Here is a 55,777-nt window from a genome sequence, read left to right as displayed (position 1 = left end):
TCGATCTGTCCTCGCTGCGCTTCCACGACCAGGCGCTGGAGGTGGGCGACCGCGTGCGCATCCGCGCGCGCGCGATCGGCGGGACGCACCGCGACGGCCCGTCGGTGGCCTATGCGCCCAACGGCCATACCGCCACCTTCAGCGTGCGCGGCACCACCTTGATCTTCTCGATCAACCGCATCTGAGGCATCCGCCCATGTCCGCGTCCCATGCGCTGGAAGGCCAAGCCGTCGATTGGCTGCGCGACAGCGAAAATCTGTTGGTTCGCTTCGGCCTCAATAACGAGGATGCCGACGCCCGTCATCGCAATCGCGGCGCTCGGGCGCATATGTTCACCGACGCGCGCTTGCCGCAGGTCGCGCCGGATCGCGTGTTTCCGAACGTGGTCGCGGTAAGCCGCGGCGCGGCGTTGTCGATCCAGATCCGCGCGCGATCGCGCGAGCCGCTGGGCTTCGGTTTCCGCATCGCCACCGGGGCCGAGCCGGTGGTGGATCGCCTCTACGCGGTCCAACGCGCCGACGCTTCGGGCTATCGCAGCGTCACTGTGCGCCGGTTCCAGCGCGATGCGCATCTGATCACCATCGATCTGATGCGCGCGCGGCTCGGCCATTCGCACCGCCTCGACGCGCTGCAACAGCTTTGGACCTGCGACATCACCACCTGGGACGTGCACCAGTTTCTCGACCCGATCACCGCGCGGGTCTACACCCGCACCAACCCGCGCTTCCCACCGACGCCGCCGGCCGGGCCGCTGGACACCCGACGCGGCAGCGCGCGGGAGGCGGCCGGCGGCGCCGCGCTGCGGGTCAACGCTGGGGTGATCTGGGCCGACGGCAGCGCCGAGCAAACTTTCGAGCGCATCCAGGTCCAGGCCGAAGCCGATCCGGATCGCAATTTCTTCGGCCGGCTGCGCGTGCATTTTTTCGTCGTCGATCCGAATTGAGCGGCCGCGCGCCGCATCTGCCGCATCGCGCAACCGAGGGCTGAGCATGCTCGTCACCATCGCATTCGCCGGCGAACCCGACCGCGACCTGGTCCTGCGCCTGGAGCCGGACACTTCGTTGCGGCAGGTTCGCGAACGACTCGCGGCCCTGGACGCGATGGCGCCGGGGGATCGCTTCGGTTTCGGCAATGCCCGCCTGGCCCCGTCGATCGAAGCCGACACCAAGCTCAAGGAAGTGATCGGTAAGGACGGCGTGCTCACCGTGCGCCCGGCGCCGCGTGCGCAGGAACCGGAACCGGAACCCGAGCCGGCACCGGCACCGGCACCGGCGCCCGCGCCGCCGCGTCCGGCGCTGCGCCCGACCGCGCCGCAAGCGCAGCCCGCCGAAGCCAAATGGGGACTGCGCAACGAAGACGAAACGCCGGACTTGCTGGCGCAATTGCAGGGCCGGATGGCCGGGTTCAATGTGCGCACGCCAGACGATTTCACCGCGCTGCCGCTGGCAACGGTGCAAGCGCTGTTCGCCTCGCGCCGGCTCGACCGCGGCCTGCGTTTCGGCCCCGATCCGGGCGACAGCCTGTTCGGCGCGCGCGCGCCGCGCGCGCCGGTGGTCTACCGGCATCCGCAGCGGCCGCCGCATTCGGGCGGGGTCTCGTTCACCTCGCGCTGGAACACCAGCGCCACCGCCAGCCGGGTGCTGCACGAGTTGCACACGCGCAGCATCCATAACGCCAACGCCGGCGGCGGCGTCAACGGCTTCGGTCTGGCCGCCGATTTCCGCAGCGACCTGGAACGCTTGCGGCGCAACGAGGTCACCACGATCCATCTGACCGACGAGATGATCGTGCCCAAGGTCGTGCTGATGCTGGATCCCGACACCGACCTGGACGTCGCGCCCGAGTTGGTCGAAGCGGTCGACCGCGCGCTGGCGACGCCCAGCCGGGCCGGACAATACGAAGCGCTGCACGAACGCGTGTTCGCCGTCTTCGGCTATTTCTTCCCGTGCGAGGCCTTGCTCGGCGGCACCCGCTTGCGCACGCTCAGCGCGACCAGCGAAGACCTGCGCGAACAGGAGCAGTTGCTGTCTGGCTTCGGTTTCGGCGCCGCCGCGAAGGACGTGCCGACCAGCTTCGGCCCGGCCAGCGCCGACATCGGTTACGCGCGCGCCGACAGCCGGCTGTCCACGCACCGCCACATCCGCCAATTGCGCGAGCAGAGTATCCGCACCATCGGCGGGCATCCGGCGCTGGGCCTGGCGGACGAGCAGGCCCTGCAATGGATGGCCGGGCTGGACGCGGTGGAGCTGTGGGCCACCATCGGCCATCGCCGGCTGGTGCCGATCCTGCGCTTCCTGCCGCCCCGGCAACGCGACCGCTGCGTCAGCGTGATCGAACAGTTCGCCCGTTCCAGCGCCAGCGCGCAGCACACCGTGCTGGACATGGCCGCTTATGTGATGCCGCTCAATCGCGATTTGCTCGGGGCGATTCTCTAGTCTGCATTCGCGCAAGCCGCGGTCCGAGTCGACATAAAAAAACCCCGCCTTTCGGCGGGGTTTTCGTGTTGCTTCAAGGCGATGGGTTGATCAGAAATCCATACCGCCCATGCCGCCCATGCCACCGCCGCCCGGCATCGCCGGCTCGTCCTTCTTCGGCAGCTCGGCGACCATCGCTTCGGTCGTGATCATCAGACCGGCGATCGAAGCCGCGTTCTGCAGCGCGGTGCGGGTGACCTTGGTCGGGTCCAGGATGCCGAACTCGAGCATGTCGCCGTATTCGCCGTTGGCGGCGTTGTAACCGAACGCGCCGGTGCCTTCCTGGACCTTGTTCAGGATGACCGACGGCTCTTCGCCGGCGTTGGTGACGATTTCGCGCAGCGGGGCTTCCATCGCGCGCAGGGCGATCTGGATGCCGTGGTTCTGGTCTTCGTTGGCGCCCTTCAGGCCGGCGATGGCCGCCTTGGCGCGCAGCAGCGCGACGCCGCCGCCCGGGACGATGCCTTCTTCCACGGCAGCGCGGGTGGCGTGCAGCGCGTCTTCAACGCGAGCCTTCTTTTCCTTCATTTCGATTTCGGTCGAAGCGCCGACCTTGATCACCGCAACGCCGCCGGCCAGCTTGGCCACGCGCTCTTGCAGCTTCTCGCGATCGTAGTCCGACGAGGTCTCTTCGATCTGCGCCTTGATCTGCTTGATGCGGGCCTGGATCGAATCGCCGTCGCCGGCGCCGTCGATAATGGTGGTGTTCTCCTTGGAGACCTGCACCTTCTTCGCGCGACCCAGATCCTTGATCGTGGCCTTTTCGAGCTGCAGGCCGACTTCTTCCGAGATCACGGTGCCGCCGGTGAGGACGGCCATGTCTTCCAGCATCGCCTTGCGACGGTCGCCGAAGCCCGGCGCCTTGACGGCGCAGACCTTGACGATGCCGCGGATGGTGTTGACCACCAGGGTCGCCAGCGCTTCGCCTTCGACTTCTTCCGCGACGATCAGCAGCGGCTTGCCGGCCTTGGCCACGCCTTCCAGCACGGGCAGCAGGTCGCGCACGTTGGAGATCTTCTTGTCGTACAGCAGCACGTAGGGGTCGTCCAGTTCGGCCGACATCGACTGCTGGTTGTTGATGAAGTACGGCGACAGGTAGCCGCGGTCGAACTGCATGCCCTCGACGACGTCGAGCTCGTTCTCCAGGCCCGAACCGTCTTCAACGGTGATCACGCCTTCCTTGCCGACCTTGTCCATCGCCTGGGCGATCAGGTCGCCGATGTCGGCGTCGGAGTTGGCCGAGATCGCGCCGACCTGGGCGATTTCCTTGCTGGTGGACGACGGCTTGGACAGCTTCTTCAGCTCGGCCACCGCTTCGACCACGGCCTTGTCGATGCCGCGCTTGAGGTCCATCGGGTTCATGCCGGCCGCAACGGCCTTCATGCCTTCGCGGATCAGCGCCTGGGCCAGCACGGTCGCGGTGGTGGTGCCGTCGCCGGCGTTGTCGGAGGTCTTGGAAGCGACTTCCTTGACCATCTGCGCGCCCATGTTCTCGAACTTGTCCGCCAGTTCGATCTCCTTGGCGACGGACACGCCGTCCTTGGTGATCGTCGGCGCGCCGAAGCTCTTCTCGAGCACGACGTTGCGGCCCTTCGGGCCGAGGGTGGCCTTGACGGCATTGGCGAGAATATTTACGCCGCGCACCATCTTGGCGCGTGCGTCCTCACCGAAACGAATTTCTTTAGCAGCCATGGTGAAACTCCGGGAATTGGGAATGGGGAATCGGGAATGGAAAGAGCAGAAGCGGTGGAATCGGCATGGGCGGGAACGTCAGCGCAAGCGCTTTGACGATTCCCGATTCCCCATTCCCGATTCCCGGCTCGCTCAGCCGACGATCGCGAGAACGTCGTCTTCCTTGAGGATCTTGTATTCGACGCCGTCCTGCTTGTAGGAGCTGCCCGAGTACTGGCCGTAGATGACCTTGTCGCCGACCTTGAGCTTCGGCGCGCGCACGCTGCCGTTGTCCAGGGCCTTGCCTTCGCCAACGGCGACGATCTCGCCCTTGGTGGACTTTTCCTTGGCGGCGTCGGGGATGATGATGCCGCCGGCGGAGACTTCGTCGGCTTCGATCGGCTTGACCACAACGCGGTCATAAAGCGGCTTGAGATTCATGGCGACCTCTGTAAGTGACTGAATGGGTGGAGAAAGAACGGGAATTTTAGCAGTCGCCCCCGTCGAGTGCCAACGGCGGGGGCAAAAGCGCCCGGCAAGCCGGGACTGCACGCTTAATGAGGGGCGCCGGCGGGCTTTCAAGGGGGCGGACGAATAAATCCTTCGCGCCGCCCGCCCGGGACCCGGCCGGTTCCGCCCCCAGGATCGGAGCCGGACGCCGACAGGCTCCCATCGCCAGGCGAAACCGGGATGACAGGGCGGCCGCCGCCGCGGACCGGGTTCAGGCCTGATGTCGCGCCGGACCGGGCCGCCTCAGTCGTGCAGGGACTTGAGGTACTGCGTCGGCGTCGCGCCCAGGTGGCGCCGGAACATGGCGATGAAGGCGCTGACGCTGTCGTAGCCCAGGTCCAGCGCCACCGCGGCACCGCTTCGCCGGCGGCCAGCCGCTCCAGCGCGCGCATCAGCCGCGCGCGTTGCCGCCATTGCAGCAGGCTGTCGGCATCGCCGGCGCGGGCAAGCTATAAATGCTTGTGCATCCGCACACAGGCCAGGCTCACGCCGCTGGGATGCGCATACGCGTCTTCGCCGATCGTCCGGAACCCCATCGCCTGATAAAACGCGACGGCGTTGAGCGAAGACGCCACCGTCAACGCCGGCAGGCCGTGGGTGCGGGCGATCGCATCGATCTCGGCCATCAGCCGCGCGCCCAGGCCGCGTCCGCCGTGCGCGGGATCGACGAACATCGCCTCGACTTCGGCGCCGTCCAGATCGACGATGCCGTAGCCGAGCAACTCGCCGTCTTCCTCGATCAGCACCGCGCCGCCGGCGGCGATCATGCGCGCGTAGGAATCCGGCAACGGCGAGGCCGACCATGCCGCGACGGTGGCGGCGTCGTAATGGCTGATGCAGGTCGCGCGCACCGCCTGCGTGCGCAGCGCCCACAGGCGCGCGGCTTCGTCGCTGCGCGCCGGACGCGGCGGCGGCAGGGCGTGCGCGTGGGATGGAGGCGAAGACATGCAAGCGTTCCGTAAAGGTCCGGCCTCACGATAATCCACGCCCGCGCAGACCGCGATGCCGCCGGCCGCGCGCGTACTAAACTGCCGGTCCCCGCCTTCGCCAGGATCCGACCATGTCGTCCGTGACCTCCCCCGCCGAAATCGCCGCCTCGCTCACCGAACTGTGGTCGCCGCGGGTGGTGGCCGAGGTGGACGAGGCCTATATCAAGGTCGCGCGCGTGCACGGCACCCTGGCCTGGCACAGCCACGCCGACGAGGACGAGTTGTTCTACGTGCTCAAGGGCCGGCTGGTGATCGAGATGGAAGAGCGCAGCGTCGAGCTGGGCGCGGGCGAGATGTTCGTCGTGCCCAAGGGCGTGCGCCACAACCCGATCGCCGACGAGGAATGCCACCTGCTGCTGATCGAGCGCAAGACCACGCAGCACACCGGCGATGTGGTGACCGACAAGACCCGTTCGCTGCAGGAGCAGTTGCGGCCGCTGGGCTGATCGCGGCACACCGGCCGCGGCCGCGGTCCGGCGCCACAAAAAGAAAGAGCGCGTCCCGTGGAACGCGCTCTTTGGTGCGGAGATGGCCGTCCTGCGCATGGCGCGATCCTGCGCCCGTCCCCCGAACCGACCTCGTGTCTAGCCGAAGTCCGTATCGGCGAGGTGCCATATTCCGAAGTCCTCATCACGGTTGCTACACCACCGGATCGTGTTTTTGGCTACTTTTGCTAGCTCTTACACTTGTTCGAATGTCTAAGCTGCCGTATTCATTGGTTACGCCGGTACACAACGCTAGCGAAAACGCACTAGGTCCTGTGTCTATCGCTCACCAGGTGAATATCGGTAGCAATAGCGGAAAAACTCCTTAAAAACTGCCCAAAACTGTCACATGACGCCGCAGCAGCGCATACGCCTCGCCCGTCGCCACGCCGGTCTGTCGCAAGCTGCGCTGGGCGCGGCGGTCGGCGTCCAGCGCAGCGCGGTCGGGCACTGGGAATCGGCCCAGGGCAAGTTCCCCAGCGTGTCCCATCTGCGCGAAGTGGCGATGGTGACGGGCGTCCAGTTCGAGTGGCTGGCCACCGGCCGCGGCAAGATGAGTCTGTCGCAGGACACGGCGATGGATTCGGTCGCCGCCGCCGATGCGCTGTTGATCGACGACCCCCTGGAACTGCGGCTGATCGCCGCGTTCCGCGAGGCGCCGACCCGGTCGAGGGCGCCGTTGGTGGAGGTCGCCGAGCAATTGGCGGAATTGCGGACGGGGCGGCCGCGCAGCAGCGGCGGCAAGGCGCGCGGTGCGGCTTGAGCTCGCGGGGCATTGCGGATTTTCGCGGGAAGAAGCTTGAAAGAAGGGCTTTTGTGGGCGGGCGCTTTAGCCCCGATGCTCTTCGCCCCGTTGCCGCGATCTGAAAAAAAGCATCGGGGCTAAAGCGCCCGCCCACGAAAGCGGCCTCTCACACGCCTCCCGCGCAGCAACTTCCCGCGCAGCTGTCGCCGCCCTGTCGCGTTTCCATCGCCCAGTTGGCGCGAAGCTGTCGCCCCGCTATCGCCGTCCATGTGGCCAAGCGCGACACCCGTCGCTGTTTCGCGATGCCGTCGCCACTCCCCGGGCCGACGCTGTCACAAAGCCCGACTAGACTCGACCGACGCGCCCTGGGGAGGGCGCCCGAATCGCGCCGGCGGTTCGCCGCACGGCGACCGCGCGCGATGCCACTCAAAAGGAGCCGTATCGATGCCCAAGTCCGTTGCTGGCTGTTCCAATCTCATGTCCGCGCGCCGCGCCGGCGTTCTCACGCTCGCCATCGCCGCGCTGTTGCCGACGATGGCTCCGGCCGCCGTGTTCATCAACGAATTCCATTACGACGACGCCACCTCCAGCGGCGATGTCGGCGAGCGCATCGAGGTCGTCGCCACGGCCGGCGAAACGCTCAGCAATTACCGCATCTATCTGTACAACGGCAGCACGCCGTCGTCGGCGACCACCTACGACAACGATCTGGTCCCGGCCGGCAGCGTGGTGACCTGCGGCGGCAGCGTGCGCATCGCCACGCTGAGCTATCCCACCAACGGCATCCAGAACGGCTCCAACGACGGCTTCGCCCTGGTCGATGGCAGCGGCACCGTGGTGCAGTTCCTGAGCTACGAAGGCGGAATCACCGCCAGCAACGGCCCGGCCTCGGGCAAGACCAGCACCAATCTGCCGGTATCGGAATCCGGTTCGGCCGCGGCCGGCACCTCGCTGCAGTTGTCCGGCAACGGCAGCGCGTATTCGCAGTTCACCTGGCAGAGCTCGGCGAGCCAGACCTTCGGCGCCTGCAACAACGGCCAGACCTTCACCGGCAGCGCGCCGAACACGCCGCCGAGCGTGAGCTCGACCACGCCGTCCAACGGTTCGACCAGCTTCCCGGCCGCGGGCGACCTGGCGGCGAACTTCAGCGAAGCGGTGACGCTCGCCAGCGGCGCGCTGACGCTGCAGTGCGCGACCTCCGGCGCGGTCGCCCTGACCTATCCGTCCAGCGGCACCGCGATCACCGCCTCCACCGGCACCGCGCTGCACGCCGGCGAGGCCTGCACTTTCACCGTCGTGGCGAGCAAGGTCACCGACGCCGGCGGCGCCACGCCGGCCGCGAACACGGTGGTCAACTTCAACGTCGCCAGCGGCGGCGGCACGCCGACGGGTTACTACTCGCACGTCAACACCAGCAGCGCCAGCCAGCTGCGCTGCTCGCTGCACGAGACCATCAAGGGCCACACGGCCTATCCGTACAGCGGCGGCACCACCAACACCTGGACGATCCTGGAAATCGCCGACGAAGATCCGAACAACTCCGGCCGCATCCTCGATGCGTACAAGAACCGCAGCTACCTCAAGGTCACCGACCGCGCGGGCAGCGGCAGCGGCGTGAAGTACAACCGCGAACACACCTGGCCGAACTCGCTGGGCTTCGGCACCGCGACCGGTAACCTCGGCCTGCCGTACGCGCCGTACACCGACACCCACATGCTGTATCTGACCGACGCCGGCTACAACGCCGACCGCGGCAACAAGCCCTTCGCCGACTGCTCGCTGTCCAGCGGCTGCGGCGAGCGCGTCACCGAGGTCAACAACGGCAGCGGCGGCGGCAGCGGCGTGTATCCGGGCAACTCCAACTGGTTCAAGACGCCCGACGGCAACAGCGGCTCGTTCCAGGTCTGGGGCAAGCGTCGCGGCGACATGGCGCGCGCGGTGTTGTACATGGCGATCCGCTACGAAGGCGGCACCGATCCGAACAACGGCCAGAGCGAGCCGGATCTGGAACTGACCGACGACCGCAGCAAGATCGTCATCACTTCCTCTTCGCCGGCATACATGGGTTTGCTGACCACGCTGTTGTCGTGGCATCAGGCCGATCCGCCGGATGCGGCCGAGAAGGCGCGCAACGAAGTGATCTACAGCTTCCAGGGCAACCGCAACCCGTTCATCGATCATCCGGAATGGGCGACGGCGTCGCTGTTCAACTCGGCCAAGCCGGCGAGCTGCCAGTTGATTCCGTAAGCGCTCGCGGTTGATTGCGATACGACGAAGGCCCGCGATTGCGGGCCTTCGTTTTTTGCAGAAGCTTCGAGGTCTTTTGTGGGAGAGCTTTTGTAGGAGGGAGCTTCAGCCCCGATGCTTTTGTTTCAGGTCGCGGTGACCGTCGAAAGGTCTGAGCGAAGAGCATCGGGGCTGAAGCCCCTCCTACAAGAGACCTCGAAAGACTTCCGCTCAATCGAAAATCACCACCGGCTTGCCCACCTGCCGTTGTTCCGCGATCGACGCGATCGCCGGCGCGCCCTCCTCGAACGAAAACCGCGCGCCCACGACCGGACGGATGCGATGCGCCTCGACCTCATCCAGGTATTCGCGCAGATCCTGCAGGCTGCCCACGCTGACGCCGTGGATATTGAGCTGGTGCGCCATGATCGGGCCGATCAAATTGCCGTCCACGTTCATGCTCTGCAGAAACCCGATCACCGCAATATGGGCGTTGTCGGCCGCGGCCTGCAGCAACTGCAGGAATTGCTGCCCGCCCACGACATCGACGATGCCGTCCACGCCGCGCCCGCCGGTGATCTCGCGCACGGCCGCGGATAAATCCGCACGCTGCTTGTAGTCGATGACCGCGCGCGCGCCGAGCGAGCGCAGCAGTTCGGCCTTGCCCGCATCGCCGGTGGTCGCGATCACGTCCACGCCGCGCGCGGCCGCCAGTTGCAGCGCCATCAGCGAGACGCTGCCGGTGCCCTGCACCAGCAGCTTCGCGCCGGGCTGCAACTGCAGTTTGCGCAGCGCGGCCCAGGCGGTGAGACCGGACACGGGCAAGGTCGAGGCCTCAGCGTCGTCGAGAAACTGCGGCGCGCGCGCGATCGCGTCGGCCGAAAGCACGATCGAGCGCGCCAGCCAGCCGTCGAGCGGGCCGCCGAGCTTGCTCAGGTGGTTCTCGGACTTGAACGGGCCCTCTTTCCAGGCGGTGGTGTAGTGGCCGATCACCCGCTCGCCGACGGCGAAATCGGTGACGCCGGCGCCGAGCGCATCGATCCGGCCGACGCCGTCGGACAGCGGCACGAACGGCCGCGGCAACTCGGGCTGGTAGCGGCCGGTGGCCAGGGCGTAGTCGCGGTAGTTGACCGAGGCGGCGGCGACCCGGATCCGCACCTGGCCCGGGCCGGGCTGGGGTTCGGGCAGGTCGGTACGGCGCAGGCTGTCGAGGCTGTGGCCTTGGAGTTGGAAGGCATCCATGACGGGGCTCCTGGGAGCGTGGGGTCGGGATGCACAGGCTATTGTTGAGCCATGCGTTGATATAGGATCATCCAGACAACTCATCATTGAGAGTGTCTCAATAATGATCGGCGGCCTGTACTCCGAACTCGAGGCCTTCGAGGCCATCCTTCAGCACGGCAGCTTCACCGCCGCGGCCCGGCAACTGCAGGTGACGCCGGGCGCGATCACGCGCCGGCTCAACACCCTGGAAGCGCGTCTGGGCGCCAAGCTGCTCAATCGCTCGACCCGGCGCCTGAGCCTGACCGAATCGGGCCGCCACTATTACGCCGAGGTCGCTCCGGCGCTGGCGCAGATCCTGGCCGCGGGCGAACGCGTCCACGACTTGTCGGCACAGCCGCGCGGCGAGCTGCGGGTGTCGGTGCCGATGAATTTCGGCCGGCTGTATGTGATCCCGCATCTGCCGGCGTTTCTCGATCGCTATCCGGGCATTTCGCTGGATGTGCAATTCGACGACCGCTTCGTCGATCTGATCGGCGCCGGTTTCGACGCCGCGATCCGGATCGGTGCGCTCAGCGATTCGCGCCTGGTTGCGCGGCAGATCGCCGAGACCCGGCGCATCCTGGTCGCCTCGCCCGACTATCTGCACCGGCGCGGCGCCCCAGCCGCGCCGGCCGATCTGATCGACCACGACTGCCTGCACTACACCCTGTTCCGCGACGCCCCGACCTGGGAATTCCAGCGCGACCGCGAAACGCTGCGGGTGCCGGTGCGCGGGCGGCTGAAGGCCAACTACGGCATGCCGCTGGTCGATGCGGCGCTGCATGGCGGCGGGATTTTGCAGACGGCGACGTTCGCGGTCGCGCGCGAGCTGGCCTCGGGGGAACTGGTGGAGGTGATGCCGGATTGGTGTCTGCTGCCGATCGGGATCTATGCGGTGTATCCGGGGCGCGAGTATCGGCCGCGGAAGGTCGAGGCGTTTATCGATTTTCTCGAAGAGACGATCGGGCGGCCGGCGGTGTGGGATCGGGTGATTGCGGGGGATGGGTGAGGTGAGTCGCGGCGGGTAGAGCAAATCCCCCGCGCGATGGGGTCGCTTCGACTTCGTGGCGACGCGGGGCGCTCGCCCCCTTTTTCAAAGGGAGCCATGTTCGCGCGCTCGTGTTCGAGTGATATGCGTCGCATCCGCCCCAACCCACGCAACCCACCAGGCACCAATGAACCCACCCGACCGAGTTCCCCCCTTTGAAAAAGGGTGAAGGGCCGCGCTTGCGAACCGCAGGTTCGCGCGGCACTGAACGCCCACAGGCTATGCCTGTGGGCCGGAGGGCCAGGGGGGATTTGCTCTTACCCCGCGCACCGCCCCCCCAGTTCCCCCTCACACTGCACGCCCCGCTCAGCCCCTCATTCCGTTTTCGCACCATTTGCTGAAAGCTTCACCGGTACCCGCCCCCCGCAACGATGACTACCCAGCCTCCTTCAAGCTCCTCCACCGAACGCCCCGCCTCGCCCTGGCGCCGCGTCGTGTCGTTGATCGCCAGCCTGGCGATCCTGGCGCTGGCCCTGCACGCGCTCGCTGGTGAATTCACCGAGCAGGGCTATCGCTCGATCCGCCACGCCTTCCAGCAGATCGACGCCGCCCGCATCGCCCTGGCGTTCGCGCTGAGCCTGGCCAGTTACGCCTGTCTGGTCGGATTCGACGCGATCGGACTGCGCCGCAACGCCAGCAAGGTCAAACCGCTGCGATTGATCGTCACCGCGTTCCTGGCCAACGCAGTCGGCCACACCCTCGGCTTCGCCGCCCTGACCGGCGGCGCGGTGCGCCTGCGCGGTTACGGCGCGGCCGGACTGTCCCTGGCCGACATCGGCCAGGTGGTGCTGATGAGCACACTGGGCTTCGTCTTCGGCGCCTGGGTGCTGCTGGCCTGCGCGCTGATGTTCGAACCCGCGCCGGCGGCGTTGCTGCTGCCGCTGAGCGAAGACGCGATCCGCGCGATCGGCGCGGCCGTCGCCATCGCCTTCCTCGGCCTGCTGTTCGCGGTCGGTCGCGAAGGCCGCACCCTGCGCTTGCGCGAACACGCGCTGTGGCTGCCCGACCGCCGCACCGTGCTCAGCGTCACCGCGTTGAGTGTGGTCGAGCTCGCTCTGGCCGGCGGCGCCTTGTACGTGCTGCTGGCGCCGGACATCCCCGCCGCTTCGGGCACCAGTTTCATCGGCTTCGTCGGCTTGTATCTGGTGGCGGTGCTGGCGGGATTGGTGTCGAGCGTGCCGGCCGGCATCGGCGTGTTCGAATGGAGCCTGCTCAAGCTGCTGCCCGGCGTGGCGCCGGCCAGCCTGCTGGCGGCGGCGGTGGCGTATCGCATCACCTACTACGCCGCGCCGCTGGCGCTGGCGACGTTGTTGGGTTTGTTCGGCTCGGCGCGCGGACCGGTCGCGCGCCGCGCCAGCGCCTTGCGCACCGCGTGGCTGGCGATCCGGCCATGGCTGCCGCACGTGATCGCGCTGGCCGCGTTCGTGCTCGGCGCCGCGCTGATCATCGACGGCACCCTGCCCAAGCCGCGGCATCGTCTGGCCGCCGCGCCCTTGTCGCTGATCGAAACCTCGCAATTGCTCGCCAGTCTCGGCGGCGTCGGCTTGCTGTTGATCGGACAAGGTCTGCAGCGCCGCAGCCACGCCGCCTGGGCGCTGGCGCTGGGCGTATGCGTGCTGCTGCCGCTGCCATCGTGGCTGCGCGGCGGCCACTGGCTGCTGGCGCTGGCGCCGCCGTTGGTGGCGGTGGCGCTGTGGGCGGCGCGGCGCGAGTTCTATCGCCAGGGCGCGCTGCTCGATGAAGCCTGGTCGTGGCGCTGGCTGCGCAATCTGGGATTGGTGCTGATCGCCGCGGTGTGGCTGCTGTTCTTCGCCTACAGCCACGTCGAATACCGCAACGAGTTGTGGTGGGAGTTCCTGGTCTCCGGCAACGCGCCACGGGCCTTGCGCGCGATGCTGCTGGTCAGCGTCACCGTGATCGCCTTCGGTCTGGCGCGCATGATGCACGCCGCGCGCGCGCCGCTGCCCAACGTGGACGAAGCCCAGCTCGCGCTGATCCGGCCGATCCTGGCCAGCGCCGACGACAGTCAGGCGCATCTGGCGCTGACCGGCGACAAGGCGCTGCTGCTCGATCCCGAGCAGCGCGGCTTCGTGATGATGCAGCGCTACGGCGGTTCGCTGATTTCGATGGGCGACCCGGTCGGCCCGCCGGAAGCGGCGCGCGCATTGATCTGGCGTTTCCGCGAGGAAGCCGACCGGCTCGGCGTGCGGCCGGTGTTCTATCAGGTCGGCGAACAGCATTGGCAGACTTATCTCGACCTCGGCCTGACCCTGGTCAAGCTCGGCGAAGAAGCGCTGGTGCCGCTGACCGATTTCAGCCTGCAGGGGCCGACCCGCGCCGACCTGCGCCAGGCCTGGAATCGCGGCAAGCGCTCGGGCCTGAGTTTCCGCATCGCGCCGGTGGAAGAAGTCGAAGGGCTGCTGCCGGCACTGGAAGAAATTTCGGACGAGTGGCTCGAACAAAAATCCGGCGACGAAAAAGGCTTCTCGCTCGGCAGCTTCGATCCCGACTACCTCAGGCGCCTGCCGATCGCCCTGGTCGAGCACGAAAACCGCGTGGTCGCCTTCGCCAATCTGTGGACCGCGACCAACGGCCGCGAGCTGTCGGTGGACCTGATGCGCCACGCCAGCGACGCGCCGAAGGGCGCGATGGATTTCATGTTCGCCGAACTGCTGATGTGGGGACGCGAGCAGGGCTACGAGCGTTTCTGCCTGGGCATGGCGCCTTTATCCGGATTGGCGCAGCATCGGTTGGCCGGACGCTGGAACCGCTTCGCCAATCTGATCGCGCGCCACGGCGAACGCTTCTACGGCTTCGTCGGCCTGCGCCGGTTCAAGGCCAAGTTCGATCCGGTCTGGCGTCCGCGTTATCTGGCCGCGCCCGGCGGCATGCATCTGCCCTCGGCCTTGCTCGACGTGACCCGGTTGATCTCGCTGGACCCGCGCCGCCACGACGAACACGAACGCGGCACGGCGCATTTCCCCGACAGCGCGCCAAAGGCTCAGGGCGTAACGGTGGCGCCGGCCGCGGCCGTGCCGGTCGAAATCCCCGACGCCGACAGCACCCGCGCCGCCACGCCGTCGTAATCGCCGCCGAGGTGGTGGTCGCCGGGCATTTTCTCGATCAGCGCCGCGCCCTTGGGCAACCTCGGGCATAGCGCATCGCCGTCGTCGCTGCCGTAGATGCACAGCACCCGGCTCGGCGGCATGCGCGCGACCTGCGGCGCGATCGGCAAGCCCTTGCCGCTGTTGCCGATCCAGTTGGACAGATGGAATTCGTACTCGGCGCTCTGTCCGGCCGAGATCAGCGTGGTCGAACGCACCAGATTGCGCGTGGCCGGCGGCAGTTGGTTGTACGCGCCCGGCAGCACATCGGCGCCTTGCGAGAAACCGATCAGCAACACGTTCTCGCGTTTCCACTGCGCGCCGTAGTAGCGCGCGATGCGGTCGATATCGACGGCGAAACTCTGCGGCGTGCGTGGCGTCCAGAAATAGCGCAGCGAATCCACGCCGACCACCGGCACTCCGGCCTTGCTCAGGCGCGCGGCGACGCTCTTGTCGAAATCGGCCCAGCCGCCGTCGCCGGAAACGAAGATGGCGAAGGTGTCCGCGTTGCCGCCCTGGGCCGCGGAGACTTCGGTGATCGGCAAGCCCTTCAGATCGGCCGGCGGCGGCGGCAGGCTGGCGTGACGTTGCGCGCCCAGCGAGATCAGCGCGGCGCGCAGGCCAGGCGTGGCGTCGTCCCCCGCGCGCGCGAATACGCGCGCCTGCGGGATCGCCTTGACGAAAGCGTCCACTTCATCGCTCTTGCAGCTTTTTTCCTGCGCGCGCGGCGCCGCCGCCAGCCACGGCACCCGCAAGGGCGCCGCCTGCAGATGCGCGAGCCCGGCCTCGGCTTGCAGCTTGAGCGCGCCGTTCGCGCACAGCGCGCGCGGCAAGCGCAGGACCGGGCAGAAATCGACCGACACCGCGCCGGCGAACAAGCTGGCGTTGCCCTGCGCGGCGATCGCATACGCCAGCGCCGCGCCTTCGCCGTCGCCGAGCAACAACGGCAAGTGATAGGTCGGCAGGCGGTAATACGCCTGCACGTAGCGGGAGAAATTCTCGACATCGCCGGAGGAGAAATTGCATGCGCCGCCGTCCTTGCGCAGCAAGGCTTCGAGCGCGGCGACATCGACGGTGGCGACCATCGCGCCGTCAGCGACCAGCGCCTCGATGCGCGCCTTGCGTCGCGCCAGATCCAGGCCGTCGGCGAACCACAGCACGAAGCGTTTCACCTCGCCGGCCGGCAACCGCACCGGCGTGCGCACGAAGCGGCCGTGGGTGATTTCGCTGCTCAACCGAGGCGAGGCCGCGACAGCGGCCGGCTCGGAAGCGAGCGCCGGCGGACAAACGGCGCACAGGCACATCGCCAAAGCGGCAGAAAAAAGACGGGGCGAAGCGAGCATGGGGTTCTCCTGGATGCGCCACCTTATACCCGCGCCGCGGTGGAGAAAACGCATCGGCCGCCTTCGCATCCGCGCCAGCGGTAGACGCCCGCCCGGGATTGCCCGATCCTTGGCGCGGCAACACATCGAGCGGCGCCGTCGTTCGCACGCAGCGGGCTTCCAGGAGGAACCTGTCGTCATGAGAAAGCTCGAGTCGATCCTGATCCGCAACGGCGAGTCGTTCGGCAATGCCGATCGCGCCGCGCGCCCGCGCCTGCATGCGCACTCCGATCCGCTCCTCATCTGATCGCGCCGGGTTTCGTCACGACGTTCCCGCCACAGGACATCGCATATGCCACGTCCCGATTTCATCGCCGCGAGCCTCGCACTGTCTGCGATGCTGGCGCTGCTGTCCGCCGCCGCGCCGGTTCGCGCGCAAGCGCCCGCCGCGCAAACCGCGTGCGCGTTCGGCGCCTTCGTCAACGAGACCGATCCGGCCGGGCTCAATGTCCGCGCCGGACCGGGCACCGCCCATCGCGTGCTCGGCACCTTGCCGCCGACCAAGCTCAGCGCCGACGATCCGCCGCTGCGCGCGCGGGTCGAGGTGCAGGTCACCGCGAGCGCCGACGGCTGGTTCCGCATCGCCGGCGCGCAGGACAACGAAGCCTTGCTCGACGCCGCGGCGCGGCCGATGTTCAAAGGCACCGGTTGGGTCAGCGGGCGCAAGCTGACGGTGAAATCGCAAGCCACTGTCGGCCGGCAACGGCCCGATGCCAAGTCGCCGGCGGTGCTGATCGGGAAAGACGGCATGAGCTTCGACAGCGACGGGTTCCTCGAACACGGTCGCCTTGTCGATTGCGCCGGCAAATGGGCGCAGGTCGAGTACGCGCCCGACAGCGAGCTGCGCGCAAACCTGCAGATCAAACCCGCCGCGACCGCCGGAGTCGAAGCGGGCCGGGTCCGCGCCTGGGTCGACCACCTGTGCGCGCTGCAGGAAACCAGCTGCGACGGCGGCTGAGCGCAGCCGGCCGGTCAACCCCGCAGCGGCGGCCTTGTTTCGCCGAACACCACGCTGTGCACCAGCGGCATCGCCATGAAGTCGTGCGGGAAGCCGGGCTCGATCGCGCTGGCCCGATCCAGGCGCGTGCGTTGTTCATCGCTGAAGCTCACCTCCAACGCGCCGAGCTTGTCTTCACGCCCCTGCCCAGCGGCGACCACGCCGCCACGCCCAGGCCGGGTCCGGCCGCCGCCAGCCGTCGGCAGATGCCGGCGCCTTTGCGGCCGTTAGGGGAATTTGTACGCGAGCGCCAGCCGGCCGATTGAGCAAACCGGCGCCCACGACGCCGTCGCCGCGCACTGGCCGGCGTTAAACGGTGCAACTGGTTCCTCGCCGGCGGTGCCGGCCCCTTACACTTGGCCCATGTCCGATACCCTGCCCGTGCTGGTGCTGAGCACCTGCCCCGACCAGACCAGCGCCGACGCGATCGCCCTGGCCCTGGTCGAGGAAGGCCTGGCCGCCTGCGTCACCCGCATCCCTGGCGCGCGCTCGACCTACCGCTGGCAGGGCCGGATCGAACATGCGACCGAGGTCCAGCTGTTGATCAAGACCCGCGTCACCATCTCCGGCGCCCTGATCAAGCGGCTCACCGAACTGCATCCGTATGAACTGCCGGAGGTCGTCGTGGTCGAACCCCGCGACGTCTCCGAGCCTTACATGCGATGGGTCAACGAACAGACTCCCGACCGATGACCAACCACTTGTTTCCGGGCCGGCGCCTGCGCGCCGGTCTGACCGCCCTCGCCTTCGCCGGTTTCGCCCTGCTGCTGTCCACGCCCGCGCTGGCGGTGGACGAGAGCGACCTGCTGCCGGTGGACGAGGCCTTCGCGCTCAAGGCCGATGCGCCATCGCCGGACCGCATCGCGATCTCGTGGAAGATCGCCAAGGGCTATTACCTCTACCGCCACCGCATCTCGGTCAAGGCCGACGCCGGCTTCGCCGCGCAGCCTTTGCAATTGCCCAAGGGCAAGGCGCACAAGGACCAGTTCTTCGGCGACGTCGAGACTTATCACAGCGATCTCAACGCGGTGCTGCCGGGCAAGGGCCGCGGCGCCAGCACGACGCTGACGATCAAATACCAGGGCTGCGCCGAAGCCGGCGTGTGCTATCCGCCGCAGACGCGCACGCTGACCGTCGCCCTGCCCGGCGCGGCGGCGATCGCCGCGGCCGCTGCGAATGCGGCGGCGGCCGATCCGGTGCCTGCGGCCGCGCCGCTGGCGAATTTCGGCTCGCGCGTGGGCGCGTCCAATCCGCTGCTCGGCGCCGCCTCGCCGCTGAGCGCGCCGGGCAACGCCAACGTCGGCGCCACCGAAGCGCTGCCGCTGCCGCCGGAACAGGCTTTCGGCTTCGAAGCCATCGCCCAGGACGGCAACACCTTGCTGCTGCGCTTCACCCCGGCGCGCGGCTATTACCTGTATCGCGACAAGACCTCGCTTAAGACCGACAACGCCGCCATCGCCGCCGGCAAGCCGCAATGGCCGCGCGGCACCGCCCACCGCGACGAGCACTTCGGCGACGTCACCGTGTTCTTCGAACAGATCGACGTGCCGTTGCCGCTGATCCGGCGCAGCGCCGACGCGGCGACGATCGTGCTGACCGCCGGCTTCCAGGGCTGCCAGACCGACGGCATCTGCTATCCGCCGATGACCCGCAAGATCAGCGTCGATCTGCCGGCCGGCACCCTGACCGCCGCGGCCCCCGCCGAGGCGGCGAAAACCGGCGCCAGCACCGCGACTCTGGCCGCGGCCATCGCCGCGACCGAAGCGGCCAGCGGCGACGACGCCTCCACTGCGGCCGGCGCGAACGCCACTGGCGCCGCGTCCGACCCCGTCGCGTCCGGCCCGGCGAACGTGATCGATCAAACCGGCGCCAACGCCAATTCCAAGCTCGCCGCCGCGACCGCGGCCGCCGAGGCCAAATCCTCGCCCGCCACCGGCGCCGCCGCGCCGCAGGCCGAAGACAGCCTGCTCGCCGCCACCCTGGCCGGGCCCAACCGCTACCTGGCGTTGCTGAGTTTCTTCGGCTTCGGCCTGCTGCTCGCCTTCACCCCGTGCGTGCTGCCAATGGTGCCGATCCTGTCGGGCCTGATCGTCGGCCAGGGCCCGGGCCTGGGCGCGAAACGCGCGTTCGCGCTGTCGCTGGTGTACGTGCTGGCCAGCGCGGTGGTGTTCACCATCGCCGGCGTGATCGCCGGACTGGTCGGCGCCAACCTGCAGATCGCGTTCCAGACGCCGTGGGTGATCGTGCTGTTCGCGCTGCTGTTCCTGGTGTTGTCGCTGTCGAGCTTCGGCCTGTACGAACTGCAGCTGCCGCACCGCCTGCGCAATCTGGTCGGCGAAGTCAGCAATCGCCAGCGCAGCGGTTCGTGGGCGGGCGTGGCGATCATGGGCGCGCTGTCGGCGCTGATCGTCGGCCCGTGCGTGGCGCCGCCGCTGGCCGCGGCGGTGCTCTACATCGGCCAGACCCGCGATCCGGTGTTCGGCGGCGCGGCCTTGTTCGCGCTGGCGATGGGCATGGGCGCGCCGCTGATCGCCTTCGGCGTCGCCGCCGGCAAGGGCCTGCCGACCAGCGGGCCGTGGATGGTCGGCGTGCAGCGCGCGTTCGGGCTGGTGTTCGTGGGCATGGCGATCTGGATGCTCGGACGCATCCTGCCCGGCCCGGTGACCTTGGCGCTGTGGGGCGCGTTGCTGCTCGGTGCGGCGGTGATGATCGCGCTGCCGCTGAGCCGCGGCGCGTTCGGCGACGGCGTGCGCGGGCTGGGCTGGATCGCGGCGCTGCTGCTGGGCCTGACCGGCGCGGTGCAGATCGTCGGCGCGCTGGCCGGCAGCACCGATCCGCTGCGTCCGCTCGCCGGCCTGCGCGGCGGCGCGGCCGCGCATCCGGCCGAACTGCCGTTCCGCAAGATCAAATCCAGCGAAGACCTCGACCGCGAAATCGCCGCCGCGCAGAGCGCCGGCCGGCCGTTGATGCTCGACTTCTATGCCGACTGGTGCGTGGCCTGCAAGGAGATGGAGAAGTACACCTTCCCCGAACCGCAGGTGCATCAGGCGTTGGACGGCTTCGTCCTGCTCAAGGCCGACGTCACCGCCAACGACGACCTCGACCAGGCGCTGATGAAGCGGCTGGGCATCATCGGCCCGCCGATGACGCTGTACTTCGTCCACGGCGCCGAACGCCGCGACCTGCGCCTGGTCGGTTTCGAAAAAGCCCCCGAGTTCGCCCAACGCGCCGCGCGTGCGCGCGAAGCGGCGCGCTGAGGCGGCGCGGTGACGATTCCTTCCGCGCTGAAGATCGTGCTGATCGCCGCCGCCGCGGGCGCGCTGGGCGTGCTCGCCGGGCAACTGGTCAGCGGCAACGGCTGGCTGATGCGCACCGACCTGGGCCAGCGCGTGCTGCAGGAACGCATGGAGCGCGAGTCGCCCAAGCCGCCGGCCGATCTGGCCGTGGCCGCGCGCGGCGCGGCGATGCCGCCGCTGCGGCTGCAGGGCCTGGACAAGCAGCCGGTGCAGTTGCCGCAGGCCTACGCCGGGCGCCCGATCCTGATCAACATCTGGGCCAGCTGGTGCGGGCCGTGCATCAAGGAAATGCCCGAGCTCAGCCGCTACGCCAAGGGCCAGGGCGCGGACGGCACGCAAGTGGTCGGCATCGCCCTGGACAACGCCGCCGACGTCGCCGCGTTCCTGCAACGCGTGCCGGTCGGCTACCCGATCCTGCTCGACACCCCGGGCCCGCGCGATGCCGGGGTGCAGTTGGGCAACCTCAAGGGCGTGCTGCCCTACAGCGTGCTGATCGGCGCCGACGGCAAGCTGGTCAAGCAGCGGATCGGGCCGTTCGAAGACGGCGAGATCGAAGGCTGGGCGAACTGATCCATCGGCGCGACAGGGCCCGATCCCGGCCCGATCCCGGCCCGCGCACCGATCTGCGACCGCGACCGCAACATGAACGAGTCCCAGGCCCGCCCGCCATCGCCGTGGCCGTGTTCGAATGGAGGCCGAGCAGAATTCCGAAGTCCCGCGGCCGCATGTCGCCAACGGTGGCGAACGGGCACCGAAAATTCACCTGTCGCGCCGATCGTGCCGGCATTTAGAGCCGTCACTCAAACAACCGCTTAAATCGCGGCAACTTCGCCGATTTGGCGGGCAACTCCTGGACAGCTGAGCGGCCATCACGCAAACTGCCGCCCTTTGAAGGCAACCGTCCGGTCCCGATGGCCAAGCTCCTGGTCCTGCACGGCCCCAACCTCAATCTGCTCGGCACGCGCGAGCCCGAGGTCTACGGCCGCACCACCCTGGCGCAGATCGACGCCGGCCTGGGCGAACGCGCGCAGGCCGCCGGGCACGCCCTGGAGAGCCTGCAGTCCAACGCCGAGCACGTCCTGGTGGACCGCATCCAGGCCGCGCGCGGCGACGGCACCGCCCTGATCCTGATCAATCCGGCCGCCTTCACCCACACCAGCGTGGCGATCCGCGACGCCCTGGCGGCGGTGGCGATCCCCTTCATCGAGATCCACCTGTCCAACCCGCATACCCGCGAAGACTTCCGCCGCCACAGCTACTTCAGCGACCTGGCCCTCGGCGTGGTCTGCGGCTTCGGCGCCGATAGTTACCGCTACGCACTCGAAGCTGCAATCAAGCGGCTGGCACCCTGATCCCCCATTCGCCCGGACCGCCTCGCGCGGCCCGCACCCAAGATCCAAACCTGAGGCCCGCTTCATGGACCTGCGCAAAATCAAGAAACTGATCGACCTGCTCGAGGAATCCAACCTCGCCGAGATCGAGATCAAGGAAGGCGAGGAATCCGTCCGCCTGGCCCGCACGCCCAAGGGCGGCTACGCGATGGCGCAACCGCAGCCGATGTACGCGCCGCAGCCCGAGCAGCCGCGCGCGCCGCAGCCGATGCCGATGCAGTCGCCGACCGAAGCGGCCACCGGCGGCAGCGCCAAGCCCATCAGCGACCTGCCCGACGGCCACGTCGTGCGCGCGCCGATGGTCGGCACCTTCTACACCTCGCCGGCGCCGGACAAGCCGTCCTTCGTCGCCGTCGGCCAGGCGGTCAAGGCCGGCGACACGCTGGGCATCATCGAAGCGATGAAGATGTTCAATCCGATCGAAGCCGACGTGTCCGGCACCGTGCTCAAGGTCATGGCCGAAAGCGGCCAGCCGATCGAGTTCGATCAGCCGCTGTTCGTAATCGGCTGATCGCCGATTGCGACGGGAATAGGGATTCGTGATTCGGGATTCGGAAAAGCAGCGACCGCACGAGCGCCTGGAGGTCTGGCGCGACGCGATGGCCTTGGTCGAATCGATCTATCGCATCACCGCATCTTTTCCCGACTCGGAGCGGCTGGGCCTGTCCATGCAGTTGCGCAGAGCAGCCGTGAGCGTTCCGTCGAACATCGCCGAAGGCGCAGCCCGGCGATCAAGACCGGAGTACTTGCGGTTCCTGGCGATGGCACGCGGTTCGCTCGCTGAAATCAGCACGCAGTATGAGATCGCCCGCCGCCTGGGCTATCTCACCGACAACGCCACGGACACAGACTTGTTGGACCGAACCTTCGCCCGTCTGAACGCTCTGATCCGCTCGCTCGGCTCATCGCCGCGCGTCGTCAGCGAGACGCCCGCGCTTCACGAATCCCCAATCTCGAATCCCGAATCCCATGCTTGATAAAGTCGTCATCGCCAATCGCGGCGAAATCGCGCTGCGCATCCTGCGCGCGTGCCACGCGCTGGGCATCCGCACGGTCGCGGTGCATTCCACCGTGGACCGCAATCTCAAGCACGTGGCCATGGCCGACGAGTCGGTCTGCATCGGGCCGGCGCCGTCGTCGGAGAGCTACCTCAACATGGCCTCGATCATCGCCGCGGCCGAGGTCACCGACGCCCAGGCGATCCATCCGGGCTACGGCTTTCTCAGCGAGAACGCCGACTTCGCCGAGCGCGTGGAGCAATCGGGCTTCATCTTCATCGGCCCGCGCGCCGAGACCATCCGCCTGATGGGCGACAAGGTCGAAGCGATCCGCGCGATGAAGGAAGCCGGCGTGCCCTGCGTGCCCGGCAGCGGCGGCCCGCTCGGCGACGACAACGCCGCCAACATCAAGATCGCGCGCGAAATCGGCTACCCGATCATCGTCAAGGCCGCCGGCGGCGGCGGCGGCCGCGGCATGCGCGTGGTGCACACCGAAGCGCATCTCAACGCCGCGATCCAGACCACCAAGTCCGAAGCCAAGGCCGCGTTCGGCAACGACATGGTGTACATGGAGAAATTCCTCGAGAACCCGCGTCACGTGGAAATCCAGGTGCTCGCCGACGGCCAGGGCAACGCCATCCATCTGGGCGAACGCGATTGCTCGATGCAGCGCCGCCACCAGAAGGTCGTCGAGGAAGCGCCGGCGCCGGGCATCACGCCCGAGCAGCGCGCCGAAATCGGCCGGGTCTGCGTGGAAGCCTGCATCCGCATCGGCTATCGCGGCGCGGGCACGTTCGAGTTCCTGTACGAGGACGGGCGCTTCTACTTCATCGAGATGAACACCCGTATCCAGGTGGAGCATCCGGTGACCGAGCTGGTGACCGGCATCGACCTGGTGCGCGAGCAGTTGATGATCGCCGCCGGCCGCAAGTTGTCGATCAAGCAAAGCGACATCGTGCTCGACGGCCACGCCATCGAGTGCCGCATCAACGCCGAAGACCCGGAAACCTTCATGCCCTGCCCGGGCCCGATCAATCATTTCCACGCCCCGGGCGGCCCGGGCGTGCGCGTCGACAGCCATATCTACGAAGGCTATCGCGTGCCGCCGAATTACGATTCGATGATCGGCAAGCTGATCGTGCACGGCCCCGATCGCGACACCGCGATCGCGCGCATGCGCGTGGCGCTCAGCGAGATGGTGGTGGACGGCATCAAGACCAATATCCCGCTGCAGCAGCGCATCTTGTCCGATGCCGGCTTCCAGCAGGGCGGGATGAACATCCATTACCTGGAAAAGCGGCTCAAGGAGCAGAAAGAGAAGACGATTTCGATCGTCTGATCCGGCAGGCCGTCGCGCGGTGTCGCGATGGGGTTGCGGATGCTCTTGAGCTATGAGGAAAGCCCCTTCGCGAGAAGGGGCTTTTTGTTTTTGGCCCGCGCGAGTTTTTCAGGAGGGCCTTCAGGCCCGATGCCCTTCGCTCAAAGGCAATGCAGCTTCGATGCGAGCGCAAACAAAAGCGTCGGGCCTGAAGGCCCTCCCACAAAAGACTTCGTGGTTTCGCAGCGCGTATGGCTCGGCAGGATTCGCGAATCCACAGCTCGATTCGCAACAAGGAGGTTTCTTGTGGGAGGGACCTTCAGGCCCGATGCCTTTCGTTCAAAAGCCGGGAAGCTTCGATGCGAGCGCAAACAAAAGCGTCGGGCCTGAAGGCCCTCCTGCAAAAGATTTCGTGACTTCGCAGCGCGTGTTGCCTTCGCCGCTTCGCGCCTCGCCGATTCGGCGGGCCCGGAAAACTTTCGCCAGGATGCGGCCAACCAGCATCCCGCCACGGCTTAGCGCGATCGGATCAAACGCGATCGCGCGACCCGGAGCCTTGCGCCCCGGCCATGACACAAACCCGCGACAGCCGCCCGCCGCGCGCAAGCGGCGCGCATGCATCGGCGGCGGCGACGGAACCGGCAAGTATCAATTCGCCGCTTCCAGCCAGGTCGCCATTTCCTGCACGTCGGTCTCGGTCAGGTCCGACGCGCCGGGCACGTTGCGCGGCTGGTTCGAACTCTTGCCGCTCTTGCCCGCCGCCACCTGGGTGCCCGGAATCGGCTGCACGCCGCCGGTGGAGGAGGGGCTGACGACCATCACGTACTCGCTGGAACCGTCGGGCCACACCACCTTGAACGTGCTGCCCGGCGGCAGCGACGAGAACGGCGCGCCGCTCTGCGCGCGGTAGACCGCCGCGATCTGCGCCGCGCTGAGCGAGCGCTGTTCGGCCTTGGAGTCCACCGAGGTCACCGCCACCTGCGACAGGTCGCGATAGTCCTCGCCGAATACATCGATCATTACGCCGGCGGCGCCGACCGAGTAGGCGCTCAGCAACAGCGCCCAGAACCCGACCTTGGCCGTGCTTATCACGTGCTCGCGTTTCATTTCGTCCTCTCTTCGCCAGTCAGCGAATCGACCATTTCTTGCACCACGTCCGCCCCCTGACGCGGGATCGCCGCGTCGTAAACGAAACTTGCGAAATCCTGCTGCGGGTCTTGCGAGCAAATGCCGCCGTTGGCGCAGTAGGAGGTCATCAACGAGCCCTTGGGACCGCAGTCCTGGCCCAACTTGCATGCCGCGAGCTGCCAGGCCAGTTCGGCGAACTGGGTGCCGGCGACGCGGTTGTATCCGAATCCGGCAGTGCGCCCGTTGGCGGCGATGCCCATGCCCGGCGCCAGCGCCGAATACGCATCGGCGTCCTTGGAGCGCACCACGCGATCGACCAGGTTCTGGAGGTATTCCTCGGTATTCTCCAAGGGCTTGCCGGCGGCCAGCAGCGAGGCTTCGGCGGGCAGGCTGCCGGCCTTGGCCGCTTCGGTGCGCTTGATCACGATCATCGAGTAGCTGAGGTTGTCCTCGGGCGCGAAGCGCGCGCAGCGTTGACTCACGCGCGTGCGCGCCGCCGCCATCGCGGCGGAGCTGCGCATCTTCATCGCGTCGATCGTGCGGGTGTCGTTGCCGTAATCGACCGGCGCGTTGGAATAATTGGCGCAGTAGTCGTACACGCGCGTCAGCAGCCAGATCGCCTCCGGTTCGCCGGCGTCGGCGCGCGAGCGCAGCGTCTGCGCGTAGGCGTACAGGTCGGGCGCCTGCTCGAATTGCTGACGCAGCGGCGATTGCGCCGGCAGATGCGCGTTGCGGCGCGGCGCGGGAACGCGGATCGAATCATCGCGGCCCAAGTCGCCCTGCCGCGCCAGCGGCTGCGGCCGCGCCTGCGGCGACTGGCCGATCTGCGGCGGCGCCACGGCGATGTCGTCCTGCACGCCGCCGCGGCCGGCGTAGACAAAGGCGCCGGCCAGCAAGGTCAGGCCCACGAATGTGGCCAGCGAACGGCCGCTCATGCGCGCGACCGCCGGTCTTTCATGCGGAGTCTGCGGGTAGCCGGTCGTGTAGGCATCGGACATCAAGTGCGTGACTCGGGATCCTGGCTGGCGGACGGCGACGGCGCGGGGGCCGGCACGGGCGCGACGACCGGCGTACCGGACCAGCCGCGCGGGCTGGAGGGGCACATCGGCGCATCGTTGGGGCACCGATGATAAGTCAAGCGCCCGACAGATGTCCGCGCGCATATAAAATGTGTTCAACATCACGTTCCAGATATGCCTGGCCTGAACGGGTCGGTGGCGCCGAGATCGCTACGGGACCAGGGTCCGTATGGAAGCCGGCCTTGGCGCCCGCGCGCGCTTGCCTGCCGCGTTGCGCGGCCGGGATCGGCCCCTGGCCCCCCGTTCAGCGCAGGCGGCCCGCGCTGAGGCCGCCAGGCCGCCCCAGCGTCCGCCTCCACCCGCAAGACCCCGCCGCCCACGGCACGCAAGCCACCCGCGCGCTATCTGATCGCGGCCAAACGAGTCAATAATGGCCGCCGCTTTCGATCACCCACCGCGCCTCATGCCCTTTCTCGAACTGACCCTGCGCTGCAGCGAAGCCGAACAACCGCGTTTCGAAGCCGCGCTGGACGATGTCGGCGCGCTCGCCGTGACCATGCTCGACGCCGATGCCGACACCAGCGACGAGCACGCGATCCTCGAGCCGGGCGTGGGCGAAACCCCGCTGTGGCAGTCCATCGTCCTCAGCGCGCTGTTCCCGCACGAGACCGACGCGCTGATCGTGTTGGCGGCGCTGGAATCCTTCGACCCCGGCCTGGACTGGACCCAGGTGCGCTTCCGCCAGGTCGAAGACCAGGATTGGGAACGCGCGTGGATGGATCAGTACGAGCCGCTGCACTTCGGCCGCCGCACCTGGATCGTGCCGTGGAATCACGAACTGCCCGCGCAGGCCGACACGCCCGAGGCGGCGGTGGTGCGGCTGGACCCGGGGCTGGCGTTCGGCTCGGGCACCCACCCGACCACTTCGCTGTGCCTGGCCTGGCTGGACACCCTGGCCGACGAAGGCCAGCTCGACGGCCGCCGCGTGCTCGACTTCGGCTGCGGCTCGGGCATCCTCGCCCTGGCCGCGCTCAAGCTCGGCGCCGCGCACGCGGTCGGCGTCGATAACGACCCGCAGGCGCTGATCGCCACCCACGACAACGCCGAGCGCAACGGCGTGGGCGCACGGATCGAGGTGCACCTGCCGCAGGACGAACCGGCCGCCACCTATCCGGTGGTGGTCGCGAACATCCTCGCCTCGGCGCTGATCGCGCTGGCCGACACCCTGGCCGCGCGCGTCGCGCCGGGCGGACGCATCGCCCTGTCGGGCATCCTGGCCGGACAAGAGGACGAGGTGCTGGCGCGCTACGCCGCCGACTTCGATCAGCTGCGCGCCGACCGTCTCGAAGACTGGATCCGCGTCACAGGCATCCGTCGTCGCTGAGCGCGGCGACATGGTTGAATAACGCGAATGTTCGTCGCCTGCCCTCACTGCGGATATCTGGTCGCGCTGATCGTCTCCAAGGACGGTCCGCCGCGGACCTGTCCGCGTTGCAACGGCGCGCTGCAAAGCGAAACCGCGGATGCCGGCGACGCGGCCGCCGCGACGCCGCCCAGCGCCGCGGCTGAGCCGGGCGCGACGCCGGACCCGAACCCGCCCGCAGCAACGCCCGCCGCCCCATCGGCCGCGCACGCGATCGAGCCCGGCGAGTTGCGCCGGCCCGGCACCGTGGCGACGACGCAGCGCGCGCCCAAGCCGCCGCTCGACACGCCGGCGGCGAGCACCGGCGCGGACGCGCGCGCCGAGCGCGAAATCGTCATCGCCGATGTCGGCGACGATGCGGCCGACGCCCATCAGGCCGGCGACGAATCCGCGCGCGCAGCGGCGCATGCCGACGCGCCGGCGAGTTCATCGTCATCCGATCCGTCCGTGTCGACCGAGCCGTCCGTCGCATCCGCACAAATTCCATCCGCGCCGCTGACACCGCTCACCGAAGCCGAGCCCGCACCGGCGCGGCCGGCCAGGCGCGGCGCCGCGCGCAACGGTAAATCCGAGACCGCCGTATCCATCGGCCGGCGCGCGCCGAGCTTCGCCCGCCAGCAGGCGCGCGCACGCGCCGCCGCGCCGCGCATGCATTGGAGCGGGCCGCTGCTCGCGGTCGCGCTCGCACTGGTCCTGGTGTTGCAATTGCTGCTCGCGCAACGCGACGAACTCGCCGCCGACGCGCGCTGGCGGCCGCTGGTGGCGGCGCTGTGCGGCGTGCTGCCGTGCGAGATTCCGCCGTGGCGCGAACCGGCCGCGCTGACGATGCTCAATCGCAATGTGCTGCCGGTCGCCGGCCGCGCGGGTGTGCTGCGCGTTTCCGCCGGCTTCCGCAACGATGCGCGCTGGCCCCAGCCCTGGCCGACCCTGGTGCTGAGTCTGGAGGACGTGGATGGCCGCCGGGTCGGCCAGCGCGCGTTCTCTCCCAGGGACTACCGCAAGGGTTTTCAGCCACAGGAACTGATCGCGCCGGGGCAGAGCGCCGCGGTGCAGTTCGACGTGCGCGAACCGGCGCCGCACATAGTCGCGTTCACTTTCGATTTCCGTTGAAATATCGAACCGTCGCGTTGTTTATAGCGACTCCAGCGCGCTAGACTCCCCCTCCCGTCGGCGCGACCGGCGGACAGAACCTGCTACGGGGAAGCACTTGAACGCACTCAACGACCGCAACGAAGCCGCCCGCTCCGGACCTCGCGTTCCGTTGCGCGATCACGTCGCGACTTCGATCCGTCGTTACCTGGGCGACCTCAACGGCAGCGGCACCGAGAACCTGTACGAAATCGCGCTGCGCGAACTGGAAATTCCGCTGTTCGCCGAAGTGCTGCTGCACTGCGACGGCAACCAGAGCCGCGCCGCGGCGATGCTCGGCATCCATCGCGCCACCCTGCGCAAGAAGCTGCGCGAATACGGCCTGGAATAACCGCCGCATCGCACGGCGGCCGCGCCGGCCCGCCGCCGCGAGGATTCATCCCGCGATCCACCGTCGCCCGCACCGACCGCGACGCATACCGCCGACGGCGCGTCATGATGCCCATGCGATGATCCGCCGATCCCTCCCATCGGCACGCGACATGCAGGACGACTTCACCCAACCCGGTTCCATCCTGCGGCCGTTTCCGGACGCCGGCAGCGTGTTCGCGCCCGGCCAGGAATCGTTGCAACGCCATCTGCATCCGCTGGTGTCCATCGACCTGAGCGCGGTGCGTCCGCAATGGTCGGGCTGGCTGCATCTGCTGAGCCCGCTGGAGCCCTGCGACGGGCTGGTCGGCCAATACACCGAAGACGAATTCCACGGCGAATTGCTGCGCAGCAACTGGATCGGTTTCGCGGTCGAGGACGGCCGTTACCGCCTGCTCGGCGACGCGCGTTATTTCCTGCTCGAACGCAGTCTGGAAGAGACGCCGCCGCAGCTGCGCGGCGACCGCGCCGAACTGGAAAAGCATTACCTCGCCGAAGAGCGGGCCTATCGCGTGTCGCGCGATTACTACCGCGAACACGGCCGTCTGGTCCGGCTCAACCGGTTCGGCAACGCGCCCTCGGACGACACCACCGCGCTGGATCTGGTCGAGCGGCTCGGCGGCTTCGCCGATGCGGGCTACAACTGGGAAGAGACGGTCGAATTCCCGCTCGAATACGGCGAGGCCGAAGGCGTGGAACAAGCAGTGTGGCCGCTCAGCCCCAGCGGCCGCCGCTTCGAACACGTGGCCTCGGTGCCGGGCTGGAATTACCGCAAGACCGGCGCGGATCTGATCGTGTTGTTCTACGAACCGGTCGAACAGCTGGCGCTGCTGACCTTCGACTGGACCTGAGTTCGCGCCGCGCGCCTAGAGCTGCGCGCGGGTGCCGAGAAAGCGCAGGTATTGAGGATCTTCCGCCGCGAACAGCTCGGCGCCGGCGCCCATGTAGGCGCGCATGAGTTGGTCGGCGGCCGCATCGGCTTCGCCGGTGTCCAGCAGCACCTGTCCCAGGCGCAGGTGGATGAAGGGATTGCCCACGCCGCCGGGGCATTGCATCGCGTATTCCAGCACCGAGCGCGCCGACTTGAGATCGCGCAGATGGAAATAGCAGTCGCCGATCGCGGTCAGGATCCAGGTCGAGGCCTCCCAGTCTTTCTTCGGCTCCGGCACGAGCTCCCAGGCGTCGTTGAACTGGGTCACCGCAGCGTCGAAGCGGCCTTGCTCGGTCAGTCGGTTGCCGGCTTCGCACAGGCGGTTGAGGTGGTTGTAGACGGTGTCGTCCATTTGTAGGGATTGGGAGTTCATCTTTTTGTGCTCTCCGCGGGGGCGGGGTTGTGCTTGATGGTCTTGGTTGGCCGACTGCGCGCATACAGCGCTTCTTGCTTCACTCGCTGCCGTCCCTGGCGAAGCTTACGCGGGCTTCGGATCGTCCGGCCCGACTGCGCGCAGTGCGCGCGTACGGCGCTTCTTGCGTTACTCGCCGCCGTCCATGGCGAAGCTTACGCGGGCTTCGGATCGCCCGGCCCGGCCATCCATGGCCGGGCGTGTAGCCCGACTGCGCGCAGTGCGCGCGTACGGCGCTTCTTGCGTTACTCGCCGCCGTCCATGGCGAGGCTTACGCGGGCTTCGGATCGCCCGGCCCGGCCATCCATGGCCGGGCGTGTAGCCCGACTGCGCGCAGTGCGCGCGCACGGCGCTTCTTGCGTTACTCGCCGCCCTCCATGGCGAAGCTTACGCATGCTTCGGATCGCCCGGCCCGGCCATCCATGGCCGGGCGTGTAGCCGACGCGCGAGCCAATGGCTCGCAAGCGCGTCGGCTACACCCACCAATACCGTATCAAATGAAAGAACACGGGGGCGGCGAAACACACCGAATCCAACCGATCGAGCACGCCGCCATGGCCTTCGATCATGTGCCCCCAATCCTTGATGCCGCGATCGCGCTTGATCGCCGACATCACCAGGCCGCCGTAGAAACCCATCAGGTTGATCACCAGCGCCAGCACCGCGGCTTGCCAGGGGTTGAACGGGGTGATCCACCACAAGGCCGCGCCCAGCGCGGTCGCCGAGGCGACGCCGCCGATGAAGCCCTCGAGCGTTTTCGACGGCGACAGCTTCGGCGCGATCAGGCGTTTGCCGCACAACTTGCCCCATACGTACTGCAGCACGTCGGAGGACTGCACCACGATCACCAGGAACGCGATCAGCAGCAGATTGCGCCCTTCGTACCCCGGGATCCGCAGGTTGATCAGCGCCGGCACGTGCGAAATGCAGAACACGCAGATCATCAGGCCCCACTGGACCTTGGCCGTGCGCTCCAGATAACGGGTGGTGTCGCCGCCGATGGTCGACAGAATCGGCAGCAGCAAGAACGCATACACCGGAATCAACAAGGTGTAGAGCCCGTACCAGTCGGTGTAGACCAGCCAGTACTGCAACGGCAGGGCCAGATAGAACGCCGCCAGCAAGGCGTAGTAATCGCCGCGCCGGGTCGGCGCCAAAGTGATGAACTCGCGCAGCGCGAACAGCGAGACCAGCGCGAACAATACGATCATGCCGACCCGGCCGATCGCGAACGCCAGCCCCACCACCAAGGCCATGACCCACCACGCGCGAATGCGCGCGACCAGGTTGGCGACCACCGCGCTGGGCCGCTCGCGCGTCTTCCAGCGCAACCACTCAGCGATGACGGTCGCAATCAACAACACCCCGGCCACGCCGGCGAACAACAGCACCGAATGCGGCAACCCGTGCGCGAAACCGATCCAATCCTTCATCCCGCCGCTCCCTGGCTGTTGGCCGGCGCATGATCGGACAAGGCCAGCAAGGCCTCGCGCGCGCGCCGTAAAAACGCATCCTTATCCTCGTCCGCGCCAAGCCGGATCGTGTCGCCGAAAGTCGCCGTGCACAGCAGCGGCAAGGGCAGCAGCTTGCCCTTGGGCATCACCCGGGCCAGGTTGTCGATCCACACCGGCACGAATTCCAGTTCCGGCCGCTTGCGCGCCAGGTGATACAGGCCGCTCTTGAACGGCAGCAGCGGCTCATCGCTCTGATTGCGCGTGCCTTCCGGAAACAGAATCAGCGAACTGCCGCCATCGACGGCTTCGCACAGGGTTTCGATGGCATCCTGCTTGCGCTGCTCCGGATCGCGCTCGATCAGCACACCGTTGAAGACCTCGCGGATCAGATAACGGCGCAGGACATCGCGCTGCCAATAATCGGCGCCGGCCACCGGCCGCACGTCGCGGCGCAGCGACGGCGGCAGCGCCGACCAGATCATCACGAAATCGCCGTGGCTGACGTGGTTGCCGTAATAGACACGGTGATCGGCCGAGGGCGAGCAACGCCACAGCGCGCGCGCGCCGGTCAGCAGCCGGATCGCGGCGCTGAAGCCGTCGGCCAGCAGTTGCGAAATCATCGCGCCTCCAGCTCGCGCACGATCGCGCGCAGACGCAAGCCGATGGTCCATGCCGCGCCGACGATCACCGCGCCCAGCGCGGCCAGCAGCAACCACGCGACCACCATCTGATGCCCCAGCGCCAGTCCCACCGCCGACAGCAGCGCCGCAATCGCGGTGGCGATCATGCGCGTGCGCCGCGGCATCGGCCCTTCGTCGTGTTCACGCAGGCCGCAGGCCAGACCGAGCACGCGCACGTAGGCAGTGCCGACCGCGAGCAGCGATGCCGCCCAACCCAGGTCCGAGGCCCACGGCAGCCACGCCGCCAGGCCGTAGCCGACGCCAAGAAACACCAGCGCATCGGCCAATCGGTCGGGCGCGTCGCTGTAGACCTCGCCGGCCTTGCCGACCATGCCGCCACGACGCGCCAGCAGGCCGTCGAGCCGGTTGCACAACAGCCGCCCGCCCAGGCACAGCGCCGCGAACAGCAGCAAGGCCGCGCCGTAATGCGGCGGATCGCGCAAGGCGAAAAAGAACGAGGCGCCGGCCAGCGCCGACAGGCCGATGGCGAACAGCGAAATGCCGTTGGGCGTGGCGCCGCGCGCGCGCAATCGCGCGGCCAGCGCCATGAGCCGGTCGTCGCGCGGCGTGGTCGCAGCGCCGGCCCGCGGTGGCGCGGGCGGCGGCGGCGCGGGCTCGCGGCCGTCGCGGGATTGCTCGTCAGGTCCGTGCTCGCTCGTCATCGTCGTGCTCCACTCCATCGTGCTGCATTCACCCGCGCCGCGTTCAATCGCCACCGCCGCCACAACCGCCGCAGCCACCGCCACCGCCGCCTCCGTCGCCGCTGCTGCAACCGCTGCCGCCGCTGCTGTTCGAATCGCTGCTCGAGGAACTCGATACCGGCGTGCGCAAGGTGTGGTACTCGCTGTAGTCGGTGCCGACCAGGCCGATCGTGCCCATCAACGCGGCGCGATGCATCGGCTCCGCGCCGGACAGCTCCTCGCTGGCGTCGTACAACACCCACTCGCCGGCGCGCGTGCGCGGTTGCGCGCGCAGCAGCCGGCCCAGGTACATGAACACGGTCAAGATCAGCAGTATGAACAAGAACCCGACCGGCTTGTCGCGCGCCAGGCCGATCATCAGTTTCATCACGCCCAGCACCGCCAGCGCCAGCAACGGCGCGCTGCCGATAAGGCGGATCTGCCATTCGCGCGCCTTCGGCAGCCACCAGCCCTTGCGCCGCAGTTGCGCGGCGATCGGCGTGTAGGCGCGTTCGAGCGCTTTCAGCGTCGCGCTCATGGTCTGCTCGCGCGCGGCCACGTCGGCGGCGGTGCGCAGCGGCGGCGTCAGCAGAGCGGCCTGGGCGGCGTCGATGCGCAGCCACACCTCATCGCGCTGCTGCGCGGCGGTGTACGCGGTGCCTTGGTAGTCCAAGCTCAGCACGCCGCGCTCCATCAATTCGATGATGGCCACGTCGGCGGCGCGCTCGGCGCCGCCGGCGAGGAAGCCGAGTTCGACGAAATCGTCGTAACTCTTGCCGTCGCGCGTGTTCGGCCCGCGCATCAGCCGCTTGACCGCGCTGCCGGCGAGAAAGCCCCACACCAGCGCGAACAAATAAAACGCGAGGAACGCGCCGCCGCGCCAGTTCAGCACGTTGAAGCTTCCCTGCGCCGGGGCGAGCAGCACCCACAGCGCGATCAGCGCCGCACTCGCCACCCACACGCCGATGCCGATCCCACGCGGCGCCGAGGCCCACGGCGTCAGCAGGCGCAGCCGCGCCTCATCGCGCGCCATCGGCTTGCGCGGCGGCGGTTCGACCCGCGCCGGCGGCCACAACGCGGCCGGCGGCTCGTCGAAGTAGCTGCGGTAGCTGTCCAGCGTGTCGCGGTACTGCTGCTGATGGCGCGAGTCCTCGACCTGCCCGCCCAGCGACGGGGTGTGGTGCAGATCGCGCTTGAGCACCTGCGGGCAGAACCGCAGCCAGTAGTCGCGCGTGTCGGTCATGTGCGCGTGCCAGACCTTGTCGATGGTCTCGCTCGGCGTCACCGTGTGCGTCGCCACCACCGCCAGGAAACAGAAGCGGCGGTATTCCTCCAGCGCCGCCTCGGCGGCTTCGCGCGAAGACTGGATGGCGTGGGCGATGCGGTCCACGTAGGCCTGCGGATGTTCGCCGCCGAATCGGTAGTCGCGCAACCGCTGCCACAGGGCGCGCTGCTCATCGGTCCATTGCGCAGCGTCGGTCGGATTCATAGCCACACTCGTCCAAAAGGTGCGATCAGTGCCGCGAACTGTACGATCAAAGCCAACGCCTGCCGCAACAGCAAGCCGCGCGCGCCGCGCCAGCGCCGCGGCCAATCGCGGCCCTCACGGCCGGGCTTGAGCAAGCCCAGGCCGCGCAGCGCGGCGTCCAGGCGGCGGGCGGCGTGGGCGTCGTCGCCGGATGCGGCCAGGGCCTGCAGCAGGCACGCGTCGAAATCCACGCGAATCGCGTAGTACAGCTGCGCCAGCCCCGCCAACAGACTCAGCAGCCAGGCGATCGATGCCCATGGCGGCGATGCTGCATCCAGGATCAAGCCAAGCAGCGCCGCAAGCCATAGCAGCAAGGACGCCGCGCACAGCCAGCGTCCCTGCGCGAGCAATGCTGCCATCGTCCGCAGTTCGAAGGCGGAGATCGGCGCGACTTCGGCCGCGTCGCCTGCGTGATCCGCGCTCATGCCGTCTGCTCTCCGAGCGCGGCTGGCGACGGCGACGCCTCGCGCAACATCAGGCCCAACGCACGACGATGCCGCTCGCGCAGCACGATCTCCGGACGCGCCCGGCGCAGGATCGCGATCGCCTCATCGACCGTCGCCGCGCGTCCGCTGCGCAACAGCCAGGCCGCGACCGCGGCGGCGCTGCGCGAATAGCCCAGGGCGCAGCACACCAGAACCTCGCCGCGACCGCGCGCGGATTCGATATCGGCCGCGATCTGGCGCAGTTGCTGCGGCGTCGGCGCGATCAGATCGAGCATCGGCCGCACCACATCGCCCTCGCGCCACGGCCGCAGCGGCAGCTCGGCGCTGACATCGACCACGCGCGCATAGCCGTCGCGTTGCCCGCGCGCCGGCACCCGGCCCAGCCACAATTCGTCGATGACCCACACCGGCTGCGGCGCGCGCCGCGTCCACCAGCGCGAATTGGCCCAGGCGCCGAGCAGGTACGGCGCGTACAGCCAACGCGCGGCGCGGCTCAGGCGGCCGTCATCGCGTTTCTGGAACCCGTTCGCGCCGAACACGGCATAGTTGGCCGCGACCAAGAGCAGCGACGCCGCCGGCCAGAGCAACCACAGCGCCCAGCCGCCCAGGTCGATCGCGCCCCACGCGCACAGCGCCGCGCCGGCCAGATAAATCGCCGCCATCTTCCAGCGCTGCGGATCGCGCGCCAGCGTCGCCTCGCGCCACGGCGCGGCCACGCGCTCGGGCCACAGCCACACGCACAACCAGCCGGCGAGCACGCCGGTAGGGATGTCGATGAAGTGATGCTGATAAGTGGTCAGCACCGACACGCCGATCAGCGCGAACCACCCATGCAACAGCCAGCGCCAGGCGCCGCTCAGGTGTTGGGCGAACCGCGCCCACAGCACGATCAGCAACACGATATGCAGCGACGGCGCCTGGTTGAACGGCTTGTCGAAGCCCAGCAGCACGTCGAACAACCAGCCGAACACGCCGCCGGTGTCCGGACGGGTGAAGGTGAAATGCAGCGGGAACAGCAGGAAGCAGCCGACCGCGATGGCCTGCGCGGTCAGCAGCCGAAACGCCTGCGTGTCCAGCTCGCGCTTGTCGCGGCACACGAACAGGGAAATGCCGTAGAACAGATCGATCGACCAGTACGGCACGATGGTCCAGGCCCAGAACGGAATCGCGTGTTCCCAGCCGAACACGATGCTGGGCACGTCCGCGCGCGCGGACGCGACCGAGTTGGCGTAGCCGTAGCTGAGAAAGAACAGCGGCCCCAGCAGCAACAGCCACAACGCCGCCCGCGCCCACGGGCGGCGCGCGGTCGCGACGGTCATGGCTGGACTCGCTGCGCCAGCGATACGGTGAAGATGCCCCAGGCGTCGATGCGCTGGTCGATCTTGACGAAGCCCGCCGCGCGCACCAGATCGTCCATCTCCTGCTGACTGCGCCGGCGCATCACCCAGGCCTCGCCGCCGCGGTGGCTGGTCAGCGCGCGGGCGATGAACTCCAGTTGCGGATGCCAGGGCTGGCCGGTGTAGACCAGGAAGCCGCCCGGCGGCACCGCCGCGGCCAGACCGTCCAGCGAACGCCGCACCAGCGCATTGTCGGGGAACAGTTCGTACAGGCCCGACACCACCGCCAGGGTCGGCTTGGGATCGAGCGCGGCCAGCGCGTTGCGATCGAAGGCGTCGCCCTGGTCGAAGCGCGCGAGCGCGCCGGCGCCGAGCTCATCGATCAGCGCGCGGCCCTTATCGACGTTAAGTTCGCTGTAATCGCGCAAGCGGATCGAATCGGCGCGTTCGGCGCCGCCGGCCAGCGCTTCGAGCGCGTAACGGCCGTGTCCGGCGGCGATGTCCACCGCGTCCACCGCCATCCCCGCCGCGCGCAGGCGGCGCATGGCTTCGCGCAGCAACTCGTGCAGATGGGTGCGACGCACGCGGATGCCGCGCCAGCCGATGGCTTCCAGATAATTGCGATCAACCATGCGGCCGAGCGGCCCGCTGCCGCGCGCCTCATTGCGGTAGACGTAGTCCAGACTGCTGCCCGAGTCGAAACCGGTATCCAGGCCCAGCTTGATGCCTTGCGACAATTTGCCGCCGAAACGCAGGCTGGCGCGGACGAAGCGCCAGCGCAGATCGGCCAGCGACCAGCGCTGCGGCGGCCACGACAGTTTTTCCGATTCCTCGAAGCTGGGCCCGTGACGGTGCGCGTCGAGCAGATCGGCGCGCTGCAGCGGCTCGGCGAAACGCGCCTGCACGAACGCGCGAATGCGGTTGACCGCGGCGACGCGGCCTTTCTCGCCCAGGGTGTCGTGGTAGAAATCCGCGAGCAGGTGGCGCTCTTTGATGCGCGAACCCAGGCGTTCGTAAAAACGGTCCTGCGGGCCGCGGTGGACGACGAAATCCGCGCCGGACACCAACAGTTGCGTGGGCACGGTGATCGCCTGCGCGTCGGCGACGATGCGATCGGCGGCTTCGTACAGGCCCAGCAGCACCCGCACCGAAATCGGCCGGGCGATCAGAGGATCGGTGCGATAGCTTTCGATCCGCTCCGGATCGTGGGTCAGCCACTGCGGCTTGACGTAGCTGTTGACGAAGAAATTGCCGCGCAGCTTCTGCATCAGCTTCAGGCCCGGCCGCGCCAGCGGCACGTAAAGCTTGACCTTGAACGCCGGCGAGGCCAGCACCAGCGCGCGCAGGCGCGGCGCGTAGTCGTGCACCCAGGTCGCCGCGACCACCGCGCCGACGCTCTGCGCGATCAAGGCGATGTCTTCGACCGCGACCTGATGCCGGGCATGAATGTGAGCGATGAAGCGATCCAGATCGCGCACCAGCGCCTCGAAACCCGGCGCATCGCCGCGCTCGCCGGGCGAACGGCCGTTGCCACGCGCGTCCCAGGCGAATACGTCGAAATCGTCCAGCCCCAGTTCGGCGACCAGATGCTGCACGCGTCCGGAATGCTCGTGGCCGCGATGCAGCAGCACCAGCGCCTTGCGCGGCCCGCCGTCGCTCTTGCTCGCCGGCCAGTGGCGATAGAACAGCTCGACCCCGTCGAAACTGGCGAAATAACCTTCCTGCGCTTCGCTCATGACCACGTCCTCATGAATGTTCTCCTTGTCGGTGCGCGACGTCCTGCGCGGCATCATGCCGCAAACCGGCGCACACACGGCGCACCACGGTCCATACGCACATCCCACTGCCGAGCGTCAGCGCAAGTTCCGTCGTGCGCGCGCCGATCCATCCCAATGCCAGCAGCAAGCCGAGCAGACCGATCACGAAGGCGCGATCGCTCTTGCCCATCGGCCCGTCGTAACGGCGCGGCGCGCCGATCATCGGCCCCAGCACGCCGGCGTATTCGGTCAACACCGCCAGCAATACGAACGCCAGCAGCGGCGCCGGATGCAGGCCGGCCAGTGCGAACAGCGACAGATACAGCGCGCTGTCGGAAACGACGTCGCACAATTCGTTGAGGTAGGCGCCCAGCCGCGACTGCTGGCCGAATTCGCGCGCGAGCATGCCGTCGATGGCGTTCATCGCCATGCGCACGAACATCCACGCCGGCAACAGCGCGAACCACCAAGGCTGATGCGGCGCACCCCAGTACACCAGCGCGGCGAGCGCGAGCGAGATCAACGCCGCGGCGGCGGTGACCTGATTGGCGGTGACGCCCAGCGCGTGCAGTGCGCGCACCATCGGCCGCAGCAGCGCCTGGAAGCGTCCCTTCAACGCGTAGATCGAAGCCATTCCTTGTGCGTTCCTCCGCACCCCCACGGGCGGTCGGGGACCAGCTTAGCGGCTGTGGGGGGCGATGGTGGATGCGGGGGCGGCGGGTGTGGGTGGTATCGGAATGCTCGACTTGGGGACTAGCGTGGGTGGTCTGCTTGGTGGGTTGGAGGGAGAGCAAATCCCCCCAGCCCCCCCTTTTTCAAAGGGGGGAACAGCAAAGGCGGGGTGGGAGGGGCCGAAATCGGCGCCTGCCGCCTCGCAGGTGCGCTTCCACGCCCGCCGACGCCACCGCCTTTTGCCCCCTTTAGAAAAGGGGGCGAGCGTCCGCAGGACGCGGGGGATTTGAGCCTTTGATCTTGCCCCGCCCGACACCCCAAGCCGCAAAAACCCCCTTCCGCGCACGAACGCCCCGGCCCGCCAGCACAGCCCAGCTATAATTCCCGCGCCCTTCGCTGCCCTCCTCCCCGCATGACCTCCGATCGCTCCACCGGCACGCCGGTTCACGTCCGTCGCGCCCTGCTGTCCGTGTCCGACAAGACCGGCCTTCTCGAACTCGCCCAGGCCCTGGCCGCACAAGGCGTGGAACTGCTGTCCACCGGCGGCACCGCCAAGGCCCTGCGCGACGCCGGCCTGAACGTGCGCGACGTGTCCGAGGTCACCGGGTTCCCGGAAATGATGGACGGCCGGGTCAAGACCCTGCATCCCATCGTCCACGGCGGCCTGCTCGGCCGCGCCGGCATCGACGACGCGGTGATGGTTCAGCACGGGATCGATGCGATAGATCTGTTGGTGCTGAACCTGTATCCGTTCGAGAAAGTCGCGGCCAATCCGGCCAGCAGCTTCGAAGACATCATCGAGAACATCGACATCGGCGGCCCGGCGATGCTGCGCTCGGCGGCGAAGAACTTCGCCCGCGTCGCGGTCGCGACCGATCCGGCGCAGTACGCCGGCCTGATCGCCGAGCTGCAGGCCAACGCCGGCGCGCTCAGCGCCAAGACCCGCTTCGCCCTGTCGGTGGCCGCGTTCAACCGCGTCGCCCAGTACGACGCGGCGATCAGCAACCACCTGTCGGCGATCGCCGAAGACGGCAGCGCACAAGCCTTCCCGGCCCAGCACAACGCCAGCTTCGTCAAGGTCATGGACCTGCGCTACGGCGAAAACCCGCATCAGCAGGGCGCGTTCTACCGCGACCTGCAACCGCTGCCGGGCAGCCTGGCCACCTTCGTCCAGTTGCAGGGCAAGGAGCTGAGCTACAACAACCTGGCCGACGCCGATGCCGCCTGGGACTGCGTGCGCCAGTTCGAGCGCCCGGCCTGCGTGATCGTCAAGCACGCCAACCCCTGCGGCGTCGCCGAGGGCGTGGCCTGCGGCGACGCCTACGAACTGGCCTACGCCACCGATCCGACCTCGGCCTTCGGCGGCATCATCGCTTTCAACACCAAGCTCGATGCGGCGACGGCGAAAGTCATCCTCGACCGCCAGTTCGTCGAAGTGCTGATCGCACCGGACTTCGAAGACGCCGCGGTCGAGTACGCGAAGAAGAAAGCCAACGTGCGCGTGCTGCGCATTCCCCACGGCGAGGGCCGCAACGCCCTGGATTTCAAGCGCATCGGCTCGGGCCTGCTGGTGCAGAGCAGCGATCTGCGCGAAGTCGGCCGCGACGAGCTCAAGGTGGTCAGCAAGCTCGCCCCCACCGATGCGCAGCTCAGCGATCTGCTGTTCGCCTGGCGCATCGCCAAGTTCGTCAAGTCCAACGCCATCGTCTATGCGCGCGACCATCGCAGCATCGGCATCGGCGCCGGCCAGATGAGCCGCGTGGTCAGCGCCAAGATCGCCGCGCTCAAGGCGGAGGAAGCCGGGCTGGTCGTTCCCGGTTCGGTGATGGCCTCCGACGCGTTCTTCCCGTTCCGCGACGGCATCGACGCCGCCGCCGCGGCCGGCATCAAGGCGGTGATCCAGCCGGGCGGCTCGATGCGCGACGGCGAAGTCATCGCCGCCGCCGACGAACACGGCCTGGCGATGGTGTTCACCGGCGTGCGCCACTTCCGTCACTGAGGTCCGCGCGGGCGCGAATCGTTTTCGCGCCCGCCTTCCAACGCGTATGTCCGATCCGTCCAAATCCGATGCCTCCGGCAAGAACGGCCGCGCCAAGCCGCGGGCGACGCCGGTGGTGGTGAATCCGGCCACCGCGACCGGCGCAACGCCGTCGCTGGGTCGCAACCTGATGCGCTCGCTGGTGCGCAAGCTCACCGTGTTCGCCGTGCTGATCGCGGTGATGGCCGTGTGGGGCGCGTGGCAGTATTCGCGCCGGCAGGCGGTGGAAAGCCAGTCGCTGGGCGATTACCGCATCGGTGGCCGCGCGGTCACGGTGATGGTGGTCGAGCCCGACGTGGCGCTGGAGATCGGCGCCGGCCTGCGCCGCGACTACACCGCGCAGGTCGCGCGCGCACTGGCCAAGCGCTTCGAGCAACTGGGTTATGAAACCCGCGAGGTGGCCGCGCGCAGCGACGAAGAACGCTTCGGCCAGACCACGCGCGTATCCGACCGCCACGCCGCCGCGCAATACCAGACCCAGACCATGCAGGCCATCCGCGACGCCAACGCGCCGGTGTTGCGCGTGTCGCTGCAGGATCTGAAATTCGACGGCCACACCGTCAGCGAACAGAACTACCGCGTCGAACTGCTGGACCCGCAGAACCTGCAACCGTCCTGGCGCGCGACGCTGACCTGGCGCGAAGGCCGTTTCCAGTCGATCGCTCTGCTGTGGAATCTACGCAAGAATCAGTTGCCGCCGCCGTTGTGGGACAGCCTGGCGGATCTGGCGATCGCGCAAATGCGCAAGGATGGGATGATCGCGGCCGGTTCGACGATTCACTGACTGCCGCAGCGCCACTCCGCATCTTCCACCGTCGTAAAATCCATCTTCCGCGACTCCTTCCCCTCGTTTCCCCGGAGCAAGCATGAAAGTCCTCGTAATCGGTTCCGGCGGACGCGAACACGCGCTGGCCTGGAAGCTCGCCCAGTCGCCGCGCATCGAGGAAGTGCTGGTCGCGCCCGGCAACGCCGGCACCGCGTACGAGCGCAAATGCCGCAACCTCGCCGTCGCCGCCACCGATATCGACGGCCTGCTCGAACTGGTCGGCCAGGAAAACGTCGCCCTGACCGTGGTCGGCCCGGAAGCGCCCTTGGTCGCCGGTGTAGTCGATCGCTTCCGCGCCGCCGGCCTGCGCATCTTCGGGCCCACCGCCGCGGCCGCTCAGCTCGAAGGCAGCAAGGCCTACGCGAAAGACTTCCTGGCCCGCCACGGCATTCCCACCGCGTACTACGCCGTGCACACGCAGGTCGATGCGGCGCTGGCCTACATCCGCGAGAAAGGCGCGCCGATCGTGGTCAAGGCCGACGGTCTGGCCGCCGGCAAGGGCGTGATCGTGGCGATGACGCTGGCCGAGGCCGAAGCCGCCGTCACCGACATGCTCTCCGGCAACGCCTTCGGCGCCGCCGGCGCGCGCGTGGTGATCGAAGAATTCCTCGACGGCGAAGAAGCCAGCTTCATCTCCATGGTCGATGGCCGCCACGCGCTACCGATGGCGACCTCGCAAGACCACAAGCGCGTCGGCGACGGCGACACCGGCCCCAACACCGGCGGCATGGGCGCGTACTCGCCCGCGCCCGTGGTGACGCCGCAAGTGCACGAACGCGTCATGCGCGAAGTGGTGATGCCGACCGTGAACGGCATGATCGCCGACGGCGTTCCGTTCACCGGATTCCTCTACGCCGGCCTGATGATCGACGCGCACGGCGCGCCGAAAGTCATCGAATTCAACGTGCGCTTCGGCGACCCGGAAACCCAGCCGGTGATGCTGCGCCTGGACTCGGACCTGCTCGATCTGGTCGAAGCCGCGCTCGACGGCAAACTCGACAGCGCGCAAGCGCAGTGGAACCCGCGCCCCTCGCTGGGCGTGGTGATGGCCGCGGCGAACTACCCGGAAACGCCGAAGGCCGGCGACGTCATCCACGGCCTGGACGCGGCGCAACCCGCGCACGCGAAAGTCTTCCAGGCCGGCACCAAGCTCGGCGCGAACGGCGAAACGCTGACCGCCGGCGGCCGCGTGCTGTGCGTGTGCGCGCTCGGCGACGACGTCGCCCAGGCGCAGCGCGAGGCCTACGCCGCGCTCGGGAAGATCCACTGGGACGGCGAGTTCCATCGCAACGATATCGGCTGGCGCGCGATCGAGCGCGAACGGGAAGGCGCGGCGGGTTGAGGGCAGCCGGCCGCTTCGAAAACCAAAACGGCCGGAGGGCGCGAGGCTCCCGGCCGTTTTCATTTCAGGGCGCGAGCGCCGCCGTTACTTGCCGCGCACCTTGAGTTCGCCGCGTTGCCATTGCGCGAATCGATCCGCGATGTGCGGCGCGATCAGGTCGTAGTTCCGCCAATCGTCTTGCGTCATCTGCGCAGAGTCGTCCTTGAAATGATTGGAGGCGCCGAACACCGTCTTGATGTCGGCCACCCATTGCTGCTCATCGGGCAGACGCATGCCCATGTAGTACGTCCACATGAACTCCAGGAAGGGCGGGCGAACGTCGTCGCTCCAGAGCAGACGGCCGCACGCGCCGTGCAGGAAGGCCAGCGGGCTGACGGACCGCTCGCGCAAGGGCCGGACCACCTCCGCCGTGAACCTGGTTTCATCCAGCACGCCGTTCAACGCGCACCACACGGTGAAGAACGCGTCCTCGACGTATACCAGCGGCTTGCTGACTTCATACGCTTCATAAGCGGAAATGAAGTCGTGCTCGGTGGCCAGCTCGATCAGGATCCGGTCGGCGGCAGCGTGCTCCTGCGGGAACAAGGCATTGATCGACGTGCATGCCGTGAGTTCGACGTCAGGCGCGGGCGCCTCGAAGTTCCAGTACGGAATCGCGCGCGATCCGCGCAGTTCGAACGCGGCGATGGCATCGAGCTCCGGCCGGGTGATGCCCCAATGCATGCCCTCGGGCAAACGGCCCGAGTAAGGCGGCGTGAGCTCGATCTTGTGGATGTAGTTCACGTAGGCCCGCTTCTCCCTGCGCTCCGGCCAGTACGCCCGATACTTCGGAATCGGCGTCGCCGACACGGTGATGCCCAGCGACTTGACCTGGGTGTAATCGGAAAAGTTCTGCGGAGTCACCGCGCGCAGCGGCTTGGCGCCGATCGCCTCGACCAGCGCCAGTCCCTGCGGACTGTCGATCCGCTGCCCGATGGCTGCGAGCATCAGGTTCCAAACCGCATCGTCCATTTGCATGTAGTCGCCCCTGAACCTTTTATCGATCCGTGGATAACAGCCGATGTCCGTATCGGCCGAACAGTGAACCCCCGATATGACAGGACGATCCTGGAAGCGCCAACCCCCATCGCTTCGCAAGAAAAAGGCCGGGAGAACTGAGTTCTCCCGGCCTTATCGTTTCTGCCTGCAGCGGCCGCGCAAACCGTTGCCGCACCCGGCGGACTAATGCACCGTCCCGGCCGCCTCATCGGAAACCGGCTGCAACGAAACCGCCACTTCCTCCAGCTCGGCGATCTCCGCGTCCAGGGCGTCGTACAACTCGCCCTGCCGCGTCATCAGTTCCTCGATCCGCTCGGCCTGCTTCAACTTCGACAGTTCCCCGTCGAACAGCAGCCACTGCGCAGTCAACTGCTCCACGTAGTTCTTGGAGTAATGGCGCATTTCCTTGAGCTGATTCAACGTCGCGTTGACGTGATCCAACGGCGTCTTGGTGTCGGCGGACATACGGACCTCCTCTTCGCAAGGTGACGGCTCAGGGTAGCGAAAGGAAGCTGGCTGGACGCGAAATGCAGGATGCCGGACGTCGGCCAGTGCACAGGAATCTTCACCTGGCGCAGACATTTTCGAACGCGGGCAATCGGCCTGTGCCAGAATCCTGCCGTCCAGCGAGTTGCTTTCATAGGCCGATCGGCTGGCCGACTCGCCGCCCGGTTCAACATTTGCGTGACCTGCGATGACAGACCTGCCTCTGACCAAAATCGCATTTACCGACTTCGACGGCGACGTCGAAACACTCTGGGCATTCGACCTGGGCAAGGGACGTTACAAACTCGACAACACGCCGTGGCATCAATACGGCGTGTCGTATCAGGACATTGTCTCCGCCATCGACCGCGACGGCGAGCTTCACTTCGATCGCGTCATCATCAAATCCGGATATCGGACACTGCGCGTGCGTTCCGACGGCCCGGTTCCAAAGACGCTTCTGGATGCCTTGGTCGAATTGGGATGCAAGTACGAAGGCGCCGTCCCCAGCTTCATCGGCATCGATGTGCCCGCCGATGTGGAGCTGACGTCTGCTACGGAACTGCTGATCCAGTCGGGCCTGGAATGGGAGCACGCCGATCCCACCTATGAGGAAATCTATGGCTCGCAGGTCTGACAATGCGTTCGGGTCGGCGCGGCTTCAGGAGGGCTGCATGCTGGGACGAAACCTATCTCTTTGGAAACGCGTCCTGGTCGTAGCGGCCTTGCTGCTATTTCTTGGCTGCTCGAAAAACGACCGCGAAAAAGGCAGATCGGACACCGGGATCAGCGAAAGCCAGGCGCTTGAGATAAGCCGGAAAGCCGCGGAAAAACACGGCTATGACCTCCGGCGGTACACGCTGGATACCTTCGGCGATTCCACGAGTGGCGATGGCAAGCAATGGCTGTTCGTTTATCTGTGCGCCCCAAGCCCGCCCCCGCCCGGCTGCAGTTTCCTGGTCGCCGTTGACAGGAAAACCGGTAGCGCAAGCGTTCATCCGGGTGAGTAGCTACCGTACCGCCGGCCCGCGACGCGAGCCGGCGGACGCACGCTCAGGCCGTCGCCCGCTTGCGCAACGGACCGAACAGCGACACCCGATAGCCCGCCTTCTTGATCAGGCTCACGGAGAACGACAGCAACACGATCATGCAGATGAGCCGGAGAAACGGGATGAACATGGACAGCACGATCACGCCCGTGATGAAGCCCGACCAGTCCAATGCGCTCGCGGCCAGATAGCTGCCGTAGGCCCCGGCCACGAAAGCCGCCACCGACAGCCCCGTGCTCAACCAGGCGAAATACCCGGGCAGGTCGAGCTCGGCCACGGATATCCCGAGACTGGTGGCGGCGATGCTCGCGAAGAAGGCGAGCGCCAAAAGCCGCAAGCCCATGGTCGCGTCTTTCGCGGCCGCTTCGAGTTTGTGATTCGAATTGAACGTGACGTTGCTCAGATCCATACCTACCCCCTATAGGTGTGATGGATTTCGATTATCTGCCAAGCGCAGTCCAGCGGCCAGCGCAGGCGTGGCGCCGCGTCGGCGCCCACGATCAGGTCGCCGGTTCAGCTGGAAACCCAGCAGACGAAATCTTCGAAGTGCTCGGCCGGAGCCGCGCACGCTCAGCCGGCGTGGCGTATCCGAAACCGCTCCGGTTCCGCCGGATCTCGATCCACGACTTGAATCGGTGCCCAAGCCCATTGCCAAACGCTGATGCCCGGCGCGCGCGCGAACCGAATCCGCCCGCGGGTGCCTTCGACGTCAACCTGCGGCCAGGCTTCGGCGATGCGCGCCCAGTCCGTGCCGTGGGATCGCAGCACATCGGCGAGGACGGCGATCGTGTCGTAGCCCTCGAAAGCGACGAAGGACGGCGCTTCGGCCAGCCGCTCGCGCAGGGCCGTTTCGACTCGCTCACCCAACGGGCTGAAACGCTCCGGCAGGTAGCGCAAGAAGGGGATCGCGGCGCCGGCGACGCCGAGCAGACTCGCCCATTCGGCGAACTCCGGTTGCCCGGCCGGAGCGCCCAGCATCAGCTGCATCAGGCGCGGATCGCTGCGAACCGACCTGACGATCGACACGGCCGGTTCCGGGTAGCCGACCAGAAGCAGCAAAGCGGTCGCGTCATGGGCGACGACTTGCTCGCACACCTGCGCGGCGGTGAGCGCGCTGATGTCGAGTTCGACGACGCTGCCGCCGGATGGAGCGAGGCAATCGCGCAGAATGCGGACGCCCGATGCCCAGTAGACGCTCGGCGCGATGGCCACGGCGATCCGGCTGTGGCCCGCGTTGAGGAGGAAATCGGCGTAGATCCGCCAGCCGCGGGACTGCGCCGGGGCGAGGCGCGCAACCCATTGCGTCGGCTGTTCGGTCAACGCGTCGAGCACCGCCGACGAACACAGGAACGGCAGGCGCAGGGCGTCGGCCCTGGCCGCGACCGAGCGAGCGACGACGCTGTGATACTCCCCGGCCAACGCCGCCACGCCCAGATCCGCCAGTTCGTCCACGGCCGCCATGGCCCGCTGCGGATCGGCCGCGGTGTCGCGAACGATCAGTTCGAGAGGTCTTCCGACGATCCCACCATTGTCGTTGGCATCGCGAACCGCCAGTTCGAGTCCCGCGAGCAAGTGCCGCCCCGCCTCGACCCAACCCGGCCGGGTCAGCGGAACCAGCGCGCCGATCCGGACGGTTGATCCGTCGGTTCGCTGCGCTCCGGATGGCGAAGGCGGGGTATTCATGTGCTGGCGTCTCGATCAAGGGTGGGCAGGTGCGGCTCACAAATACCGCCGCGCGCGCATCGCGCTTCGCCACCATAGCCGAGACGGGGATGCCGTTCGAAACGGCCGAGCACCTTGCACGTTGAACGACACCTGCCCCGCCGACTGTGCGGCCGCGGAACCGATGATGCCTGGACGCTTGTCGATTTCCAGTCCCGCCATTCGTCTAAACAGGAAAGGCGGGCCATTGGCCTGTGCAGGCGAGTCCGAAACGCTCGGCCGGCTCAACCACGGACCGCCTTCTGCGATGAACCGCGTAACGCGCACTGACGACTTCGAATCAACTGGAGCAGACCCAATGACCCCGATCATCACCGCATTCGAATGCTCGCCCGACCGCGGTAAGGGACTGGCGCGCGACATGCGCATTCGCTGGGCGCTTGAAGAAGTCGGGCAAGCCTACGAGGTCCGCTTCCTTTCCTTCCGCGACATGAAGCAGCCCGAGCATCTGGCGCTGCATCCTTTCGGACAGATTCCGACGTATGAGGATGGCGATCTCGCGCTGTTCGAGTCCGGCGCGATCGTGCTCCATCTCGCCGAGCGCCACGCGGGCCTGCTGCCGACCGATGCGAACGCGCGCATGCGCGCCATCGCCTGGATGTTCGCCGCGCTCAATACCGTGGAACCGCCCATCGTCGAACGCTCCATGGCTTGGCTTGTCGAGCGCGAGGAGACCTGGTACGCGCAACGGCAGGCGGTCCTGGATGAGCGCGTGCGCCGGCGGCTTGGCGAGCTTTCCGGCCGCCTCGGCGATGCCGACTGGCTGGACGGCGATTTCAGCGCGGGCGACCTGCTGATGGTGACGGTGCTGCTGCGGCTGCAAAGCTCCGGCATCGTGGACGAGTTTTCGAACCTCGCCGCCTTCGTCGCCCGCGCGACCGCGCGACCCGCCTATCAGCGCGCGTTTCAAGCGCAACTGGCGGCATTTCGGCAGGCTGCGTCGGCCGGGGCTTCATCGCCGGCGCCGTAGTCGTCGGCCCGTGCGCGTGGCATCGCACGAGCCGGCGATGCCGCTGCGACTTAGACGACCGTGCCGGCACGATGGCTGCGGCAGCTCGAAGTCGCGCTGGTCGCCGCAAGGTCGGCTGCGATCGCGGCGAACGCGAAGCCTGCGAACGGCGGTTGAAGGAGCGGTTGCCGAAGAGTTACGAGCTTGCGTATTTCTGCTCGCCCCGGTACCAAGCTCCGTCGGGCCTGAGATGCCAATCCGATGTTTGCGCGGACGCCACGGCACCGGGTCCGCTGCGGGTATCGTCGATGAAGCTGATCCGACCGATATTCACCGTTCGGTCCTGATCGTAGGTGATGCTGTGCAGCACGAGCGTGCGCTTATCCCAGTTGATGCTCTTCAACACTCCTTGCTCGATCGTCGGGCTGGTGGAGCTGTCGTGCTTGCCCCAGATCATCAGGTACTTGCCGATCGGATACTGCTTGAGAACAGTGTCGAAAGTGGGTGGATTTTTTGGCTCATTACCGAATTTGCTGATGGTGTCGACGTCGCCGAACTTGCACTCGACAAGGTCCTGGCGCTCGACTTTTCCGTCAAGGCCGATGTAGACAGCCACTTGAATGACGAAGCAGTCTTGCGCCAGATCGATTTTTGACAGATATCCCTGGATCGTCCCTCCGTTCGTCTTCAGGATCACCACGGCATCATTCTGAGAAAAGCCCTTGACCATCTCATTCTTGTCCACGTCGTGTCTCCGTCGCTCGTGGATGCAAGCCAGCAATGAGCGCGTTGTGGCCGGGCTCAAGTGGGCATCCTTGTATATTTTTCATGTCGCCGGCCAGCGGCCGGAACCATCGAAGCATGAAGCAGCATTCTTGTCGGCTACGCCTTGATGCTAGACGACGGTAGCGGCCCCATTTGGGATTTCGCGCCGTGTTCTGGGAATTGATCGCCGGTGCATTTCCGACACGATCTCCTGCCGCTTCCAGGCGAGCTTGCCGCGCAGGTTATCAGCGGCGTGGATCGCGTCTTTCGGAATGCGCCAAGGTATTCGGATAGCAGGACGTTGCCGGACCGATGCAGGCGCTGGGCGACGCCAGGGCCGGGCCGGCCGCACAGCAGCAGGCGAGACAGCGCGGACTGCCGCAGGCGCCAGTCAAACGCGCGTTCCAGGATCAACATCGTTCGGCGGGTCGATGGCGCGCGTGCAGAGCGGATTGGCGCCGCGGACGGCGGCGAACTGCGCGCATCGTGACTGCGTTCCGGGCAAAAATGTATTGCAGTTCAGATAATCGGCGGGTGCTCATGCGCTTCGCATGTCTCTTGCGCGCGCGATGCATGCACCGTCGCTGCGATCGAGGCCGGGCTGCGGCCGCAACCACGGGTTGGGGCTGACTTGGCGCGTCTGGGCACCCGCCGGAACAGCGGCCCGCGCGTTTTGGCATGCCTGCGCGCGCGCAAGCCGCCGGACCGTCATGCAGCCGTTTTCAACACACACTCCAGGGGATTCCATGTCCGGTTCGCGTTCCGCCGCTCGCGGCGATGAAGATTTGTCGAAACTGCCGCCGCTGTGGCGGCAATCGATCATCGATAACGCGCGCGAGCAAGCCGAGCGGGATCTCGCGCAGCGCCGCCGCAAGACGCTGTACTTTTCCGTCGTCACCGCCCTGGTGACAGGGGCGATAGCGCGGCCCGCCGTCGTGCAGGCGACCGACCACAAGGACACGGTCACCGGCGTCGGCGAGCACGACCGGACCGGCGGCACCGGCAACTACGATCCCGGCTACGACATCGCGGACGAAAACGGCAGCCTGCACTACCGCTTCGCCGACGGCGACCGCGTGGCGCTGGAAGGCGCCGACCGCGACGTGCTGGCCATGTCCATCGCCCGCGGCAACCCGCCGGTCGTCCTGGACGTCGCCGGAGGCGGCTGGCTGAACCTGTCGGCGGTGCGTCCGCAAAGCACCACCCGGGGGTCGGCGATCGGCATCCTCAACGACGGCAACACGGTCACCGTCAACGGCAACACCAGGATTTCCGCCAACGCCCGCGACACGGATCAGGGCGCCGGCCTGGGCAACGGTGCGAACGCGGTGATCGGCCGCGGCGGCAGCACCACGGTGTTCAACGGCGCCACCGACTTCCACGCCCGCACGCAGGGCTTCGCGCGCGCGGTCTGGGCCTCGGGGCGCAGCAGCATCGTCTTCAACGGCCCGACCACGATCCTCGCCGAAAGCCGCGGCACGCTCGATGCGGTCTACAACTCCGATGGCAGCACCATCACCTTCAACGGCGACACCCGCATCTCGGCGCTGTCGATCTGGCCCAGCGACAACGCCCATGCCATCTACAACGACAACACCAACTCCCGGCTGACGGTCAACGGCGACCTGTCGCTGACCACGGTCGCCATGGGTTCGACCGCATTCGGCGTCCGCAACCAGGGCGACATGGAGGTCTTCGGCGACGCCACCGTCAGCGTGACGGGCACGCGCTCCACGCATGGCATCGCCAATACCCATCGCAACGCGTGGATGATCTGGCACGGCGACGTGGACGTGCGCGTGCGCAGCGAAGGGCCGGAAAACGGCTACGCGCCGTTCGGCAATCCCTCCGGCCTCAGCAACGACCGCTCGCCCGGTGCGCGCATGCGCTTCGAGGGCGCAGTGAACGTCGATGTCGCCTCGGAGGCGGAAACCTACGGCCTGGTCAGCACCGGCTTCATCGAGTTCACCTCGCCCACCGCGCCGGTGTCGTTCACCGTCGCCGCCGCTTGCAACCCGCCGGACATCCCGAATTGCGACCGCGACGTATACGGCATCCGCAACTTCGGCACCGTCAATGTCGCCGGGGGACTGACCGTATCGACGAGCCCGTTCGGCACCGGCGCCGCGTATTCGATCTGGAGCGTGCCGCTTGACAGCCAGGACGCCAGCGTCACCGTCAACCAGGCCGGCGGCCGCACCGTGCAACTCGACGGCGACATCGCAACCGCGACGGACGTCGTCAACGGTCACATCGGCTCGGTCGATGTCAATTTCGACACATCCGACTCCTGGCTGCGCGGGCGGGTCAACGGCCGCCAGACCGATGCCGGCTTCACAGTAGGCAAGGCCGAGCTGGCGTTCGCCAACGGCGCGGTGTGGATTCCGCAGGGCACCGGCACGCTGAGCAACGATTTCGGCTCGGGCTCGCTGAGCATCGGCAGCAACGGCGCGATCGACATGGCTGCCGCTTGGGGCCGTTTCGTGCCTGGCTCGGTGCCGGCGCACGCCTACCGCCGGCTGCTCGTCGACAGCAGCAACACCGGCACCGGCGCCAGCGTCGCGCTGAGCGACGGCGCCAGGTTCATGCTGCTCAGCGATATCACCGGCAAGTCCGGCACCGCCACCGCCGACAAGATCGTGTTCGGCAGCGGCATCAAGAACTTCTCCGCCAGCGGCACGCAGGTTGTGGGCATCGTCTACGACCCGGTGCTGGACGACACTTCCTGGGTCAACGCCGCGACCATTCGCGCCGGCCGGTCGATCGCCGCGGCTGCACCGATCGACATCCTCGACGCCGGCGCCGCCGCGGGCGGCAGCGCCGCGTTCTCGGCGGTGGCCGGCCTGGATGGCCGGTGGAGCGCAACTTACGAAAACGACCTGGTGCAGTTCACCTACAGGCCGCAGGTGGCCTTGACCGCCGACGGGAAGAAGGTCGTGCTGACCGGCATCGACATCCCGGGAACCGGCGGCGATTCCGGCGGTAATCCGGGAGGCGGTATCGGGGAGAATCCGGGCGGCGGTACCGGAGGGAACCCAGGAAGCAACCCGGGCGGCGGTACCGGGGGAAACCCGGTGGGCAACCCGGGAGGCGGCACGGGCAACGGGACCGAAATCGGAAACGGCGTCGGGATACTGCCGTCGCAGACAGTGCTGACAGCGGCCGATGCCGCCGATAGCCTGGTCAATCTGTGGAAGGCCGGCGCGCAAGGCTCGCTGCAGCAGCTGCGGGGCGCAGCGCCCGGCGCCGATCCGGACGACAACCATGTCTGGGCCAGGGCGGATGCCGGTGAAATCACCGCGAAGACCGCATATTCGCGTCGTTACCGGCAGAACTACCACGGCATGACCATCGGCGCCGACCACGGTTTCGCGCTGGATGCCGGCACCGCCGCCATCGGTTTGAGTGCGGGACAGATCCGATCGACCGCCGACTACGTGCAAGGCCGGGGCGATCTGACCGGAACCACGCTGGGGCTTTATGGCCGCTGGAGTGCCGACAACGGCAACTATCTGCTGTTCGCGGCGAGCGCATCGTCGCTGAAGAACCGGTACGCCGCACGCGATTCCGAAGGCCGCGACATCGTCGGCAAATACCGCACCCAGGCGGGTCAGCTGTATGCCGAAGGCGGCCACACCTTCAAGCTTGCCAAGTCCTATTACGTCGAGCCCCAGCTCGGCCTGTCGCTGGGCGCCATCCGCGACAGCGAGCACACCACCGGCAACGGTGTGCGGATCAGCCAGGACACGCTCGATGCCTCATACGCGCGCGTCGGCGTCGCCTTCGGCAGGACGCTGGAAGGGGCGCGGTTGGCGGGCAATGTGTACGTCCGCGCGGCGGCGTTGCATTACCTCGGCGACGACCTCGACCTCACCGCGTCCAAGCAGGGCGGCAGTATCGTCCCCGCTACCTCCGACCGGAAAGGTACGAGCGGCGAGCTCATGCTGGGCGGCGATGTCGGCTTCAACAACAAGCGCACGTCGCTGTTCCTGGAAGCATCCGGCGCCACAGGGGCTGAAACGCGGCAGCATTGGGCCATCCAGGCGGGATTGCGGCACAGTTGGTAATCCCTGCCGGCCTGTCCGCGACGATGCCATGGGTCCGCCTCGGCTCGTATGCAGCCGCGTCGAGGCGGCCTTCGAGCGACGTCGGGCCCGTGTTTTCTCCGTAAGCGTCAGGGCGGGCGCGGCCCAGGCTTTCCCTGGGCTAACGAAGCGCTTTCCTGCGCCAACCGGGCCCCCTTCCTACGCCAACCGCGACAAGCTCATTGGTCCGAAGCGGCCATGCGGCTTGGCGTTCAGCCACGGCATCTGCCCCCCCTTGCGGCTGGCGCCGGATGTCAATATGATGATCATCATATGAACAAGACCGCCCCTCGCTCCAAGGCCGCCACCCACGACCGCATCGTCGACGCCGCAGCGCGCGCGATTCGGCGCAGCGGCTACCACGGCACAGGCGTCGCGGACATCATGAAAGCAGCCGGCCTCACCCACGGCGGCTTCTACGCCCATTTCCCCTCGCGCGATGCGATGCTCGCCGAAGCTGCGGACCGCGCCGGTAGCGATGCCGTGGTGCTGATGGAGCGCGTCGCCGCCACCGTGCCGCCGCAACAGGCGCTGCAGGCGATGATGCGGGCCTACCTCTCCGACACCCATGTAAAGAGCATCGAAACCGGGTGCGCGACCGCTGCACTGGGTTCCGAGATGCCGCGTCAGGCACCTGAAGTACGGCGTGCCGCCACGCGACGCATCAAGGAGATGATCGACCTCGTCTTCCGCCATATGAACGATCAAGCGCCGCCGGCCGCTTACGAGCGCGCCCTCGTCGCAGTGTCCACCATGGTCGGCGCACTCGTACTGGCGCGCGCTGTCGACGACGCGGGCCTCAGCGAGGCATTGCGCGACGCTGCCCTGAACCACTTCATTCAAGCGGCCTGAGGCCTCACGCCGGGGCAGCCTTTTTATTCGCCCATGAATATGACGACCATCATATACACCCCGCACCTCTCTCGCCGTCAACGCCCCTACCCGACACGGTATTCCCCATGAAACTCAGCAGATCCATCGCACTCGTCACCGGTGCTTCCTCGGGCATCGGCAAGGCCACCGCAGAACGGCTCGCCACCGCCGGATACACGGTCTACGGCACCAGCAGGCGTGGGGCGCAGGATGGGCAACTGCCCTTCACGATGTTGTCGCTCGACGTCACCGACGATGAATCGGTCGATGCCGCCGTAGGCAGGGTGATCGAGCTGGAGGGCCGTATCGATCTGCTGGTGAACAACGCCGGAGTCGGCGTTGCGCCGGCTGCCGCGGAAGAAAGCTCCATTCCCCAGGCTCAAGCCATCTTCGACACCAACTTCATGGGCATCGTACGGATGACGCGCGCCGTCGTGCCGCACATGCGGCAGCGAGGCAGCGGGCGCATCATCAACATCGGCTCGGTGCTGGGCTTCCTGCCGTTGCCCTTCGGGGCGCTGTATGCCGCCACCAAGCACGCCGTGGAAGGCTATTCGGAATCGCTTGACCATGAGCTACGCACGCGAGGCATCCGGGTTTCGATCGTCGAGCCGGCCTATACGAAGACCCAGTTCGACGCGAACTTCATGGAGCCCGACGCGAAGCTCGAGGAGTACAGCCAGATCCGGGCTTCTCTTTCCGCAACGCTCAAGGCCGTGATGAACGCTGCCGATCCGCCTGAGGTCGTGGCCGAGGTTGTGCTCGAAGCGGCAAGGGCGAGGCATCCAAAGCTTCGCTATACGGCCGGCAAGCTCGCCGCGCGCTTGAGCCTGCTGCGCAAGTTCGCACCTGCCACGGTCCTGGACCGTGGAATCCGAAAGGACCTGCGGCTCGACGCGAGGAAGGCACCATGAAAGCTTTCGTTCTCGATCGCTACGGAAAAACGCCCGGCTTGCGGATGGGCGAAATGCCGGAACCGGACGTGCAGGCCGATGACGTGCTGGTCAAGGTTCACGCGGCCGGCGTGAATGTCCTCGACTCGAAGATCAGGAACGGCGAATTCAAGCTCCTGCTGCCCTACCGTTTACCGTTGATCCTCGGCAACGACGTGGCGGGCGTGGTGATCCGCGTCGGACCCAACGTGCGGCGATTCAAGCCCGGAGACGAGGTTTACGCCAGGCCGCCTGCGCAGCGGATCGGCGCGTTCGCCGAAATGATTGCGATGGATGAGAAGGCGGTAGCGCACAAGCCGGCGGCGCTCAGCATGGAAGAAGCTGCTTCCTTGCCGCTGGTGGCATTGACCGCGTGGCAGGTACTGGTCGAACGGGCGAAGCTCGAAAAGGGACAGAAAGTGCTCATTCACGCCGGCTCGGGCGGCGTCGGGACCGTTGCCATCCAGCTGGCGAAGCATCTCGGAGCGTTCGTCGCCACCACCACCAGCGCGGCCAACGCGGATTGGGTGAAGCGACTCGGCGCGGATGTGGTTATCGACTACAACCAGGATGATTTCGCGCAGGTACTGCAGGGCTACGACGTTGTTCTCAACAGCCTCGGCGCAGACGTACTCGAAAAGTCATTGCAGGTACTGAAACCGGGCGGCAAGCTCATCTCGATCTCCGGCCCGCCCGATCCGGAGTTCGCGAAACAGATCGGCGCCTCCTGGTTCATGAGGCAAGTCATGCGCCTGCTCAGCCACCGCATCAGGAAGCAGGCCCAACGCCG

The 55,777-nt window shown here is 67.5% G+C and carries 54 protein-coding genes and 1 pseudogene (2 of these 55 running past the window's edge); 32 read left to right on the top strand and 23 right to left on the bottom strand.

What is annotated here, in order from left to right; all coding sequences use genetic code 11:
• The 3 genes in view from LG3211_RS03760 to LG3211_RS03750 are tightly spaced (at most 46 nt apart) and all read left to right on the top strand, a layout consistent with a single transcriptional unit that may run on beyond the window.
• Window positions 1-185, top strand: partial view of a hypothetical protein gene (locus tag LG3211_RS03760; RefSeq protein ID WP_057941656.1) — the 3' portion only. Its footprint begins 178 nt before the window's first position; the window shows 185 of its 363 coding nt (coding positions 179-363); the start codon falls outside the window, past its left edge; its stop codon occupies window positions 183-185.
• 11 nt (window positions 186-196) lie between these two features.
• On the top strand, window positions 197-943 hold the full coding sequence (locus LG3211_RS03755) for a hypothetical protein (protein WP_057941655.1): 747 nt from the start codon (window positions 197-199) through the stop codon (window positions 941-943).
• A 46-nt stretch (window positions 944-989) separates the two neighbouring features.
• The gene (locus tag LG3211_RS03750) at window positions 990-2,435 is read left to right on the top strand and encodes a hypothetical protein (RefSeq protein WP_057941654.1); all 1,446 of its coding nucleotides are present in this window, start codon (window positions 990-992) and stop codon (window positions 2,433-2,435) included.
• A gap of 90 nt (window positions 2,436-2,525) precedes the next feature.
• Here the strand turns inward: LG3211_RS03750 and groL are convergent, their stop codons facing one another.
• From groL to LG3211_RS03735, 4 genes are all read right to left on the bottom strand, one after another.
• Complete coding sequence (gene groL, locus LG3211_RS03745; RefSeq protein WP_057941653.1) at window positions 2,526-4,166, bottom strand: chaperonin GroEL; 1,641 nt, start codon at window positions 4,164-4,166, stop codon at window positions 2,526-2,528.
• 132 nt (window positions 4,167-4,298) lie between these two features.
• Window positions 4,299-4,586: a co-chaperone GroES gene (locus LG3211_RS03740; RefSeq protein ID WP_057941652.1), complete on the bottom strand. Its 288-nt coding sequence runs from the start codon at window positions 4,584-4,586 to the stop codon at window positions 4,299-4,301.
• A 312-nt stretch (window positions 4,587-4,898) separates the two neighbouring features.
• Window positions 4,899-5,003, bottom strand: a complete 105-nt coding sequence (locus LG3211_RS26970; RefSeq protein ID WP_237049827.1) for a helix-turn-helix domain-containing protein — start codon at window positions 5,001-5,003, stop codon at window positions 4,899-4,901.
• A 101-nt stretch (window positions 5,004-5,104) separates the two neighbouring features.
• Window positions 5,105-5,602 (bottom strand): GNAT family N-acetyltransferase, encoded by a 498-nt coding sequence (locus tag LG3211_RS03735; protein ID WP_057941651.1) that lies wholly within the window; start codon window positions 5,600-5,602, stop codon window positions 5,105-5,107.
• A gap of 113 nt (window positions 5,603-5,715) precedes the next feature.
• Between LG3211_RS03735 and LG3211_RS03730 the strand changes: the two genes are divergently transcribed.
• From LG3211_RS03730 to LG3211_RS03720, 3 genes are all read left to right on the top strand, one after another.
• Window positions 5,716-6,090 carry a cupin domain-containing protein gene (locus LG3211_RS03730; protein ID WP_057941650.1) on the top strand — a complete coding sequence of 125 codons (375 nt, stop codon included), beginning with the start codon at window positions 5,716-5,718 and terminating at the stop codon, window positions 6,088-6,090.
• A 388-nt stretch (window positions 6,091-6,478) separates the two neighbouring features.
• Entirely contained in the window at window positions 6,479-6,892 is a 414-nt protein-coding gene (locus LG3211_RS03725) for a helix-turn-helix domain-containing protein (RefSeq protein ID WP_057941649.1), read from the top strand.
• 459 nt (window positions 6,893-7,351) lie between these two features.
• Window positions 7,352-9,121: an endonuclease gene (locus LG3211_RS03720; RefSeq protein ID WP_057941648.1), complete on the top strand. Its 1,770-nt coding sequence runs from the start codon at window positions 7,352-7,354 to the stop codon at window positions 9,119-9,121.
• A gap of 210 nt (window positions 9,122-9,331) precedes the next feature.
• Here LG3211_RS03720 and LG3211_RS03715 read toward each other — a convergent pair whose 3' ends face one another.
• On the bottom strand, window positions 9,332-10,342 hold the full coding sequence (locus LG3211_RS03715) for a zinc-dependent alcohol dehydrogenase family protein (protein WP_057941647.1): 1,011 nt from the start codon (window positions 10,340-10,342) through the stop codon (window positions 9,332-9,334).
• 103 nt (window positions 10,343-10,445) lie between these two features.
• Between LG3211_RS03715 and LG3211_RS25385 the strand changes: the two genes are divergently transcribed.
• Together LG3211_RS25385 and mprF are read left to right on the top strand one after the other, a co-directional pair.
• The gene (locus tag LG3211_RS25385; RefSeq protein ID WP_057941646.1) at window positions 10,446-11,372 is read left to right on the top strand and encodes a LysR family transcriptional regulator; all 927 of its coding nucleotides are present in this window, start codon (window positions 10,446-10,448) and stop codon (window positions 11,370-11,372) included.
• Between the two features lie 410 nt (window positions 11,373-11,782).
• Window positions 11,783-14,362 (top strand): annotated as a pseudogene (gene mprF / locus LG3211_RS03705) (bifunctional lysylphosphatidylglycerol flippase/synthetase MprF); the annotation flags it as partial.
• 50 nt (window positions 14,363-14,412) lie between these two features.
• On the opposite strand, the gene LG3211_RS03700 reads toward mprF, so the two are convergent.
• The gene (locus tag LG3211_RS03700; protein WP_057941645.1) at window positions 14,413-15,819 is read right to left on the bottom strand and encodes a virulence factor family protein; all 1,407 of its coding nucleotides are present in this window, start codon (window positions 15,817-15,819) and stop codon (window positions 14,413-14,415) included.
• On the opposite strand from LG3211_RS03700, the gene LG3211_RS26695 reads away from it, so the two are divergent.
• Both LG3211_RS26695 and LG3211_RS03695 read left to right on the top strand, forming a co-directional pair.
• The gene (locus LG3211_RS26695; RefSeq protein ID WP_222837655.1) at window positions 15,734-16,144 is read left to right on the top strand and encodes a hypothetical protein; all 411 of its coding nucleotides are present in this window, start codon (window positions 15,734-15,736) and stop codon (window positions 16,142-16,144) included. The genes LG3211_RS03700 and LG3211_RS26695 overlap by 86 nt on opposite strands.
• A 45-nt stretch (window positions 16,145-16,189) precedes the next feature.
• A complete protein-coding gene (locus tag LG3211_RS03695) occupies window positions 16,190-16,855 on the top strand; it encodes an SH3 domain-containing protein (RefSeq protein ID WP_057941644.1) in 666 nt (221 codons plus the stop codon).
• Window positions 16,856-16,869: 14 nt separating this feature from the next.
• On the opposite strand, the gene LG3211_RS26250 is transcribed toward LG3211_RS03695, so the two are convergent.
• On the bottom strand, window positions 16,870-17,007 hold the full coding sequence (locus LG3211_RS26250) for a hypothetical protein (protein ID WP_187313129.1): 138 nt from the start codon (window positions 17,005-17,007) through the stop codon (window positions 16,870-16,872).
• A 250-nt stretch (window positions 17,008-17,257) separates the two neighbouring features.
• Here LG3211_RS26250 and cutA point away from each other — a divergent pair, with 250 nt between their 5' ends.
• The 8 genes from cutA (at window position 17,258) to LG3211_RS27655 (ending at window position 24,287) form a co-directional block, all read left to right on the top strand.
• On the top strand, window positions 17,258-17,587 hold the full coding sequence (gene cutA, locus LG3211_RS03690; protein ID WP_057941643.1) for a divalent-cation tolerance protein CutA: 330 nt from the start codon (window positions 17,258-17,260) through the stop codon (window positions 17,585-17,587).
• Window positions 17,584-20,151 carry a protein-disulfide reductase DsbD gene (locus LG3211_RS03685; RefSeq protein ID WP_057941642.1) on the top strand — a complete coding sequence of 856 codons (2,568 nt, stop codon included), beginning with the start codon at window positions 17,584-17,586 and terminating at the stop codon, window positions 20,149-20,151. Before cutA ends, LG3211_RS03685 begins: the two co-directional genes overlap by 4 nt.
• A 9-nt stretch (window positions 20,152-20,160) precedes the next feature.
• Window positions 20,161-20,760: a TlpA family protein disulfide reductase gene (locus tag LG3211_RS03680; protein ID WP_338041418.1), complete on the top strand. Its 600-nt coding sequence runs from the start codon at window positions 20,161-20,163 to the stop codon at window positions 20,758-20,760.
• Between the two features lie 341 nt (window positions 20,761-21,101).
• Window positions 21,102-21,542 carry a type II 3-dehydroquinate dehydratase gene (gene aroQ, locus LG3211_RS03675; protein ID WP_057941641.1) on the top strand — a complete coding sequence of 147 codons (441 nt, stop codon included), beginning with the start codon at window positions 21,102-21,104 and terminating at the stop codon, window positions 21,540-21,542.
• Between the two features lie 64 nt (window positions 21,543-21,606).
• Window positions 21,607-22,092 carry an acetyl-CoA carboxylase biotin carboxyl carrier protein gene (gene accB, locus LG3211_RS03670; protein ID WP_057941640.1) on the top strand — a complete coding sequence of 162 codons (486 nt, stop codon included), beginning with the start codon at window positions 21,607-21,609 and terminating at the stop codon, window positions 22,090-22,092.
• Window positions 22,093-22,120: 28 nt separating this feature from the next.
• Window positions 22,121-22,558 carry a four helix bundle protein gene (locus LG3211_RS03665; protein WP_057941639.1) on the top strand — a complete coding sequence of 146 codons (438 nt, stop codon included), beginning with the start codon at window positions 22,121-22,123 and terminating at the stop codon, window positions 22,556-22,558.
• Entirely contained in the window at window positions 22,551-23,918 is a 1,368-nt protein-coding gene (accC, locus tag LG3211_RS03660) for an acetyl-CoA carboxylase biotin carboxylase subunit (protein ID WP_057941638.1), read from the top strand. The genes LG3211_RS03665 and accC overlap by 8 nt, the downstream gene beginning before the upstream one ends.
• Window positions 23,919-23,945: 27 nt before the next feature.
• Window positions 23,946-24,287, top strand: coding sequence for a DUF6053 domain-containing protein (locus LG3211_RS27655; protein WP_484502502.1), 342 nt, complete (start codon window positions 23,946-23,948; stop codon window positions 24,285-24,287).
• 258 nt (window positions 24,288-24,545) lie between these two features.
• On the opposite strand, the gene LG3211_RS03655 is transcribed toward LG3211_RS27655, so the two are convergent.
• Window positions 24,546-25,004 carry a hypothetical protein gene (locus LG3211_RS03655; protein WP_386815199.1) on the bottom strand — a complete coding sequence of 153 codons (459 nt, stop codon included), beginning with the start codon at window positions 25,002-25,004 and terminating at the stop codon, window positions 24,546-24,548.
• Window positions 25,001-26,023 carry a hypothetical protein gene (locus LG3211_RS03650; protein ID WP_237049825.1) on the bottom strand — a complete coding sequence of 341 codons (1,023 nt, stop codon included), beginning with the start codon at window positions 26,021-26,023 and terminating at the stop codon, window positions 25,001-25,003. The genes LG3211_RS03655 and LG3211_RS03650 overlap by 4 nt, the downstream gene beginning before the upstream one ends.
• 484 nt (window positions 26,024-26,507) lie before the next feature.
• On the opposite strand from LG3211_RS03650, the gene prmA reads away from it, so the two are divergent.
• The 4 genes from prmA (at window position 26,508) to LG3211_RS03630 (ending at window position 29,836) form a co-directional block, all read left to right on the top strand.
• The gene (gene prmA / locus LG3211_RS03645) at window positions 26,508-27,428 is read left to right on the top strand and encodes a 50S ribosomal protein L11 methyltransferase (protein WP_057945250.1); all 921 of its coding nucleotides are present in this window, start codon (window positions 26,508-26,510) and stop codon (window positions 27,426-27,428) included.
• A gap of 27 nt (window positions 27,429-27,455) precedes the next feature.
• Entirely contained in the window at window positions 27,456-28,577 is a 1,122-nt protein-coding gene (locus LG3211_RS24685) for a DUF3426 domain-containing protein (protein WP_083512287.1), read from the top strand.
• A gap of 97 nt (window positions 28,578-28,674) precedes the next feature.
• Window positions 28,675-28,947 carry a DNA-binding transcriptional regulator Fis gene (gene fis / locus LG3211_RS03635; RefSeq protein ID WP_057941637.1) on the top strand — a complete coding sequence of 91 codons (273 nt, stop codon included), beginning with the start codon at window positions 28,675-28,677 and terminating at the stop codon, window positions 28,945-28,947.
• Between the two features lie 151 nt (window positions 28,948-29,098).
• Complete coding sequence (locus LG3211_RS03630; protein WP_057941636.1) at window positions 29,099-29,836, top strand: hypothetical protein; 738 nt, start codon at window positions 29,099-29,101, stop codon at window positions 29,834-29,836.
• A gap of 15 nt (window positions 29,837-29,851) precedes the next feature.
• On the opposite strand, the gene LG3211_RS03625 is transcribed toward LG3211_RS03630, so the two are convergent.
• The 9 genes from LG3211_RS03625 to LG3211_RS03585 all read right to left on the bottom strand — a co-directional run bounded on the left by LG3211_RS03625 (window position 29,852) and on the right by LG3211_RS03585 (window position 38,844).
• On the bottom strand, window positions 29,852-30,289 hold the full coding sequence (locus LG3211_RS03625; RefSeq protein ID WP_057941635.1) for a tetratricopeptide repeat protein: 438 nt from the start codon (window positions 30,287-30,289) through the stop codon (window positions 29,852-29,854).
• A 512-nt stretch (window positions 30,290-30,801) separates the two neighbouring features.
• Complete coding sequence (locus tag LG3211_RS03620; RefSeq protein ID WP_057941634.1) at window positions 30,802-31,761, bottom strand: phosphatidate cytidylyltransferase; 960 nt, start codon at window positions 31,759-31,761, stop codon at window positions 30,802-30,804.
• Entirely contained in the window at window positions 31,758-32,402 is a 645-nt protein-coding gene (locus LG3211_RS03615; protein ID WP_057941633.1) for a lysophospholipid acyltransferase family protein, read from the bottom strand. The genes LG3211_RS03620 and LG3211_RS03615 overlap by 4 nt, the downstream gene beginning before the upstream one ends.
• On the bottom strand, window positions 32,399-33,010 hold the full coding sequence (locus LG3211_RS03610; protein ID WP_057945248.1) for a CDP-alcohol phosphatidyltransferase family protein: 612 nt from the start codon (window positions 33,008-33,010) through the stop codon (window positions 32,399-32,401). Before LG3211_RS03610 ends, LG3211_RS03615 begins: the two co-directional genes overlap by 4 nt.
• Before the next feature lie 157 nt (window positions 33,011-33,167).
• On the bottom strand, window positions 33,168-34,631 hold the full coding sequence (locus LG3211_RS03605) for a TIGR04222 domain-containing membrane protein (protein WP_057941632.1): 1,464 nt from the start codon (window positions 34,629-34,631) through the stop codon (window positions 33,168-33,170).
• Entirely contained in the window at window positions 34,628-35,095 is a 468-nt protein-coding gene (locus LG3211_RS03600) for a hypothetical protein (RefSeq protein WP_057941631.1), read from the bottom strand. Before LG3211_RS03600 ends, LG3211_RS03605 begins: the two co-directional genes overlap by 4 nt.
• Window positions 35,092-36,435 (bottom strand): phosphatase PAP2/dual specificity phosphatase family protein, encoded by a 1,344-nt coding sequence (locus LG3211_RS03595; protein WP_057941630.1) that lies wholly within the window; start codon window positions 36,433-36,435, stop codon window positions 35,092-35,094. The genes LG3211_RS03600 and LG3211_RS03595 overlap by 4 nt, the downstream gene beginning before the upstream one ends.
• Entirely contained in the window at window positions 36,432-38,189 is a 1,758-nt protein-coding gene (locus tag LG3211_RS03590) for a bifunctional alpha/beta hydrolase/class I SAM-dependent methyltransferase (RefSeq protein WP_057941629.1), read from the bottom strand. Before LG3211_RS03590 ends, LG3211_RS03595 begins: the two co-directional genes overlap by 4 nt.
• 10 nt (window positions 38,190-38,199) lie before the next feature.
• Entirely contained in the window at window positions 38,200-38,844 is a 645-nt protein-coding gene (locus tag LG3211_RS03585; RefSeq protein WP_057941628.1) for a CDP-alcohol phosphatidyltransferase family protein, read from the bottom strand.
• Between the two features lie 450 nt (window positions 38,845-39,294).
• Between LG3211_RS03585 and purH the strand changes: the two genes are divergently transcribed.
• From purH to purD, 3 genes are all read left to right on the top strand, one after another.
• Entirely contained in the window at window positions 39,295-40,881 is a 1,587-nt protein-coding gene (purH, locus tag LG3211_RS03580; RefSeq protein WP_057941627.1) for a bifunctional phosphoribosylaminoimidazolecarboxamide formyltransferase/IMP cyclohydrolase, read from the top strand.
• Window positions 40,882-40,927: 46 nt separating this feature from the next.
• Window positions 40,928-41,704 (top strand): hypothetical protein, encoded by a 777-nt coding sequence (locus LG3211_RS03575; protein ID WP_057941626.1) that lies wholly within the window; start codon window positions 40,928-40,930, stop codon window positions 41,702-41,704.
• 82 nt (window positions 41,705-41,786) lie between these two features.
• Complete coding sequence (gene purD, locus LG3211_RS03570) at window positions 41,787-43,088, top strand: phosphoribosylamine--glycine ligase (protein ID WP_057941625.1); 1,302 nt, start codon at window positions 41,787-41,789, stop codon at window positions 43,086-43,088.
• 84 nt (window positions 43,089-43,172) lie between these two features.
• On the opposite strand, the gene LG3211_RS03565 is transcribed toward purD, so the two are convergent.
• Together LG3211_RS03565 and LG3211_RS03560 are read right to left on the bottom strand one after the other, a co-directional pair.
• Window positions 43,173-44,105 (bottom strand): hypothetical protein, encoded by a 933-nt coding sequence (locus LG3211_RS03565; protein ID WP_148648732.1) that lies wholly within the window; start codon window positions 44,103-44,105, stop codon window positions 43,173-43,175.
• Window positions 44,106-44,309: 204 nt separating this feature from the next.
• A complete protein-coding gene (locus LG3211_RS03560) occupies window positions 44,310-44,591 on the bottom strand; it encodes a hypothetical protein (protein WP_057941623.1) in 282 nt (93 codons plus the stop codon).
• A gap of 229 nt (window positions 44,592-44,820) precedes the next feature.
• Here LG3211_RS03560 and LG3211_RS03555 point away from each other — a divergent pair, with 229 nt between their 5' ends.
• Both LG3211_RS03555 and LG3211_RS25380 read left to right on the top strand, forming a co-directional pair.
• Window positions 44,821-45,249: a DUF4265 domain-containing protein gene (locus tag LG3211_RS03555; protein WP_057941622.1), complete on the top strand. Its 429-nt coding sequence runs from the start codon at window positions 44,821-44,823 to the stop codon at window positions 45,247-45,249.
• A 37-nt stretch (window positions 45,250-45,286) separates the two neighbouring features.
• Window positions 45,287-45,622, top strand: coding sequence for a hypothetical protein (locus LG3211_RS25380; RefSeq protein WP_148648731.1), 336 nt, complete (start codon window positions 45,287-45,289; stop codon window positions 45,620-45,622).
• Window positions 45,623-45,665: 43 nt separating this feature from the next.
• On the opposite strand, the gene LG3211_RS03550 is transcribed toward LG3211_RS25380, so the two are convergent.
• Entirely contained in the window at window positions 45,666-46,070 is a 405-nt protein-coding gene (locus tag LG3211_RS03550; protein ID WP_057941621.1) for a hypothetical protein, read from the bottom strand.
• A gap of 161 nt (window positions 46,071-46,231) precedes the next feature.
• Window positions 46,232-47,344, bottom strand: a complete 1,113-nt coding sequence (locus LG3211_RS03545; protein ID WP_057941620.1) for an ABC transporter substrate-binding protein — start codon at window positions 47,342-47,344, stop codon at window positions 46,232-46,234.
• 337 nt (window positions 47,345-47,681) lie between these two features.
• Between LG3211_RS03545 and LG3211_RS03540 the strand changes: the two genes are divergently transcribed.
• Window positions 47,682-48,353: a glutathione S-transferase family protein gene (locus LG3211_RS03540; protein ID WP_057941619.1), complete on the top strand. Its 672-nt coding sequence runs from the start codon at window positions 47,682-47,684 to the stop codon at window positions 48,351-48,353.
• A 175-nt stretch (window positions 48,354-48,528) separates the two neighbouring features.
• Here the strand turns inward: LG3211_RS03540 and LG3211_RS03535 are convergent, their stop codons facing one another.
• On the bottom strand, window positions 48,529-49,077 hold the full coding sequence (locus LG3211_RS03535) for a hypothetical protein (RefSeq protein ID WP_057941618.1): 549 nt from the start codon (window positions 49,075-49,077) through the stop codon (window positions 48,529-48,531).
• Between the two features lie 766 nt (window positions 49,078-49,843).
• Here LG3211_RS03535 and LG3211_RS03530 point away from each other — a divergent pair.
• From LG3211_RS03530 to LG3211_RS03515, 4 genes are all read left to right on the top strand, one after another.
• Complete coding sequence (locus LG3211_RS03530; protein WP_057941617.1) at window positions 49,844-53,164, top strand: autotransporter outer membrane beta-barrel domain-containing protein; 3,321 nt, start codon at window positions 49,844-49,846, stop codon at window positions 53,162-53,164.
• Between the two features lie 291 nt (window positions 53,165-53,455).
• Complete coding sequence (locus LG3211_RS03525; RefSeq protein ID WP_057941616.1) at window positions 53,456-54,034, top strand: TetR/AcrR family transcriptional regulator; 579 nt, start codon at window positions 53,456-53,458, stop codon at window positions 54,032-54,034.
• Between the two features lie 107 nt (window positions 54,035-54,141).
• Entirely contained in the window at window positions 54,142-54,969 is an 828-nt protein-coding gene (locus LG3211_RS03520) for an oxidoreductase (protein ID WP_057941615.1), read from the top strand.
• Window positions 54,966-55,777, top strand: partial view of an NADP-dependent oxidoreductase gene (locus LG3211_RS03515; protein ID WP_057941614.1) — the 5' portion only. Its footprint extends 190 nt past the window's final position; only the first 812 of its 1,002 coding nucleotides appear in the window; it begins with the start codon at window positions 54,966-54,968; its stop codon lies off the right edge, out of view. The genes LG3211_RS03520 and LG3211_RS03515 overlap by 4 nt, the downstream gene beginning before the upstream one ends.

The organism is Lysobacter gummosus, assembly GCF_001442805.1.
Lineage (GTDB): Bacteria > Pseudomonadota > Gammaproteobacteria > Xanthomonadales > Xanthomonadaceae > Lysobacter > Lysobacter gummosus.
Note: the sequence above shows the minus strand (reverse complement) of the source record. Positions and strands in the feature narration are given on the sequence as shown.

What these genes read in the sequence shown, in the direction of transcription:
- LG3211_RS03755 (WP_057941655.1), top strand. Translation starts at nt 197, where the DNA reads ATGTCCGCGTCCCATGCGCTGGAAGGCCAAGCCGTCGATTGGCTGCGC.
- LG3211_RS03750 (WP_057941654.1), top strand. Translation starts at nt 990, where the DNA reads ATGCTCGTCACCATCGCATTCGCCGGCGAACCCGACCGCGACCTGGTC.
- groL (WP_057941653.1), bottom strand. Translation starts at nt 4,166, where the DNA reads ATGGCTGCTAAAGAAATTCGTTTCGGTGAGGACGCACGCGCCAAGATG.
- LG3211_RS03740 (WP_057941652.1), bottom strand. Translation starts at nt 4,586, where the DNA reads ATGAATCTCAAGCCGCTTTATGACCGCGTTGTGGTCAAGCCGATCGAA.
- LG3211_RS03735 (WP_057941651.1), bottom strand. Translation starts at nt 5,602, where the DNA reads ATGTCTTCGCCTCCATCCCACGCGCACGCCCTGCCGCCGCCGCGTCCG.
- LG3211_RS03730 (WP_057941650.1), top strand. Translation starts at nt 5,716, where the DNA reads ATGTCGTCCGTGACCTCCCCCGCCGAAATCGCCGCCTCGCTCACCGAA.
- LG3211_RS03725 (WP_057941649.1), top strand. Translation starts at nt 6,479, where the DNA reads ATGACGCCGCAGCAGCGCATACGCCTCGCCCGTCGCCACGCCGGTCTG.
- LG3211_RS03720 (WP_057941648.1), top strand. Translation starts at nt 7,352, where the DNA reads ATGTCCGCGCGCCGCGCCGGCGTTCTCACGCTCGCCATCGCCGCGCTG.
- LG3211_RS03715 (WP_057941647.1), bottom strand. Translation starts at nt 10,342, where the DNA reads ATGGATGCCTTCCAACTCCAAGGCCACAGCCTCGACAGCCTGCGCCGT.
- LG3211_RS25385 (WP_057941646.1), top strand. Translation starts at nt 10,446, where the DNA reads ATGATCGGCGGCCTGTACTCCGAACTCGAGGCCTTCGAGGCCATCCTT.
- LG3211_RS03700 (WP_057941645.1), bottom strand. Translation starts at nt 15,819, where the DNA reads ATGTGCCTGTGCGCCGTTTGTCCGCCGGCGCTCGCTTCCGAGCCGGCC.
- LG3211_RS03695 (WP_057941644.1), top strand. Translation starts at nt 16,190, where the DNA reads ATGCCACGTCCCGATTTCATCGCCGCGAGCCTCGCACTGTCTGCGATG.
- cutA (WP_057941643.1), top strand. Translation starts at nt 17,258, where the DNA reads ATGTCCGATACCCTGCCCGTGCTGGTGCTGAGCACCTGCCCCGACCAG.
- LG3211_RS03685 (WP_057941642.1), top strand. Translation starts at nt 17,584, where the DNA reads ATGACCAACCACTTGTTTCCGGGCCGGCGCCTGCGCGCCGGTCTGACC.
- aroQ (WP_057941641.1), top strand. Translation starts at nt 21,102, where the DNA reads ATGGCCAAGCTCCTGGTCCTGCACGGCCCCAACCTCAATCTGCTCGGC.
- accB (WP_057941640.1), top strand. Translation starts at nt 21,607, where the DNA reads ATGGACCTGCGCAAAATCAAGAAACTGATCGACCTGCTCGAGGAATCC.
- accC (WP_057941638.1), top strand. Translation starts at nt 22,551, where the DNA reads ATGCTTGATAAAGTCGTCATCGCCAATCGCGGCGAAATCGCGCTGCGC.
- LG3211_RS27655 (WP_484502502.1), top strand. Translation starts at nt 23,946, where the DNA reads ATGGGGTTGCGGATGCTCTTGAGCTATGAGGAAAGCCCCTTCGCGAGA.
- LG3211_RS03655 (WP_386815199.1), bottom strand. Translation starts at nt 25,004, where the DNA reads ATGAAACGCGAGCACGTGATAAGCACGGCCAAGGTCGGGTTCTGGGCG.
- LG3211_RS03650 (WP_237049825.1), bottom strand. Translation starts at nt 26,023, where the DNA reads ATGTCCGATGCCTACACGACCGGCTACCCGCAGACTCCGCATGAAAGA.
- prmA (WP_057945250.1), top strand. Translation starts at nt 26,508, where the DNA reads ATGCCCTTTCTCGAACTGACCCTGCGCTGCAGCGAAGCCGAACAACCG.
- LG3211_RS24685 (WP_083512287.1), top strand. Translation starts at nt 27,456, where the DNA reads ATGTTCGTCGCCTGCCCTCACTGCGGATATCTGGTCGCGCTGATCGTC.
- LG3211_RS03630 (WP_057941636.1), top strand. Translation starts at nt 29,099, where the DNA reads ATGCAGGACGACTTCACCCAACCCGGTTCCATCCTGCGGCCGTTTCCG.
- LG3211_RS03625 (WP_057941635.1), bottom strand. Translation starts at nt 30,289, where the DNA reads ATGAACTCCCAATCCCTACAAATGGACGACACCGTCTACAACCACCTC.
- LG3211_RS03620 (WP_057941634.1), bottom strand. Translation starts at nt 31,761, where the DNA reads ATGAAGGATTGGATCGGTTTCGCGCACGGGTTGCCGCATTCGGTGCTG.
- LG3211_RS03615 (WP_057941633.1), bottom strand. Translation starts at nt 32,402, where the DNA reads ATGATTTCGCAACTGCTGGCCGACGGCTTCAGCGCCGCGATCCGGCTG.
- LG3211_RS03610 (WP_057945248.1), bottom strand. Translation starts at nt 33,010, where the DNA reads ATGGCGCTGGCCGCGCGATTGCGCGCGCGCGGCGCCACGCCCAACGGC.
- LG3211_RS03605 (WP_057941632.1), bottom strand. Translation starts at nt 34,631, where the DNA reads ATGAATCCGACCGACGCTGCGCAATGGACCGATGAGCAGCGCGCCCTG.
- LG3211_RS03600 (WP_057941631.1), bottom strand. Translation starts at nt 35,095, where the DNA reads ATGAGCGCGGATCACGCAGGCGACGCGGCCGAAGTCGCGCCGATCTCC.
- LG3211_RS03595 (WP_057941630.1), bottom strand. Translation starts at nt 36,435, where the DNA reads ATGACCGTCGCGACCGCGCGCCGCCCGTGGGCGCGGGCGGCGTTGTGG.
- LG3211_RS03590 (WP_057941629.1), bottom strand. Translation starts at nt 38,189, where the DNA reads ATGAGCGAAGCGCAGGAAGGTTATTTCGCCAGTTTCGACGGGGTCGAG.
- LG3211_RS03585 (WP_057941628.1), bottom strand. Translation starts at nt 38,844, where the DNA reads ATGGCTTCGATCTACGCGTTGAAGGGACGCTTCCAGGCGCTGCTGCGG.
- purH (WP_057941627.1), top strand. Translation starts at nt 39,295, where the DNA reads ATGACCTCCGATCGCTCCACCGGCACGCCGGTTCACGTCCGTCGCGCC.
- LG3211_RS03575 (WP_057941626.1), top strand. Translation starts at nt 40,928, where the DNA reads ATGTCCGATCCGTCCAAATCCGATGCCTCCGGCAAGAACGGCCGCGCC.
- purD (WP_057941625.1), top strand. Translation starts at nt 41,787, where the DNA reads ATGAAAGTCCTCGTAATCGGTTCCGGCGGACGCGAACACGCGCTGGCC.
- LG3211_RS03565 (WP_148648732.1), bottom strand. Translation starts at nt 44,105, where the DNA reads ATGCAAATGGACGATGCGGTTTGGAACCTGATGCTCGCAGCCATCGGG.
- LG3211_RS03560 (WP_057941623.1), bottom strand. Translation starts at nt 44,591, where the DNA reads ATGTCCGCCGACACCAAGACGCCGTTGGATCACGTCAACGCGACGTTG.
- LG3211_RS03555 (WP_057941622.1), top strand. Translation starts at nt 44,821, where the DNA reads ATGACAGACCTGCCTCTGACCAAAATCGCATTTACCGACTTCGACGGC.
- LG3211_RS25380 (WP_148648731.1), top strand. Translation starts at nt 45,287, where the DNA reads ATGCTGGGACGAAACCTATCTCTTTGGAAACGCGTCCTGGTCGTAGCG.
- LG3211_RS03550 (WP_057941621.1), bottom strand. Translation starts at nt 46,070, where the DNA reads ATGGATCTGAGCAACGTCACGTTCAATTCGAATCACAAACTCGAAGCG.
- LG3211_RS03545 (WP_057941620.1), bottom strand. Translation starts at nt 47,344, where the DNA reads ATGAATACCCCGCCTTCGCCATCCGGAGCGCAGCGAACCGACGGATCA.
- LG3211_RS03540 (WP_057941619.1), top strand. Translation starts at nt 47,682, where the DNA reads ATGACCCCGATCATCACCGCATTCGAATGCTCGCCCGACCGCGGTAAG.
- LG3211_RS03530 (WP_057941617.1), top strand. Translation starts at nt 49,844, where the DNA reads ATGTCCGGTTCGCGTTCCGCCGCTCGCGGCGATGAAGATTTGTCGAAA.
- LG3211_RS03525 (WP_057941616.1), top strand. Translation starts at nt 53,456, where the DNA reads ATGAACAAGACCGCCCCTCGCTCCAAGGCCGCCACCCACGACCGCATC.
- LG3211_RS03520 (WP_057941615.1), top strand. Translation starts at nt 54,142, where the DNA reads ATGAAACTCAGCAGATCCATCGCACTCGTCACCGGTGCTTCCTCGGGC.